Below are 57,671 nucleotides of genomic sequence, written 5' to 3'. Positions count from 1 at the left end.
CCCGGGAAAAATGGAAGGTGCTTAACTCCGCGAGCTGGGCCAGAGCCTGGAGTGTGATGGTCTCGCCCAGGTTTTCTTCAATATAGCAGGCCAGCTGTTCGCGTTGTGTTTTGGAGAGTGCTTCGTGTGTGTGAGTGGTGGACAACGTTTGCAGGTGCTGCGAAGTTTCTGTTAGCAATGCCAGCATCAGGGCCGAGGCATGCAATTCATCGGTGCTGGCTTTAAGGCTGGCACACAGCTGTTTGATTATTGGGCTGCGTATGTTAGCGCTCGGTTCAATGTTCAGCCCCGTTTCACCGGCAGGGAATAACGAAATCAGCGCGGGGGAAGCTGAAATGGCGGTATATTTGAGAGTGCCTTCTATATAGGTCATAGCCTCAAAGCCGCAACCGCAGGGGATCAGGTCTGCAACCTGGGCAATCGCTCGTTTGCAGGGTATCCGTTTTTGGTCAAACCAGATGTCGCCATGGACGGTGGTACTGCCGTCAGGTGCCTGAAAACTTTCATAAACGATCAAGGTGTGGCTGGGGCGTACAAGCTGAGCCAAATGAGCGCCGCTGACCTGAACGTTATCAATCTGACCGTATTCCCAATGTGTAGAGCAAATAGTCAATTCTGTTTCATGACGGTAAGTCAGTCCATTATTATTATTTTTCATAAATTGGAAACCTCGATAATTTAAGAAATGACAGGTTAGATATCTATCTTGCCTAATTAATAGTTAACCCTGCGTCTAATTATCTTTAATTACTATTCCTAATGATATTTTTGGGGGGTGGTTATCCACGGTTAACTTATGGGTTTTTATCTGCAGTGAGATGGGAATACTCTTGGTTCAGGCCAGTGAGTCAGAATTCAATCGCCTGAAAGCGCATGGCATTGCTGGCGGTATAGAGTACCGTATGGTGAATGTTTCGGTGCCCCAGATAGTCCTGAATCAAACGGGTATCAATACCCTGATTTGCCAGGCAATAACCACAGGCATGGCGTAGCATGTGGGGATGTGTTGGAATTTTGATATTGGCATTCTTACCATAGTGGCGTATCAGTCGATAAATTTGCTGGCGGGAGATACGTCCGCCTTTTCGTGATAGAAAAAGCCAGGGAAGATCGGCGTAACGCCAACTTTTTCTTATTTCCAACCAACCGCTCAACATGGCAATTTCATCGTCGTGCAATGGGTGCTGTACGGAAAGGCCATTTTTCAGGCGGGGTATGTAGATTCTTTTTGCATCCAACTCAATATTATCCAATGTCATACCGCTCAGTTCGCTGGCGCGCAGTCCATGGATAAAACACATGCTGATCATGCATCGGTCACGCCAGGCGTTCAGGCTTTTGGGAATGCTTTCTATCATGCTTTTTATTTCTGATTCATCCAGATATTTTCTTATATTTTGCTTCACATCTACCTCCGTTGTATATATGTGCGTGGTGATTATCAAATGGTAAGTCATTTAATGATATATTTTGTAACAGCCGTTAGATGTTAGGATAAATCTTACGTGTTTATAGTTGCATAATTAGACGCCCGTCTTCTACTTGATTGTTGCTTAAGCTTTGTGAATTTTGCCATATTTTTGTTAAGTCAAAATATATCGTTAAAAAACAATGTGATAGATTTTTTTTATTTTGTGGTTAATTGCTGTATGTTTATGATTTATATATTTCTTTAGGATTTTGTTTTTATAAATTATGAGAATTAAATAAGTGTTTTAATGGTTTTTGTTTCATTTTATTCTGTATTTTTTATTACAACCGAGCAGGTGTTAACAATAATGAAACACTGCAAGGGGCCTTTGCCGATCATCAGTGGTTTCAAATCTCATCAATCTACAGCCGCCAACCCCGAGATGTGACCGATCTGTGAAATAACCATGCTCTTTTTGCCACTAGTGCGTATAATCGCCGCCCGGCGATTAATTAACCTGTGAAAGAGCACCAGAATGAGCACTACCAGCCTGATCCAACCCGACCGTGAATTGTTTTCCTATAAGCCTTATTGGGCCGAATGTTATGGCACCGCGCCGTTTTTACCGATGTCGCGCGAAGAGATGGATCAACTGGGCTGGGACAGCTGCGATGTGATCATTATCAGTGGTGACGCCTATGTCGATCACCCAAGTTTTGGCATGGCGATTATCGGCCGCATGCTGGAAGCGCAGGGCTTTCGCGTGGGCATCATTGCGCAGCCGGACTGGAGCAATAAAGAAGATTTCATGCGTTTGGGCAAACCGAACCTGTTTTTCGGCATCACCGCCGGCAACATGGACTCGATGATCAACCGCTATACCGCTGACCGCAAACTGCGCCACGATGATGCCTATACCGCCGGCAATGTGGGTGGCAAGCGTCCGGATCGCGCCACGCTGGTTTACAGCCAACGCTGTAAAGAAGCTTATAAAGATGTGCCGATTGTACTGGGCGGCATTGAAGCCAGCCTGCGTCGCATCGCTCACTACGATTACTGGTCGGATACCGTGCGCCGCTCGGTGCTGGTGGATTCCAAAGCCGATATGCTGATCTACGGCAACGGTGAACGTCCGTTGGTGGAAGTGGCGCACCGTCTGGCTGCCGGCGAAAAAATCAGTGAGATCCACGATATCCGTAATACCGCAGTGATGCGCAAGGGCGCATTGCCAGGCTGGACCGGCGTGGATTCTACTCGTATGGACAAACCGGGCCGCATTGAGCCTATTCCCAACCCTTACGGTGATGACCTGCCGTGTGCCGACGGCGGCAAGCCGGAGCCGGAAGCCAAGCCAGTCACCGTACGTGCTGCCAAGCCGAAGCCGTGGGAAAAAACCTACGTGCTGCTGCCGTCCTTCGAAAAGGTGAAGGCCGACAAGGTGCTGTACGCGCATACCTCGCGTATTTTGCATCATGAAACCAACCCGGGCTGTGCCCGTGCGCTGATGCAGTCACATGGCGACCGCTACGTGTGGATTAACCCACCGGCTATCCCGCTGACCACGCCGGAAATGGACAGCGTGTTTGCCCTGCCGTACCAGCGTATTCCGCATCCGTCCTATGGCAAGGAAACCATTCCTGCCTATGACATGATCCGTTTCTCGGTCAACATCATGCGTGGCTGCTACGGCGGCTGTTCATTCTGTTCGATTACCGAGCATGAAGGGCGCATCATCCAGAGCCGTTCGGAAGACTCCATTATTCGTGAAATCGAAGAGATCCGTGACAAGGTGCCGGGCTTTACCGGCGTGATCTCCGACCTAGGCGGCCCAACCGCCAACATGTACATGCTGCGCTGCACCAACCCGCGCGCAGAGCAGACCTGCCGCCGCGCCTCGTGCGTGTATCCGGAAATCTGTACCTACATGGACACCAACCACGAGCCGACCATCAAGCTGTATCGCCGTGCGCGTTCGCTTGAGGGCATCAAGAAGATCCTGATCGCCTCAGGAGTACGTTACGATCTGGCGGTAGAAGATCCGCGCTATATCAAAGAATTGGCTACCCATCACGTGGGCGGTTATTTGAAGATTGCTCCGGAACACACCGAGGAAGGCCCGCTGTCGAAAATGATGAAGCCGGGCATGGGCAGCTACGATCGGTTTAAACAACTGTTTGACCATTACTCCAAGCTGGCGGGCAAAGAGCAGTACCTGATCCCGTATTTCATCTCTTCGCATCCGGGCACCCGCGATGAGGATATGGTGAACCTGGCGCTGTGGTTGAAGAAAAACCGTTTCCGCCTCGACCAGGTGCAGAACTTCTACCCGTCACCGATGGCTAACTCCACCACCATGTATTACAGCGGTAAAAACCCGCTGAGCCGGGTCGGTTACAAGAGCGAAGATGTGGTGATCCCGAAGGGCGATCGTCAGCGTCGCTTGCACAAGGCGCTGTTGCGTTATCACGATCCGGCCAACTGGGCGATGATCCGTACTGCGCTGGAAGAGATGGGTATGAAGCACCTGATCGGCAGCCGTCGCGAGTGTCTGGTACCGGCGCCAAGCATCGACGAGCAGCGTGAAGCCAAGCGCTTGCAGCGCCATACTCGTCCGGCGTTGACCAAGCACACTGATATCACCCGTCAGCGTACGCCGTCCAATAAGCCGCCACGCAAGCCGATCCGCAACAGCAAACCCTAACGGCCAGGTCAGGCGCTTAAACGAAAAGGAGAACCCCCGGGTTCTCCTTTTTTGCTTTTGAACATCACAATTGTTCGTAGGCGGCTTCCACTTTCATCAAATGGCGTGGCGCCTGCGAGGAAGGATGGTATTTACGGACATGCCAGTTAAAGGCTTCCGGCGACAGATTGTTAATCATTGAGATGGCCTGTTGACGGTTACTGGAGAAAGTCCGCAACAGTGCACCGGTGCCATTTACGTAGGCGATGATGGTGGCGTAACGCATGGTGACAGGATCCTCGATCCCTTTAAGCTGCTGTTTTTGCAAGGTGGCAATATAGGCGGCACCGAGATCGATATTGGTATCGGGATCCAGCAGATCGTCTTCGTCCGGGCAACCGCGTTTTCCTTTATAGCGATAGGCATCGCAACCGGCGGTATCGGCTTTCAACTGCATTAAACCGATAGCATTTGACCGGCTGATGGCTGCCGGGTTAAAGCCGGACTCCACCTTGATCATCGCGGCGATCAGTTTTTGGTCGACATCGTATTTATCCGCAGCATCTTCAATCGCATCATCAAAAGCGTGAGCATCGTAGCTGGTGCGTGGTTTTTTGCTGGAACAACCGGCCAGGATCAGCATCAGGCAGACAATGCCTGCGCGTGACCAGCCTCGTAGAGTGGGGTTCATGGTGCTCCGTCTTGTTTTTGCTGGGATAAAGTCGGGCATCATAACATCTCCGTCAGTGCCTGTTCGACATACAGATAACCAATCCCCATCACCTGCTGTGCGCGCGTCAGTTGGCCAAAACCGATATGCGTGGCCTGAGCCTGGATTTGGTCGTGTCGGTCGAAAGGGTTGAAACCGGTCTGGCTGATGATGGTGTCCAGCCAGGCCTGACCGAATCCACAGCTGCGACCATACAGATAAATACGGTTGATATTGAGGATGTTAAGGAAGTTATACAGGCTCAGCCCAATCGCCTGGGCGGCGCGTTGCACCAATACCTGCAACGCAGCATCTCCCTGATGATAACGAGCAATCAGTTCAGCGGTGGTGGGGGTTTTAATCCTTTCGCCCTCCTGCTGTGCCCAGGGGGTGACTTTGAGCTGAATGCGGGCCTTTTTCTTCAGCGCCGACAGCGAAGCGATGGTTTCCAGACAGCCGTAGCGGCCACAGGCGCAGAGGCTGCCATCGGGGTCGATAATGGTATGGCCAATCTGACCGCTGCCAAACAGGCTGCCCCGGTAAATCTGCTGGTTAATCACGAACGAGGATCCTATACCGTAATCGACGTTAATCACGCAAAAGTCCTGCAGATTAGCGTTATTTTGCCACTTTTCCGCCAACCCCAGCATCACGCAGTCGTTATCCAGCAAAACCTCGGTCTTCAGACGTTCTTCCAGCAGGTATTTTATCTCTACCGGACCTTCCCACGGGGCCTGTGGCATGCGCTGCGATACCCCGGTCAGCGGGTTGACCTGGCCGTGGATCGACAAAGCGATTTTTAGCGGCATGCCCTGCTGGCGGCTGTGCAGATGGTAGATCTGCACCATTTCCTGCAGCATCGCCTGCGGCGTGGTAGCGACAATCGGCAGTGGGGTGAAAGCGCTGCAAGGTGTCATCAGGCCGTCGACCACGATGCTTTCAATCAGATAGGGGGAGACGTTCAGACACAGAATACGTTGTCCTGCGGCGGCGATGCGATAGCTGCCACCTCCCAATCCGCGGCTGTGCAGGTTATGCGGATCGTGCTCTACCCGCTGCTCTTCCTGCAGTTCGTCGAGGATTTTGCCGACCGCAGGAATAGACAACTGCGAAAGCCGCGCCAACGTCGACTTGCTGGCAACCTTTTCCCGATACAGCAGCGCGCACAGCACCCGTTTATTAAAATTGCGCACCCGCTGGTTGTTCAAACCTTGCAAGGCCATTCATTAAACCCCGTTTAGTGTATTGCGTGATGGTAGCGCATAAAGTCATCAATTCTGTCATCTAGACTGCCTGAAACGCAATGTTCAGTATTTTTAGAGAGGAAAGCATGCACGGGACAGTCAAGGTTTGGCAAGAACAGGTTGAATTACCCACTTACGGTACCGGTGAGCAGGACTCGCACCCGATGTTCCTGGAAAACCGCGTCTATCAGGGATCTTCCGGCGCGGTTTACCCCTACGGCGTGATTGATACCCTGAGCGGTGAAAGATCCCTGCGCCGCTATCAGGCGGTCTATCTGGAAAATGACTACCTGCGAGTGATGCTGCTGCCGGAGCTGGGTGGGCGTATTCACCGGGCTTACGACAAGGTGCAACAGCGTGATTTTGTCTACCACAACGACGTGATCAAGCCGGCGCTGGTGGGGCTGCTGGGGCCGTGGATCTCCGGCGGGATCGAATTCAACTGGCCGCAGCACCATCGCCCGACCACCTACATGCCGGTGGATTGTCAGACTCAGCAACAGGATAACGGTGCGCAGACCGTCTGGCTGGGGGAAGTGGAGCCGATGCGCGGACTGCAGGTGATGGTCGGTTTCACTCTGTATCCCGACCGGGCGTTGATCGAAATCAGCGCCAGGATCTTTAACGCCAACCCGACACCGCGCCATTTCCTTTGGTGGGCCAACCCGGCGGTGAAGGGCGGGGACGATCACCAGAGCGTGTTCCCACCGGATGTGACCGCCGTTTTTGACCACGGCAAGCGCGATGTGTCTTCGTTCCCTATCGCCACCGGCACCTACTACAAAGTGGATTACTCGGCTGGCGTGGATATTTCGCGTTACAAGAATATCCCGGTGCCGACGTCTTATATGGCGCACAAGTCGGACTATGACTTTGTCGGTGCCTACAGCCACGATGAGCAGGGCGGTTTGCTGCATATCGCCGATCACCATGTGTCCCCCGGCAAGAAGCAATGGAGTTGGGGCCACGGTGAGTTTGGCCAGGCCTGGGATCGCAACCTGACCGACAGCAACGGCCCGTACATTGAGCTGATGACCGGGGTTTACACCGATAACCAACCGGACTTCACCTGGCTCGATGCTTACGAAGAAAAATGCTTCGTACAGAATTTCCTGCCCTACAACACCCTCGGCATGGTGCAGAACGCCAACACCCGTGCGGCATTGAAACTGGAAAGCGACGGCCGGCAGTTGGTATGGGGGCTGTATGCGGTTGCGCCATTGCTGCAACATCGGCTGGTGATCCGCAGCGATAGCGACCAACAGTTGCTGCTCGACCGCCGTGTCGATCTCAACCCCGGAGCGGCGCTGTTGGAGACCCTGAGCGGTGATTTCCCGGGTCGCCTGACCATGGAATTGTCGGACTCGCAAGGGCGCAGCGTACTCAGCTATCGCCAGCATCAGGCCGATCCGGCAGCAGAACTGCCGCAGCCTGCCAAAGCGCCACGGGAAGCCGGACAAATCGACAGTGCGGATGAGGCCTGGTTTATCGGCCAGCATCTGGAGCAATACAATCACGCCAGTCGTTCGGCATTCGACTATTACCAGCGCGGTCTGGAGCTGGATCCGCTTGATTATCGCTGCAATCTGGCTCTGGCGACGCTGGAATATAACCGCGCCAATTTCAAACGCGCCATCGCCTATGCTGACGACGCGCTGGCACGCGCACATCACCTAAACCGTAACCCACAGTGCGGATTGGCCAGCCTGATCCGCGGCTGCGCTCATGAACAATTGGGTGACGACAGCGCGGCCTATGAAGATTTTTACCGCGCCATCTGGAGCGGCAATGGTAAACCGGGTGGCTTCTACGGCTTGGCACGAGTCGCGGCACGGCGCGGGGATGATGCGCAGGCGCTGGAATTCTGTGAAAGCAGCCTGAGCGTTAATGCCAGCCATTACCCACTGATCGCCCTGAAGGCACTGCTGTTGCAACGCCTGGGTCAGGGGGAGCAGAGCCTGGCCTATATTGCGCAACAGCTGGCCGCTCGCCCATTGCATTACAGCCTGCATTACCTGCGCTATGCGCAAACCCGCGAAGCGGTCGATTTACAGCGTTTGCGGGCGGTGACGGGCTGCCGCGGTATCAATGCGCTGACGATTGCCGGTCAACTGTGTGAGTGGGGGGCCAAACGGCAGGCGGTTGAACTGTTGACGCTGCTGGACAGCCAGGAAACCCTGCCACTTTATCTGCTGGCCAGCTTGCGCAAAGGCGAGGTGAGCGACAGTGAATACCAACAGTTGCTGGCGCAGGCGCGCGACAGCTTTAGCCGACAGGTGCGCTTTCCCAATACGCTGAACGAAGTACAGATGCTGAGCCAACTGCCGGAGTGCGATTTTGCCCAGTACCTGTTGGGTTGCTTCCATTACAGCAAGCGCAACTACTTGCAGGCGGTGGCGTTATGGCAGCGCTGTGTCGAGCGACAGCCGGGGTTTGCCGATGCCTGGCGCAACCTGGGGATCTACAGCTTCAACAAGCTCCAGCAGCATGATGTCGCGCTGGAATATCTGCAACGGGCGTTTGCCCTGCAGCCCGATGATGCCCGGCTGCTGTTCGAACTGGATCAATTGAATAAGCATCTGCGGGCGGCCCCGGAACAGCGGCTGGCCTTGCTGGAACAACATTTACCGGTGGTGGCCAGGCGTGACGATCTTACTGCCGAACTGCTGAGCCTGTACAACCAGTGCGGGCGGCTGAGTGACGCGCAACAGATCCTGCAACAACGGCAGTTCCACCCGTGGGAAGGCGGTGAAGGCAAGGTCACCGGCCAGTACCTGATCAACCTGCAGCGGTTAGCGTTTCAGGCGCTGCAACAGGGTGAGTTACTGCAGGCACATGACTTGCTGCAGTCGGCGTTGCACTACCCGCACAATCTGGGGGAGGGCCGCCTGGCCGGACAAAGCGACAATGATATTTACTATTGGCTCGGGATCGGTGCTGCCCGCCAGGGCAACCTCGATGCTGCCGCAGGCTATTGGCAACAGGCCTGCGCGGGGCACAGCGAACTGACGCAAAGCCGCTATTACAACGACCAACCGGTGGATTATCTGTTCTATCGCGGCATGGCGCTCAGGCAACTTGGGCAGTCAACGCAGGCCGAACAGGTGTTCACGCAAATGCAGCAATGGGTGCACCAACAGCCTGAGGTGTCGCCTGGCGCCGATTTCTTTGCCGTTTCACTGCCGGATCTGATGGCATTGGACAACGACCTGCAACAGGCCCATCAACAGCATTGCCTGCTGGTGACGGCGCTGGCGCAGTTGGGATTAGGGCAGCTCACGGCGGCGCAGCAAACGTTGAAAGCGTTGCTGGCGTGCAATCCGGCGCATGACAAAGCGCATTTATTCAGTGTACTGGCCGCAGCCTTAGCAAACTGATGCCCGAAGGAGGTTGATGTGACGAATAAACTGAACATGTCCTATGTCTGGACCATCTGCCTGGTCGCCGCCTGCGGCGGCCTGTTATTCGGCTATGACTGGGTAGTGATCGGCGGTGCCAAACCCTTTTACGAGGCGTACTTCGGCATTACCGATCCTGCGCAGTCCGGCTGGGCGATGAGCTCGGCGCTGGTGGGCTGTATTTTTGGTGCCCTGATCTCGGGGCTGCTGTCGGATCGTTTTGGCCGAAAGTTGCCGCTGGCGATCGCCGCGTTAACCTTCGTGATCTCCGCCTGGGGCACGGCCATGGCCACCAGCTTCGATGCCTTTATCTTTTATCGCATTGTCGGTGGGGTCGGTATTGGCCTGGCTTCGGCTCTGTCGCCGGTGTATATCGCCGAGGTCAGTCCGGCGGCGCAGCGGGGTCGTTTCGTGGCGGTGAACCAACTGACGATCGTGATTGGCGTGCTGGCGGCGCAGTTGATCAACCTGTTGATCGCCGATCCGGTGGTGGCCAATGCCAGCCAGGCGGATCTGCTGGCCAGTTGGAATGGGCAGATTGGCTGGCGCTATATGTTTGGCGCTGAACTGGTACCGGCGCTGGCTTTCCTGCTGTTAATGCTGGCCGTCCCTGAATCACCGCGCTGGTTGGCGAAGGCTGGGCGTCATGAGCAGGCGCAGCGGGTATTGCGGCGTATCGGTAACGAACAATACGCACGGCAAACGCTGACGGAGATCCGCCAGACGCTGGACAAGGACAGCGGCAAGGTGCCATTCCGTGCTTTGCTGCGCGGGGATGTGCGACCGGTGCTGGTGATTGGCATTGTGCTGGCGGTCTTCCAGCAGTGGTGCGGTATCAACGTGATCTTCAACTATGCGCAGGAGATCTTCGCTTCGGCAGGGTTTGATATCAACGATACCCTGAAGTCGATCGTCGCCACCGGGTTGATCAACCTGATCTTCACTCTGCTGGCCTTGCCGCTGGTGGATCGCATTGGTCGACGCCGGTTGATGTTGATCGGCGCCTGCGGACTGACGGCTGTCTACCTGCTGATGGCGGCGGCCTACGCCTATGGTCTGTTGGGTCTGCCAGTACTGCTGCTGGTTCTGGTTGCCATCGCCATTTATGCCGTCACGCTTGCGCCGGTCACCTGGGTGCTGCTGGCGGAAATTTTCCCCAATCGCATCCGTGGCGCGGCGATGGCGACGGGCACCTTTGCCCTGTGGGTCGCCTGCTTCGTGCTGACCTACAGCTTCCCACTGTTAAATGCCGCGTTGGGTGCCGCAGGCAGTTTCCTGCTGTACGGCGCTATCTGCCTGGCCGGGGCATTGTTCATCTATGCCCGAGTGCCGGAAACCAAAGGCATCACGCTGGAGGCGCTGGAGCAGCAGCTCGTCCCGACAGGAGCTGCCGCCGGCAAGGAAAAAGAGTTTACTTAACTCTGTTTAGTTTAATGCGTGATCCTGTGGTGAAAAGTAATCAACTTGATCATTTAGTGTAATGAGTTGGTGCTCTGGGACTGGGCCGCACAGGCGGCAAGTCCCGGCCATCAGTCGCAATAATGAAAATATGCAGCAAGGGGTTAATAAACATTAACTGGAGAACAACAATGTTGCTGAAAAAAATAAGACACATGATGTTAGCCATTACCGGGGTCATCGTTATTTTTAGTACAGGGGTGCAGGCCAAAGACGAGAAGATGACTATTGGCGCCATTTATCTTGATACCCAGGGATATTACGCCGGGGTGCGCTGGGGGGTACAAGACAGCGCAGACAAGGCCGGTGGCAAAATTGGCATTATAGAAACCAACGCACAAGGTGATGTTTCTAAAGAAAGTTCGTTTATCGATACCATGATCGCGCGCGATGTGAGTGCCGTGGTGCTCTCTGCCGTTTCAACCAATGGCAGCGTGCGGGCGATTAAACGTGCCCACGAAGCGAATATCCCGGTGATTTGTTACAACACCTGCATTAACGAGAAGGGTGTAGATAAATATGTTTATGCCTATCTGGTAGGGGACCCATATGAATTTGGTAAGAAACTGGGGAATAGCGCGGCCGATTACTTTATTGAGAAGAAAATAACGGAGCCGACAATTGCGGTGATTAACTGCGAGGCATTTGAAGTCTGCGTACAGCGCCGTAAAGGTTTTGAAGATGCGCTGAAGGCGAAAGTGCCGGGCATGAAGATAGTCGCCAATCAGGAAGGTACGGTGCTGGATAAAGCGATATCGGTGGGTGAGAAACTGCTGATTTCATCCGGCAAGGTCGATGCTATTTTCGGTGAATCCGGCGGCGCTACGCTTGGTGCAGTTAAAGCCGTTCGCAATCAGAACAAGGTCGGGCAAACCGTGGTGTTCGGCTCGGATATGACCACTGAAATTGCCCAGGAGCTGGCAAACCGGCAAGTGCTGCAAGCGGTGGTGGATATCTCCGGCAAGAAGATGGGGGCATTGGCATTTGCTCAGGTGATGAGTGCCATTAACCGGCAGCCGGTCGCTCAAAAAGTGGTGCAGGTACTGATAGATCTCTATGCCACCACGCAGAGCGCGACTGACTGGCTGGCGACTCACAAAGATGGCTTACCTTGATGCAGGAGACTCCCATGAGCGACAGGGTCTTGAGCAGTCTGGCACAGCAACCGGTGGTGGCCTGTATCCAGTCCGGGCATAAACGCTACCCGGGAGTGGTAGCGTTGCAAGATGTTAATTTTACTCTGCGCCGTGGTGAGGTGCGCGCGTTACTCGGGAAAAACGGCGCGGGTAAATCCACATTAATCCGCATGCTCACCGGTAGCGAACGGCTGGATGCCGGGCAGGTCTTTATCGGTGAACAACAGTTGGATGGGCCGGAGGAACAGTTGACGCGCCGTGCCGCCAGGCTCGGTGTACGGGCTGTCTACCAGGAGTTAAGCCTGGTGCAGGATATGAGCGTAGCGGAAAACCTGTGCCTGGGCGTCTGGCCGCAGCGTGCCGGGGTGATTGATGCCCGGCGCATGGCAGAGCAGGCGAAACGGGCGCTGGACCGGCTGGGAGTCGATATCGATCCTCAACAATGGGTGCGTGATCTGAGCCCGGCGCAGCAGCAATTGGTGGAGATAGCCCGCGTTATTCAGGGGGATCCCAAAGTGGTGATCCTCGATGAGCCGACCAGTTCGCTGGCCAATGCCGAGGCGGATCTGGTGGCTGCGGCGGTGATGCGCCTGTCTGCTGCCGGCATTGCGGTGGTGTATGTCAGCCACCGGATGAATGAAATCCGCCGGCTGGCGTCCTCCTGTACCATCATGCGTGACGGTTGCGTGGCTGGGGATGTGGCGTTGGATAACACCTCAACTCAGCAGATTGTCGACCTGATGTTAGGCCATCAGGATCACCACACTCAGTGGGTCACGGCACCTGTCGGCGGCGAAACGGTGTTGGCGGTCAGGCAGCTATCGTTACCACCAAAATTGCATCAGGTCAGTTTTGAACTGCGGCGTGGTGAAGTCCTGGGCATCGCCGGGTTACTGGGGGCGGGCCGCAGCGAATTGCTGAAAGCGATTGTCGGCCTGACGCCCTTTACCGAAGGTGAACTGGTGTTGGACGGGGAAACGCTGATTGCCCCGAATTATGCCGGTATGCTAAAACGCGGTATGGCCTACACCCCGGAAAACCGTAAGGCTGAAGGCATCATGCCGCTGTTGGGGGTGGATGAAAACACCGTGATGACCGACAGCCGTGCGGTAAGCCGTTATGGCGTGCTGAACTGGCTGAAGATCAAACAAGCGACGTCGGCGATCGTCAGCCGTATGCGAGTGAAAACGGCAGCGACCGGTACGCCGATCGTGACGCTCTCTGGGGGTAACCAGCAAAAGGTGGTGATTGGTCGTTGGGTTTATGCCAGGAGCCGGATCTTATTGCTTGATGAGCCGACCCGTGCTGTCGATGTAGAAGCCAAAAATCAAATCTATCGCATCGCCCGTGAATTAGCGGCGGAAGGGAAAAGTATTATTTTCGTGTCCAGTGAAGTCGAGGAGTTACCTCAGGTTTGCGACCGGATCTTATTGTTACAGCAGGGAAGGATAGCGAAGGAATTTATCTCACCCGTGGACGTTGAACAATTGATGTCTGAAGTGCTGATGATCCAATAATTTTGCCGTTATTGCATACGCCGGAGGTAATGACAATGTCCACATTGGTACCTGAAATGAAAATAGCCAAGACCCATAAATTATCCAAGCATGCCAATGAGCTGGGCTTGCTGGCTATTATTATCGTGTTATATCTCGTGTTCTCTATTTATGCTCCCGGGTTTATTTCGCTGAACAATCAAATGAACATATTACGCGATGCAGCCACTATCGGCATTGCTGCCTGGGCGATGACGTTAATTATTATTTCCGGGGAAATTGACGTCAGTGTGGGGCCGATGGTGGCGTTTATATCCGTGATCCTGGCGTATTTGATGCAATACGCGATACCTCTGCCGATCGCGCTGCTCTTGTCTCTGCTGTTGGGGGCGGCCCTGGGGTCGGTTGCCGGGGTGCTGCGTGGCAGGTTCAACGTGCCGAGTTTTGTTGCTACGTTGGGGTTGTGGAGCGCATTGCGCGGTATGGGGCTGTTTATGACCAACGCGCTGCCGGTACCGATCGAAGAAAATACCGTGCTGGATTGGTTGGGCGGCCAGGTGCTGGGGCTGCCGGTGTCAGCGGTGATTATGCTGATCCTGTTCGTGGTGTTTCAGTTTATCAGCAAGAAAACCGCTTTTGGCCGTTCGGTATACGCGATTGGCGGTAACGCCGGCGCGGCACAACTGTGTGGGATCAACGTCAGGCGCATTCGCGTGCTGCTGTTCACCATCGCCGGTCTGCTGGCCGCAGTGACGGGTATTTTGCTGGCTGCACGCCTGGGTTCGGGTAACGCCGGGGCGGCCAGCGGTCTGGAGTTCGACGTGATTGCCGCCGTGGTGGTGGGCGGCACCGCCTTGTCCGGCGGACGTGGTTCAATGCTCGGTACCCTGCTTGGCGTACTGGTGATCACCCTGATTGGCAGTGGCCTGGTATTGCTGGGCATCAACTCCTTTTTCCAACAGGTGGTCAGGGGCGTCATTATTGTATTGGCGGTGCTGGTGAATATTATTGTGATGCAAAAGAACAGTAAGCAATAACATTTCATTGCGCTCAAAAAAATCTTTATTAAATTTTAAAGGAAAATAACATGGGAAAAATGTTGGCAGCTTATTTGCCCGGAAATTCCAGTGTAACGCTGCGTGAGGTTGATATTCCACAACCGGGTATTGGCCAGGTGTTGATTAAAATGAAATCGTCCGGTATTTGCGGTAGCGATATTCATTATATTTATCACCAGCATCGGGGGACGGCGGCCGCGCCGGATCAACCTTTATATCGGGGATTTATTAATGGCCACGAACCCTGTGGCCAGATCGTGGCTTTGGGGGGGGGTTGTCGGCATTTTCGCGAGAGCGATCGCGTGCTGGTGTACCATATTTCCGGCTGTGGTTTTTGCAGTAACTGTCGCCGGGGTTACCCGATTTCTTGCACCGGTGAGGGCAAGGCCGCTTATGGCTGGCAGCGCGATGGCGGGCATGCCGACTACCTGTTGGCGGAAGAGAAAGATTTGATCCATTTGCCAGACTCGCTCAGCTATGAAGACGGCGCTTTTATCTCCTGCGGCGTCGGTACGGCCTATGAGGGCATTGTGCGGGGCGAAGTCTCCGGCAGCGATCACGTGCTGGTGGTGGGACTTGGCCCGGTCGGCATGATGGCGATGATGCTGGCGAAGGGCCGTGGGGCGAAAACGGTGATTGGCGTTGATGTTATCCCTGAACGTCTGGCCACCGCGAAAAAGCTGGGGCTGATGGATCACGGATTCCTGACCGGCGACGGCGTGACAGAGCGTATTCGTGAACTGACGGCGGGCGGTGCCAATGTGACGCTGGACTGTTCCGGCAACGCCAAAGGCCGCCTGCTGGCGCTGCAAGCCTCTTCAGACTGGGGCAGGGTGATCTACATTGGTGAAACCGGCAAGGTTGAGTTCGAAGTCAGCGCCGACCTGATGCACCACCAGCGGCGGATCATTGGTTCCTGGGTCACCAGCCTGCACCATATGGAAAAATGCTGCACCGATCTGCACGACTGGAAAATGCATCCTCATGCTGCCATTACCCACCGTTTCAACCTTGAGCAGGCCGCAGAGGCTTATGCGCTGATGGCTTCTGGCCAGTGTGGCAAAGTGGTCATTAACTTCGCCGATTAACTCCGGAGGCAATATGGCCTTGTTCAGGTTGGATAATGGCAGTCTTACGCTGGTGGTTTCATCCTTGGGTGGCAGCGTGCTGAAACTGGCTGCACATAGCCCAGAGGGGGAAATCCCTTTGTTACGGCCGGCAACGCTGAGTGAAGACACTCCGGCGTTGCAATCGGGCTGCTTTCCACTGGTGCCCTTTGGCAACCGGGTCAACCAAAATCGGTTTAGTTTCGAAGGACGGGACTATGCGCTTTGCCCCAATACAAGTTGGGATCGGCATTACCTGCACGGCGATGGTTGGCTGCAGCAATGGCAGTGCATTGAGCAGCGCAGCGATTTCCTTCGTTTAAGTTATCAGCATGCCGAAGGGCCTTATCAGTACCGGGTTGATCAATGTTTTACGCTGGAGCGGCAGCAACTGAGGATCGAACTGGTCGTGGAACATGATGGTCAAAGCCCAATGCCCTACGGATTGGGTTGGCACCCGTATTTTCCGTTAACGCCGGATACCCGGGTGCAGGCACCGGCTCAGGCCTACTGGCTGGAGGCTGAAGAGTGGCTGGCGGGCGAACAGGTGCCACTTAGCGAGGAAATGGACTTTAACCGGTTGGCCGCGATCCCCCGTCGCTGGGTGAATAACGGATTTGGCGGCTGGAATGGCGAGGCAAAGATCCAGTGGCCGGAGCAGGGTAGCAAACTGCAAATGAGCACCGAGCCTGCCTGCCCGGTGTACTTTATGTTTGTCTCCGATCCGGCGTTCGATCCGGGTTATCAGTTCGAATTCTTCTGCCTGGAACCGATGTCGCACGCCGCCAATGCGCATCACATGGCGGAGCTGGGTGGGTTGCGCCGCCTGGCCAAAGGTGAGAGCTTCAGCCAGGCCATGCTGCTCAGTTATTCAGCGCTTTAAGTCCGAAAATTAAAATTCGGATCTCCTTCACAGAACCCGTTTAAACCCTGCAACCGGTTACTGAAACCGGTTGCTGTTTTTCCGTTTTTGAAACCATACTCATTCCTCAACTGACCCATTTGCGTTTATTGGCTACAGGAGAACGGATGAAAAAAATATTCTTATGCTGCGCCGCTGGAATGTCGACCAGCATGGTCGTCAATAAAATGAAGAAGGCTGCCGAACAGCAGGGTATTGAGGTGGATATTATCGCCGTGGGTATTGAGGAGTTTGAAACCACGCTGGCGAATTATCAATGTTGTCTGCTTGGACCGCAGATTAAATATAAGCTGGCCGATTTTAAAAAGATCGCCGACAGGGAAAATAAACCGATCGCTGTGATTAACAGTATGGATTACGGCATGATGCGCGGCGATAAAATCCTCGCCGAAGCCTTAACGATGATCGCACAACACTGATCCCAGCAGGGCCGCCTGCTGCAGCCTGTTGCCGCCGGCTTTCTCGCCCTGTGACCATTGACTCAGAACGTCCCGAGGGTTGAACCATGAGTATCAGCCAGGCCGCATTCAATTTTATTGAAAACCGTATCAGCCCGATTGCCGGTAGGCTCTCGACCCAGAGACATATTATGGCGATCCGCGATGGCTTTATTTCCGCGATGCCATTTATGATTGTCGGTTCCTTTTTATTGGTCTTTGCCTACCCGCCTTTTTCCGCCGACAGCAGTTGGGGAATAGCCCAATGGTGGCTGGGGGCGGCAGAGAAACATCAGGTGGCGATTCTTACCCCGTTTAATATGACCATGGGGATCATGTCGATTTATATTACTGCTGCCATCGCTTATAACCTGGCGCAGAGCTATAAGCTCGATCCCTTTATGGCGGCGATGCTGGCGCTGATGTCGTTTTTACTGGTCGCCGCACCACAGACCGAAAAGATGCTGCCGACCGCCGCGCTGGGGGGCGTGGGGATCTTTACCGCCATTCTGGTGGCGGTCTACACCACCGAACTGATCCGTTTTCTCAAACTGCACAATATCGGTATCTCGTTACCGGAACAGGTACCGGCCAAGATCAAACAGTCGTTCGATCTGCTGATCCCGATCCTGGCAGTAGTGATCACTCTGTATCCGCTCAGCCTGCTGGTGCAGCACCAGTTTAATTTACTGTTGCCGCAGGCGATCATGGCATTGTTCCAGCCGCTGATTTCCGCCGCCGACTCGCTGCCGGCAATACTGCTGGCGGTGTTGATCGGCCACCTGTTGTGGTTCGCCGGTATTCACGGCGCGGTGATCGTCTCTGGCATGCTGCAGGCTTTCTGGCTGACCAATCTGGGCATCAATCAGGATGCGTTGGCTGCTGGCCACCCGATGCCGCACATCTTTATGGAGGCTTTCTGGACCTTCTTTATCGTCATCGGCGGATCCGGCGCCACCTTTGGGCTGGTGCTGCTTTATCTGCGCAGCCGTTCGGCGCACCTGCGGTCGATCGGCAAGCTGAGCCTGGTGCCGAGCTGTTTCAACATCAATGAACCGGTGATCTTCGGCACGCCGATCGTCATGAACCCCACCTTCTTTATCCCGTTTATCACTGCGCCGATCGTCAATTCGATCATTGCCTATTCGGCAGTGAAGCTGGATCTGATCGGTCGGGTGATCTCGGTGGTGCCCTGGACCGCACCGGCGCCGATTGGCGCCGCCTGGGCCACCGGTTGGGATTTCCGAGCCGCGCTACTGGTGCTGCTGTTGGCGGCGGTATCGGCATTGATCTATTACCCGTTCTTTAAGGTCTATGAGCAACAGTTACTGGATCAGGAAGTGAGCGAAGCGGATCAGATTGAACAGACACAAGGAGTCACCGAATGATCGACATGGAAACGGCGGTAATGGAATTGATCATCAACGCCGGTGAGGCGCGCAGTTGTGCCATGCAGGCGCTGTACGCGGCGCGAAAGTATCAGTGGGATCAGGTAGATATTCTGCTGGCGGAATCGCAGTTGGCGGCGAAGCGCGCTCACGCCACCCAGACCGAGCTGATCGGTTTTGACGAGGGGGAAGGCAAGCTGCCGGTCAACCTGATTATGGTGCATGCGCAGGACCACATCATGAACGCCATGCTGGCGCGCGATCTGGTGGAGGAGCTGGTGAGAATTTACCGATTACTGGAGCAGAACGGGGTGCAAAATCAATGAGCGTTTTTCCGAAGGATTTCCTGTGGGGCGCGGCGACCGCCTCTTATCAGGTTGAGGGCGGCTTTGATGCCGATGGCAAGGGCCTGTCCAACTGGGATCTGTTCTCCCATCTGCCGGGCACCACTTATCAGGGCACCAACGGCGACGTGGCGGTCGATCACTACCATCGCTTCCGCGAGGACGTGGCGCTGATGGCCGAGTTGGGGATGCAGACCTACCGGTTTTCGATCTCCTGGCCACGGCTGTTGCCGCAGGGGCGGGGCGAGGTGAATGAAGCCGGGATCCAATTCTATAGCGATCTGATCGACGAACTGTTGAAGCACAATATCAAGCCGATGATCACCCTGTACCACTGGGATCTGCCGCAGGCGTTGCAGGACGCGTTTGGCGGTTGGGAATCACGTGAGATCGTCGATGCGTTCGATGAATATGCCCGTCTGTGTTATCAGCGTTTTGGCGATCGCGTCGAGCTGTGGTCCACCTTCAACGAAACCATTGTGTTTATCGGCATGGGCTATTTCACCGGGGCGCACCCGCCCAAGCTGACCGATCCGAAAAAGGGCATTCAGGCTTGTCATCACGTGTTCCTGGCCAATGCCCGCGCGGTGAAAAGCTTCCGTGAAATGAAGATCAACGGTCAGATCGGCTTCGTCAATGTGCTGCAACCGAACGATCCGATCAGCGATTCGCCAGAGGATCGCCGTGCCTGCGAGATCGCCGAGGGGATCTTCACCCACTGGCTGTACGATCCGGTGCTGAAGGGCGAATACCCGGCGGAGCTACTGGCGATGGCGCAGCAGGCCTTTGGCGTGCCGCATTTCGCGCCGGGAGATGAGGCGTTGCTGAAGGACAATATCGTCGATTTTATCGGCCTGAATTACTACAAGCGCGAAATGGTGGCACACAACGACGACGTCGAGGGCTATGCCATCAACACCAGCGGCCAGAAGGGCAGCGGGCGTGAATTGGGTTTCAAGGGGCTGTTTAAACTGGTGCGCAACCCGAACGGTGTCTACACCGACTGGGACTGGGAGGTTTATCCGCAGGGGCTGACCGACGCCATTGGCCGCATCGTCAAACGCTACGGCAACATTCCGATCTACATTACCGAGAACGGCCTGGGTGCCAAGGATCCGATCGTCGAGGGGGAAGTGCGCGATCAACCCCGCATTGACTATCTGCGCGATCATATTCAGGCGATCGGCGCGGCGATCGAGCAGGGCGCTGATGTGCGCGGTTACTACCCCTGGTCGTTTATTGATCTGCTCTCCTGGCTCAACGGCTACCAAAAGCAGTACGGCTTTGTGTACGTCGATCACGACAACAATTTGGCACGCAAGAAGAAGCAAAGTTTTGGCTGGTATCAGCGGGTGATCGCCACCAATGGCGAGCAGTTGTAGCGGGGAATAAAACAGCCCTCTCCAGAGGAGAGGGCTGGTAAGAGCTAAACCTGTAGGGGTCGAACATGTTCGACCCGATTTAACCCCTTGATTATGCTATCGGGCGCGACATGCAGCGCCCCTACCATTAAACAACAGGGCTGGGTAGCATTACAGTGAGTCGGGATCCGGCCCCAGACGGTTGCCGATATCCAGTTTGGCGATATCGTTCAGTTCGTCCTTATCCAGTTTGAAATCAAACACCTCAAAGTTTTCACGAATGCGCGAAGGCGTGATCGATTTCGGGATCACGATCAGGCCGCTGTCCAGATGCCAGCGCACCACGATTTGCGCCGGGGTTTTCTCGTATTTTTCCGCCAGGTGTTTGATCAGCGGCTGATCGAATACCCCTTCACCGCCCTGTGCCAGTGGGCTCCAGGATTCGGTGGCGATATGGTGCGTCGCGTTCCAGGCGCGCAACTGGCGCTGTTGCAGTAACGGATGCAGCTCAATCTGGTTAATCACCGGTGCGACATTGGTTTCATCCAGCAGGCGCTGCAAATGCGGGGTGTGGAAATTACAGACCCCGATACTCTTGACCAGCCCCTGTTCGCGTAGCTTAATCAGCCCACGCCAGGCGTCCACGTATTGATCCTGCTGCGGTTTCGGCCAGTGGATAAGATACAGATCGACGTAGTCCAGCTTGAGTTTTTCCAGACTGGTTTCCAGGGCCGCCTGTGGGTCGCCCTGATCGTCGTTCCACAGCTTGGTGGTGATAAACAGCTCATCGCGCGGCACCGAGGCAGATTGCAGCGCGGCACCGACGCCTTCCTCGTTCTTGTAGATCGCGGCGGTATCGATCGAACGATAACCCACTTCCAGCGCTTTAATCACCGCCTGAGTGGTATCTGGAATACTCGCCTGCCAAACGCCGAGACCCAACTGCGGCATCAGATTACCATCGTGGAGTTTGATGATGGGTTGTTGCGTTGTCATGCGTATCTCCTTGTCAACGGATTGCCCGGTGCTGCATGCACCAGGAACGGCTATCAATAAATTCTAGCTGGCAAACCAGGGTGGTGCTGAGTTTGCTAAGCAAATATCAGCAGTGTCGGAATAGTGCTTGAGACTGCGCCCGGTGATCGGTTGGGCGCAGGAATAGAAAAGACAAACAGAAACTAAAGCCTAGCAGGAAATGGCAGATTTGCGATTAACGTGCCGCTTCATAAATGCGTTGGCTGACTTCCAGGGTGATGTCCTGATGCTCGCCCAGTGCGGTCATACCGTGCTGATGCAGCTTATCAAGCAGTGCCGGGATCGAGCTGCCGTCGAGCTGGTAATCGGCCATACGGGTTGGAACGCCCATTTGCTCGAAGAAGGCGCGGGTGGCGGCAATAGCACCGTCAATGCGGCTGTCTTCGCTGCCATCACGCAGACCCCAGACGCGCTCGGCGTACTGCAGCAGTTTTTCGCGTTTCTGTGCTTTTTTCTCGTTCAGCAGTGCCGGCAGGACGATCGCCAGCGTTTGGGCATGATCCAGACCGTGCATGGCGGTCAACTCGTGGCCCAGCATATGGGTTGCCCAGTCCTGCGGCACACCGGCACCGATCAGGCCGTTCAACGCCATGGTGGCGCTCCACATCACGTTGGCGCGTACCGCATAGTTTTCCGGTTCGGCCAGCGCACGCGGGCCATCTTCCAGCAACGTCAGCAGCAGGCCTTCGGCAAAGCGGTCCTGCACCTTGGCATCGACCGGATAGGTCAGGTACTGCTCAATGGTGTGAACAAAGGCATCGACCACGCCGTTGGCGATCTGACGTTCCGGCAGCGAGTAAGTCACTACCGGATCCAGCACGGCGAACAGTGGCTGAACGTATGGCGAGAAGAAATGCTGTTTGTCGCCGCTGCTTTTACGGGTGATCACCGCGCCGCTGTTGGATTCAGAACCGGTGGCCGGCAGGGTCAGTACACAACCCATCGGCACGGCGCCTTTGATTTCGCTGCCGACGGTTTTCAGGATGTGCCATGGATCGCTATCCGCCTGATAGTGGGCCGCTGCGGCGATGAACTTGGTGCCATCAACCACTGAACCGCCACCGACGGCCAGCAGGAAATCAATGTTCTCTGCACGGACAACCTCGACCGCTTTCATCAGCGTTTCGTAGGTTGGGTTAGGCTCGATACCGGAGAACTCCTGCACGTTGCGACCGGCCAGTGCGGAATAAACCTGATCCAGCACGCCATTTTTCTTCACGCTGCCGCCACCGTAGGTGATCAGAATGCGTGCGTCGGCAGGGATCTGCTGCGCCAGACCGGCGATTTGGTCTTGGCCGAACAGGATTTTGGTTGGGGTATGAAGAATAAAGTTTTGCATGGGTGATTTCTCTTCTGCATAAGGCAAGCGCCGGCGGCGCAAAATATCTGAGGTGTATTGTCAGTAACTTGGTCCATCAGCACAATGCACATTCCTGCCCGAGTCTTGCCTATTTCTACAAAGCGTTGTAGAAAAGAAGAGTTTTAAACTATTATTTATGCCGAATTGTTCTTAGTGTAAGAGGGTGTTTCCATGAGTGAAATCGATGAACTGCGCAGCCGCATGGCGCGCCAGGCGGCCTGTTTTGCCGAGAGTAACGGTTATACCCCCTCGCCAGTCCCCCTGGTGAAAATCCTCTATGTTGACCGCCACTGTCCGCGTCAGCCGGTGATGTACGAGCCGGGGGTGGTGATCATTTTCCAGGGACACAAGGTAGGCTACTGCGGTAACCGGGTGTTTCAGTATGATCCGCGCAACTACCTGCTGATGACGGTACCGCTGCCGTTTGAATGCGAAACCTTTGCCAGCCCCGAGCTGCCGCTGGTGGGGCTGTCGGTGAATATCGATAGCCAGATGCTGCAGGATCTGTTGATCGACATCGGCGATGACGACTACCTGATGAAACCACGCCAAGAGAGTAGCGGGGTCAATCTGGCCGAGCTGTCGGAAGAGCTGCTGTGCGCCACCGAACGCCTGCTGGACGTGATGGCCAAGCCGCTTGATGCGCGGGTGCTGGGGCCGCAGATTGTGCGCGAAATTTTGTACCACGTGTTGCGGGGCAGCTGCGGGACGTCATTGCAGGAACTGGTTAATCGCCATACCCACTTCAGCCAAATCGCCAAGGCGCTGCGACGCATCGAAAACCAGTATGCCGACAGCCTCAACGTTGAGCAGTTGGCGGGTGAAGTGAATATGAGCATTTCGGCGTTTCACCATAACTTTAAGGCGGTGACCAACACCTCGCCATTGCAGTATGTGAAATCCTATCGGTTGCATAAGGCACGTTTGCTGATGGTCCACGACGGTCTGAAAGCCAGCACCGCGGCAATCCGCGTCGGTTATGAGAGCGCTTCGCAGTTCAGTCGTGAATTCAAACGCTTCTTCGGCGTGACGCCAAGCGATGAAGTGGCCCGACTGCGTGACAATCCTCCACTAATGATGGAGGGCTAATCCCGCAGCCGGGGCGGCAATTCAGTGCGTCAGTACAATTTTGCCAAATGCCCCGCGATCGAGATGATCGAGAGCCTGCTGCAGTTGGTCAAAGCGATAACGCTGATCAATCACCGGTTGCAAACCATTGGTATCTACCGCCCGCACCAGATCTTCCAGTGCGCGGCGGTGGCCGACGCCAATCCCCTGGATCACCGGCGATTTCAGCAGCAACGGTCCGGCAGGGGCCGAGACTTCGAAGCCCTCCAGCGCACCGATCACCGAGATCCGTCCCTGAACCGCGACGGCGCGAACTGAGTTGCCGAGGTTAGGGCCGCCAACGGTGTCGACCACGTGGTCAATACCGCGATCCCCTGTCAACCGATACACCTCCTCCACCCAGTCACCCTTCAGGCGGTTGATGCCATGGTCTGCGCCCAACGCCTTGGTACGCGCCAATTTTTCGTCGCTGCTGGAGGTGACGTAAACTTCTGCGCCCTGTAGCTTGGCGATCTGCAGTGCAAACAGCGCCACGCCGCCGGTGCCCTGTACTAACACCGATTGACTGGCGTGCAGTTTTCCCTGTTCCACCAGTGCGAACCAGGCGGTCAGCCCGGCGCAGGGCAGGGTACTGGCCTGCGCGTCGTCCAGCGAGGTGGGCGCCGCGACCAACCAGTCTTCATGCAACACCACGTATTCCGCCAGCATGCCCTGATAAAAACCGCCCAGCGTGCGGTAAGGTGGGGTGCGTGCATTGCCGTGTGGTTTTTCCCGACCGTCAATCCAGCCGGGGCTGAAGGTGGAGATCACTCTCTCGCCGGGGTGAAAGCGGCTGACACCGGTACCGATAGCGTCGACTTCCCCAGCCATGTCGGAGGCGGGGATAAAGGGTTGTGGCAATTCCAACCCCATACCGGTCTCGATCACCAACTTATCGCGGTAATTAAGCGATATCGCATTCACTTTTACCCTGATCTCATGTGGCCCCGGTTGTGGAATGGCGCTTTGGTTCAGTTGCAGGTGCTGACGCCCCAGGGCGTCCATGGTCCAGCGTTGCATGGTTTTGGTCATGATTGACTCCAAAGTCAGCGGTAAACAGATTCTGGATAATATCGTTGATTCATCTTCGCCAGTGGCGATAAGATTTCCTTTGATTGTTTCTCTCAGGGCTACAAAACATGACCGATCGCTTGAAGGGGATTTCGGTGTTTGTCACCGCCGTAGAGGCGGGTAGTTTCGCGCTGGCCGCCAGCCGGCTGCACCTTTCGCGTTCGGCGGTGGGCAAAACCATCGCCCGGCTGGAGCAGCGGTTGGCCGTACGCCTGTTCCATCGCACCACCCGCAGTCAGAGCCTGACCGACGATGGCGCGCTGTTCTACGAACGCTGCCTGCGGGCGCTGGAGGAGATCCGCAGCGCAGAAACCTTGCTGGAGTCGGGCAAGCAGCAGGTCAGCGGCAGGTTGAGGGTATCGATGCCGGTGCTGTTCGGCCGCATGTGCATTGCACCCTTGTTAACCGGTCTGGCGCGTGAGCACCCCGGGTTGGAGCTGGAGTTGTCATTTAACGATCGCATCGTGGATTTGATTGAGGACGGTTTTGATTTGGCGATCCGCAACGGGACGTTGGCCAGCAGCAGCGGGCTGGTGGCGCGCAGCATTGGCGACCACCGCATGACATTGTGCGCCGCGCCGGAATACCTGCAGCAGCATGGTGAGCCGAAAAGCCTCGAACAGCTGACTCAACATGATGCGGTGACCTACATGCGCGCCGGTGTGGTGCGCAATTGGCTGATCCCGGATAGCGGCGGCAAAGTACAGGAAGTGATGCCGAACAAGCGGCTGCAGATGGATGACCTGCAGGCGATGGCGGATGCCACGGTGGCCGGGTTTGGCATCTCCTGGCTGCCTTGCTGGCTGGTGCGGGAATCGCTGTTGAAAGGGGAGTTGGTCAGGCTGATGCGCGATCGGCCCGGCATGTCATTTGAGGCCCACGCGGTGTGGCCGCAAACGCCACATTTGCCGTTGAAGGTACGGCTGGCGGTGGATACGCTGGTGAGCAAGTTGCCCCCCAGCCTGGCACAGGTTGAAAAAGCGCTGTAGGGCGACGACTGCCGCCCTTTAATGCATCAGGAAGAGGTGGCGCGTTTTTTGCGCCAGATAACCAACATGGCGCCCAGCAGACCAACCAGCAGCAGCAGCAACGGCAGGATCATCAGCCCGGTCATCACCTGGCTTTCGTAGCGTTTTACCAGTGGGATCTGGCTGAAAGCGTAGCCAAGCCCGACCACCGAGCCGACCCAAACCACGGCACTCAGCCAGTTGAATAGCTGGAAACGAGTACTGTTCAAACCGGAGATGCCGGCCATGGTCGGCAGCAGGGTACGGACAAAGCCCAGAAAACGGCCGATCACCAGTGCCATCAGGCCATGGCGGTTAAACAGATTGTGTGCGCGTTGATGATACTGGGCGGGCAATTGCAGCAACCAGCCTTTGACCAGATTGGTGTGGCCCAGCCAGCGCCCCTGCAGGTAACTCAGCCAGCAACCAAGACTGGCGGCGACGGTCAAAATGATCAGCGTTGGCACAAAGGCCATCACGCCTTTGGCGATCAGTGCGCCGGATAACAGCAGCAGGCTGTCGCCGGGTAAGAAGGAGGCTGGCAGTAACCCATTTTCTAAAAATAGAGTGGTGAAAAGTACTGCATAAACCACCCAAATTACGCTTGGATCGGCAAGGGCAATGAAGTCCTGCTGCCAAAGCGCATGAACAATCTCTCGTAATACATCCATTATATATCCTGTTGCATGCCGGTTGCGCCTGGAGCCAAATTCTCCAGGATGCGGTGTTGACCGTATCTGACAGTTACCCGCCTAGTGTACCGCTATTAGCTTAAGCACACATTAAACGAGGCGAATAAAGTTGCGCTGCAACAGGTAATCTGTCAGTGCGCGTTGGCGAGACGGTCGAATCCGGCGGCGAGGTCGGCGATCAAATCCTGCACGTTCTCCAGACCGATATGCAGGCGCACCAGGGTACCCGAGAAGTCGACACCCCCCGCCGGGCGGATCGCTTCCAGCTCCTCCGGCTGGTTAGCCAGGATCAGCGACTCATAGCCACCCCAGGAATAGGCCATGCTGAAGTGGCTGAAGTTGTCCAGATACTCGGCCAATTGCACATCACTCAGACGCTGTTTCAACACGAAAGAGAACAGGCCGTTGCAGCCGCTGAAATCACGGCGGTAAAACTCGTGGCCCTTGCAACTTGGTAGCTCAGGGTGATTGACTACCGCCACCTCCGGCCGTGCGGCCAGCCAGTTAGCGACTTCGATACTGCTTTGCTGGTGTTGCTTCAGGCGGACGCCCAGCGTACGCAGGCCGCGGCTGGCCATATAGGCGGTATCGGCGTCTACCATCTGGCCCATCAAATAAGAGTATTCGCGCAGTTGATCCCAACAGCGTGAGTTGGCTACGGCGGTGCCGAGCATGTAATCGGAATGGCCGATAATGTATTTGGTACCGGCCTGAATCGAAATATCGATGTCGAAATCCAGCGCCTTGAACAGCACTCCGGCCGCCCAGGTATTATCGATCATGATCACCACTTCCGGTGCCACGGCACGAATGGCCTGCACCATGGCCGGGATATCCTGAACTTCCATGGTGATCGAGCCGGGTGACTCAAGGAACACCACGCGGGTATTGGGTTGAATAAGCCTGGCGATATCGGCGCCGATCAGCGGGTCGTAATAGGTGGTCGCCACGTTCATACGGTTCAGGATATGGGTGCAAAAATCCTGCGTGGGCTCATAGACCGAACCGGTCATCAGCAGATGATCGCCGGCGCTGACAAACGACAGGATGGCGTTGGAGACCGCAGCCGCGCCGCAAGGATAAAGCACACAGCCGGCACCGCCTTCCAACTCCACCATCGCATCCTGCAACGCGAAGTGGGTCAGGGTGCCGCGCCGCCCATAAAACAGTTCGCCATGGGCCCGCTTGGCGGTGGCGTGCTTTTTGGCCGCCACGGAATCAAAGACCAGTGAAGAAGCGCGTTGGGTGACGGGATTGACGGAACCCTGGGTATAGCGCTTGCTGCGTCCTGCGCCGATCAGGGTGGTTTCGATGTTTTTTGACGTCATAGGAGCGGGCTCACCTTTGGCTTGGTCTTCACGGGGTATTTGCGATAGCCCTTACGTTAGCATGACATCTGATAGCCATCCAGACGTTTTAACTGCCAAATATAAAAGCGGGGGGAATCCTCTGTCCGACGTCGCTTCAGCACGCCATCCTTCTGCCTGTCGGCGATAACCAAGTGGGTTTATCGGCAAACCCGCGATGTGACGACAAAATGCGATAAAAACCCTGATTTTGTTACATCTCTGTGCGGTAAAAGTGACGAAAAACCTTATAAAAGGGGCTTATAGGCCCGAACAGGCCGCGATTGGGTTGCCCTGGTCATTTTGCGGGGGCAGAAGCGTAATTTTCCCGATTATTTGGTAAATAATAATGAGAACTACTATCAATCCCTGATTGGTTTGATATGATCGCACGCTGAATTATTCCTCAAATTTGATCGGTAACGGGTGGAGGCACAGCGTGAAAACGGCTGGCAAGAATTTAAATCAAGGATCGTTCGGTCAGGGCCGGGCGCAATGGGGCCAGGCATTCGGCCGCGGTCTGATCGCTTCAATGGTATTGGTGGTGGGCCTGGCCGGTAGCGCACAGGCAGCTCCGGCGACTAATCCGGCCGTGACTCAAAGCGTTGCTGCGGCCTCTGCGCCGGCCGCAACTGCCCCGGAAAGTATCACCCCGGTGAACCCACAGCCGACCATCCAGCCGCCGGAAACCCGCGGAATGGATCTGTCCGTCTGGGGCATGTACCAGCATGCGGACATCGTGGTGAAAATCGTGATGATCGGCCTGGTGCTGGCGTCTATCGTCACCTGGACCATCCTGTTCTCCAAGGGCAGCGAACTGTTCCGCGCCAAGCGCCGTCTGCGCCGCGAACAGCTGGCGTTGGCCAATGTCCGCTCGCTGGATGAAGCCTCCGAGCTGGCACAGAACTTCTCGGATGAAAGCATAAGTTCCGTCTTGCTGAACGATGCGCAGAACGAACTGGAGCTGTCGGCGGAGTCTAACGACAACAACGGCATCAAGGAACGTACCGGTTTCCGTCTGGAGCGTCGCGTCGCGGGCTACAGCCGTAACATGGGCCGTGGCAATGGTTTCCTGGCCACCATCGGGGCCATCTCGCCGTTTGTCGGCCTGTTCGGTACCGTTTGGGGCATCATGAACAGCTTTATCGGCATCGCCCACTCGCAGACCACCAACCTGGCAGTGGTTGCGCCCGGCATCGCAGAAGCGCTGCTGGCAACCGCACTGGGGCTGGTTGCTGCGATCCCGGCGGTGGTGATTTATAACATCTTCGCCCGTGTGATCAGCGGTCATCGTGCTCAGGTTGGCGACGTAGCGGCGCAGGTTCTGCTGCTGCTGGGCCGCGATTTGGATCTGGCCGCCACCGCGGAAGCCAAACGTTCACAACATTCACACCAACTGCGGGTGGGGTGAGTTATGGCGATGCGCTTAAATGAAGATCTGGACGACAGCGGCGAACTGCATGAAATCAACGTGACGCCGTTTATCGACGTCATGCTGGTGCTGTTGATTATCTTTATGGTGGCCGCGCCGCTGGCAACGGTAGATATCCGTGTCGATCTCCCAGCTTCTTCTGCCAAACCGCAACCGCGCCCGGAAAAACCGGTGTTCCTGTCGGTGAAAGCGGACAAGCAGCTGTACGTTGGCGAACAGGCGGTCAGCGCCGATCAACTGACGTCGGTGCTGGATCAGCGGACTCAGGCCAACAAAGAGACCACCATCTTCTTCCAGGCGGACAAGACCGTGGACTACGAGACGCTGATGAGCGTGATGGATACGCTGCGTAAAGCCGGTTACCTGAAAGTAGGGCTGGTGGGGATGGAAGGCACCGCCAAATAGTGGGCTGACATCACCCAAGGTAAGAAGGGCGCTCAGGCGCTCTTTTTTATTGCCTGAATTTCGTACAAACGCTTGACGTGCCCTCGGCAAATGAAAATACTAATAGATAGTAATTAACACTACTTTCCGGAGTCGGCTATGCCAACCAGCATTGCTTTAAGCCCTCATTTTGAGAAGTTCGTTCATGAGCAAATTGACAGCGGGCGTTACGGCAACGTCAGCGAAGTAATACGGGCAGGTCTGCGCCTGCTCGAAGAACATGAACGGGCGATGAAAATCGAACAACTGCGAGTGGCTATTGCACAGGGAATAGAAAGTGGTGAGGGAGTCCCGGCGGAGGAGGCATTTACGCGTTTGCGGACTAAATACCAACGGATGGTAGATAACGGAAGTGACTAATGGGGCTAACAATATCGCCGGCAGCGGTATGTGATATTGAAAATATTGGCGATTATATTGCGCAAGATAATCCGAGCCGTGCTCTGAGTTTTATTTCTGAGCTATACAACCAATGCCAGCGTATCGGTGAGTCACCGGAAGCCTATCAAAAGCGTCCTGAACTTGGTCCAGGTGTCAGGATTAGCACCTATGGTAAATACCTTATTGTTTTCACTGCGATACAACGCAATGTCAGGATCGAACGTGTATTCCACGGGGCGAGAAATATTTTACGGTTGCTGGCTTATCGTTAGAACGTTAAGGGCAGGCTCATCTGCTTAGCCCCCAACGTTCAGCATCATTCAGCCGCGGGCATGTGCCGCAGCGCGGGCGATCTGCTCATCGGTAGGGCGCACGCCTGTATAGAGCACAAACTGTTCCAGCGCCTGCAGCGCAATCACTTCCGCGCCGGTAATCGCCCGTTTGCCATGCTCACGCCCGTAGCGAATCAGCGGGGTTTCCGCCGGTAACGCCACCACGTCAAAGACGATTTTCGCCGCATCAATCGTCGCGGCGGCAAAGGCCAACTGCTCCGCTTCTGCCCCTCCGGCCATGCCGATTGGCGTGACGTTAATTACCATATCCACGCGTAAATCACCGACCTCTGCCTGCCACTGATAGCCGTAGGCCTTTGCCAGCGCCTGACCGGCCTGCGGGTTACGGGCGATGATATGGCCATTTTTGAAACCGGCATCACGCAGCGCGGCGGTGACCGCTTTCGCCATACCGCCGCTGCCGCGCAGGGCGAAGGAGGTTTCCACCGGGATCTGATGCTGCGCCAGCAGTTTGGCGATGGCGATATAATCGGTGTTATAAGCCCGCAGGAAACCTTCATCATTGACGATAGTATTGACCGACTCAATCGCCGTGGCGGAGGCATCCAACTCGTCGAGGAAAGGAATGCAGCTCTCTTTGAACGGCATCGATACCGCACAGCCGCGAATGCCCAGCGCACGCACGCCGCCCACCGCCGCCTGAATATCCTGGGTGGTGAAGGCCTTGTAGATAAAGTTCAGATCCAGTTCCTGGTACAGATAGTTGTGGAAACGGGTGCCAAAGTTACCTGGGCGACCGGCCAGCGACATACAGAGTTGGGTATCTTTATTAATCTCACGGCTCATGAGGAGCTCCTTAACCGGTAAAAAGAAAAGCCTAAGGCTGACCGAGCAACGCCTTCGAACCGGCGTGACGCCAGTGGATGCTGCCCGGCAGATATAGCGCGTTCTGCTCTAATGGCCGCTCGTCAATCAGCGCGCTGACCATGTCGAAACTGTGTTGGGCCAGGGCGCGGCAGTCCTGCGCCACGGTGTCGATTTTTAACGTCAGGCCGTCGAACAGGTAGTGATCGTCAAAGCTGCACAGATGCAGGTCGCTTTCCATCAACTGGTGCTGATTCAGGTAGCGCAGTACCCCTTCCAGCAGGCCGCAGGCGGCGGTAAACAGCGCCTTGGGCGGTCGGCCCAGTTGTGCACAGAGTTGGGCGAACATCTCGTAGCCGGAACTGGGATGGTAATTACCGTTGATGATCCATTCCGGTTTACAGACCACCCCGGCGCGTTCAAGGCCAAGCTGAAAACCGGCCAGACGATCGCGCGTCGGTGAGATGCGGGGTTGGCCACCAAGGAAATAGAATTCGTCCGGATGCTGGCGTGCGACGTTTTCCACCAGTGTGGCGGTTGAGGTCAGTGAATCGGTGATCACCAGCGGCAGATCGGAGCCGATGATCAGCCGGTCCATCTGCACCACCGGCAGGCTGGCATTAATCTTTTGGTATTCCGCATCGTTGAGCTGGCTGGAGGCGACAATCAGGCCATCGACCTGGCGCTGCACCAGGCTGTTTACCGCCATCATTTCCTGCGCCGGGTTCTCATCGGTACAGGCGATTAATAACTGCAAACCGGCCTCGCGGCACAGGGTTTCCAGCTCGCGTGAAATCACCGCAAAACCGTAGTTGGTCATTTCCGGCACCACCAGCCCCAGGGTATGGCTGCGGGAAGAACGCAGCGAACGGGCGTGGAAGCTGGGCTGGTAGTGGTGCTCGCCGGCCAGCGCCAGGATACGATCGCGAGTTTCGTCGGATACCCGGTATTCCTTGCTGCGGCCGTTAAGCACCAGGCTGGCGGTCGATTTCGACACGCCAGCCAGTGCGGCAATATCACTGATGGTTATGCGTTTATTTTTTTTCACTGACGGCATCTGAATTCATCGAAGGATGCGTCATTCTAGCATGCATGGCGTCAGCGACCAGTGCTCGAGCGCCAGCGGAGCTTCACCACTCAGGTGCAGCAGCGGTTGCGGGCCAGGGAAGTAGCGCGAGCTCATCACCGCTTCGCCATGGTTGATAAAAATCTCCACGCTGGAACGGTCAAACAGCAGTTGCAGTTGGTTGAGGTTGCCCCGCCAGTAGCGGTGCTCCGGCTGCCCGCTACGCAGGTTATTACGCGTCAACTGCAGCAAGTTACCGTCCCAGACCAGTGTCATTGCCCCGCCAAAGTCAGCGCTAAATGCCCCCGTGGGGGTGAGCAACAGTTCCGCGCTGTCAACCGGCCAGACAGGGGCAGCATCGGCGATGCCCTGCCATTGGCGGCCTTCATCCCGCAGCCGTTGCAGTTCGCGCGCCGGTTGTTGGTAAAGCTTGCCGTTATGCAGCGACAATTCGCGTGGGCAGGTCAGGATGTGGATCCAGCCGTATTGCAACGTCGGGTGACAGTCCTCGTCTTGCTCCGGCACGCCCATCCAGCCAACCAACAGCCGGCGATCGTCTTCGGCCAAGGTGGTTTGCGGCGCATAGAATTCGAATCCGAGATCCAGCTCGTGAAAGGCCCCATGTTCGAACCTGGCCTGCTGATAATCCAGCTTGCCGGTCAGATAGCCCGCCTGATAAACGTTGAGATAACGCTCGGCCTGCGCCGCCAGCCCTTGTGGACAGCAGATCAGCACTTCGACGTCGTCCAGCGTGAACAGGTCCGGGCACTCCCACATATAGCCGAAATCACCGATGCCGTTCAGCTGTGAACCAGCAATCTCACCCAGCAGTTGCCAGTTGCGCAGATCGGCGGAGCGCAGCAGCAGCACTTTGCCGCAGTCTTGCAGGTCACGAGCGCCGAGCACCATGTACCACTGGTCCTGATGACGCCAAACCTTTGGATCGCGCACGTGGCCGCTATAGCCCGGTGGCAGCGGCAATACCGGGCCGAGCTTGTCATAGTCGCCTTGCGCATTTTCTTGCGCCAGACACTGGTAGGCGGTGCGGGAGCCGTCGGGGTATTTGACGTTGCCGGTATACGCCAGCATGATTTTGCCGTCCGCCACCACCGCCGAGCCGGAGTAACAGCCGTGGCTGTCGTAACAGGCACCCGGTACCAGGGCCACCGGCTGATGCTGCCAGTTGACCAGATCCGTCGACTGCCAATGGCCCCAACATTTGTTGCGGTGATCGCAACCCAGCGGGTTCCACTGATAGAACAGGTGGTAGACGCCGTTATGCTGAATAAAGCCATTGGGATCGTTGAGCAACCCGACGCTGGGCGCCAGGTGCCACGCCGGCCGGTGCGGATCGCGCAGCGCCTGTGGCATGCCGCTCATCAACGCCTGAACGGCCTGTTTCATTAATTGCAGTTCTTCCATTATTCACTGTCCGTTTTGTATTTCAGCAGCAACGAGAGAATAAAGGCGCTGCCAAAGGCGATCACCAGACCAATGATATAGCTGACCAGCGAGCTGGCCTGCACAATCGCCATCCCTGGGATTGCCGTCAGCCCGACCGCATTCATGCCAACATGATTGGCCACCACCCAGGCTCCCCCGAGTGCGCCGCCCACCAATGCCGCCAGGAAGGGTTTCACAAAGCGCAGGTTGATGCCGAACAATGCCGCTTCGGTAATGCCGAGCATGGCGGAAAAGGCCGAAGGTACCGCAATGGCTTTGATCTTGGCGTCGCGGGTTTTGAAATACACCGCCAGACAGGCACCGCCCTGAGCGATATTGGCCATCGACCAGATCGGCAGCAGGAAGTTAACGCCGATATTCGGGTTGCCGAGCAGCCCGGCCTCGACGGCGTGGAAGCTGTGGTGGATACCGGTGATGACGATGGCGGAATACAGCCCGCCGAACAGCAAGCCGGCAAACCAACCAGCGTGGGCGATCAGCGTGCTGAGCACCAGTGAGATACCGTCACCCAGCGCGCGGCCGGCCGGGCCGATAAACAGCATGGCGACGAAGCCGGAGATCACGACCGTCAGGAAGGGGGTCAGGATCAGATCCAGCGAGTTGGGGATCACTTTGCGCAGCTGTTTTTCCAACACGCTCATAAACCACACGGTCAGCAGCACCGGGAACACCGTGCCCTGATAGCCGATCATGGCGATCTCCAACCCAAAGAAATCCATGGTGTGGAAACCGCTGGCGACACCCCAGGCATTGGTCAGCGCTGGATGGGTCAGGATGCCGCCGAGCGTGGCGCCCAGATAGGGGTTACCGCCGAACTCACGTGCGGCGGTGAAGCCAATCAGGATCGGTAAAATAATGAATGCCGCCGAGCTGAACATATCCAGCATCACAAACACGGCGCTGTTGGCATCGGCCCAGCCGTAGGTTTTTACCATGCCGAGCAGGCCCATCAACAGGCCGGAGGCGACGATAGCCGGGATGATCGGCACAAAGATGTTCGACAGCAGGCGGGCAATACGTTGCAGCGGATTGAGTTTCTTTGCCGCGATGTCGGCGGCCTCGGACTTGCTGGATTCGTTGACTCCGGCCGCCTTGATAAATTCTGCGTGCACCTTGTTGACCAGCCCGGTGCCGAAAATTACCTGGATTTGCCCGGCATTGCTGAAGCAGCCTTTCACGCCCTCCAGCTTGCCGATTGCCACCTTGTCCACCTTGCTGTCATCCAGCAGCACCAGGCGCAGACGCGTGGCACAGTGGGCGGCGCTGGCAATGTTTTCTTTGCCGCCGAGCAGCGGCAACAGCGCGTTAGCGGTTGCGGTAATGTCCATGTTCACTCCCTTTATAAATAAAAATGCCGCCGCAGTGTTTCGCGGCGGAAATCAGCTAATTAGCGTCAGAAGAAGTACTTGAATCTGGCACGCACGCCGTAGCGCTGATCGTCGCTGGCGTTGGCTATCTTGTTCTCGGTGTTGGCCTCCAGCATTGAGACGTAGGCGCCAAGATACAGATTGAAGTTCTTCATATTCATGATGTTTGGTATTTGGTACGAAGTATGGATGGTGTGAATATCATATTTGCCCGGCTCGCTGAGCGGGTTGCTGATATCGGCACTCATCCCGGCGGTGTTGAACTCTTGGATATTGTTGTGGGCGTAGATATAACCCACTTCAAAGCGACGCCACAGGACGTTGATACCGGCGGTAAAGTCCTGCTCACCCGAGGCGTCCAGGTAGGCGGTGCTCAGGTTGGCGACCACGCCGTTGTCCGGATTGGCGGCGATGTTGTTCCAACTGAGGGTCATGCCGTAGCCGTTACGTTTGGACTGGTCGACAAATTGCCCCTGGCTGTCGTGATAGCCATAAGCATTGTTGACCACGTTGCTTTCCATCGCGACCGCCGCGCTGAGCTGGTCTTTTTTCCAGGCGATCACCGGCCGCAGGTAGGCGACATTTTTCTTATTATCCAGGCTGTTGCCGTGGTAGGCCTCCTCCTGGAACAGTGAGGTGCCGTCTTCCACCAGCGTATTCAGCTCGAAGTAGAAGTCACCGGCGTACTTGCTCAGCATCAGGTTGCCGCCGCTGCTGCTACGGCCACGGCCTTCTTTCATCATGTAGATATAGCCGAAGCCATCGGCATACAGATCGTTGGCGGTATTGCCGGAATACTGGATGAAGGTGTCCTGATTGAGCGGGAACATGTCGTAGGCTTCAAACCGGCCAATCTTGGTCTGCCAGTTCTTTTCGTTACCGAAGAAGAAGGCGGCATCGTCGAGGTTCATTTTTCCGGTCATGTCGGCCAGCGGTTGCACGCTGAAGCCGGAGAAATTGCCGTCCGGATTGCGGCGGTAGCCGTCCACACCGACCAGAATACGGCCGTTGATATCCCAACGCTCTTTGTTACCGGGCTTCCAGTCCTTGTTGTCGCTGCTTTTCAGTGAGGTGAGTTGGCCGCTGCGGCTGGCGCCGTCCAGGTTGAACTCGACGTCGCCATACAGTTTCAGGTCGGTTAATCCGGTGAGTTGCAGTTTGCCGGCCGGTGCGGCGTGGGTTTCCAGCGTCGCGGTGCGCTGGGCCACCTGTACGGTTTGTCGCTCGGTGTTGGCAGTGCGCTGTTCTAGCTGTTGTGCCCGGCGTTCCGCCACCGTGGCACGCGTCTCAGCCTGAGTCGCACGTTGTTCGGCCTGTTGCAGTCGTTGTTCCAGTGCATTCAGACGCGCTTCGATACTGGTATTGGCGCCTGACGCCGCCGCAGAGGTGGAGATAAGGAGCCCTGTAGTGATGGCCAGATAGCTAAGTTTTTTCATGATTTTCTATCATCCGGGAAGGTTGTTATTATTTTTTGCTAAATTGCTAAACCGGTTTTTCAGGATGAAAGATAGTGAGTTGAACGGTGACTAGCAATCAAGTTTGCTAACCCGATTCAGCTATTGTGATCGAGCCCGCAAAATACCGACTGGAGATGCCAGAGATGAGACTGGCACCCAATGCCAATCTCTTAAGCGATGGCATTGGGTCAGAATTCACACTTATCCGGTTAGCGCTGCAGGAAGTCCTGCAACTCGTCGGCATGCGGCAGGGCGGTCATCGCACCTTTGGCGGTGGTGGCCAGTGCACCGCAGGCCTGGGCTTGGGCGATCACCGCAGGCCACTGAGCTTCCTGCGGCAAAGCGCCGAGATGAGCCAGCGCGGCCAATAGACCAGCGACAAAGGCGTCGCCCGCCCCGGTGGTATCGACCGGGGTGATTGAAGGGGCGCGGAAATGGCGGATCTGCTTGCCGTCATGTACGCAGACGCCGTCGCCACCCAATGTCACCAGCAACAAACGCAGCGGGTAGCGCTGCATCATCCACTCGATGCCGCTCTCTAACTCACCGATATTGCTGATAAAACTCAGTTCTTCCAGCGAAATTTTCACCACGTCCGCCAGCAGCAGCGCTTTTTGCAGGCAGGGGCGCAGCGCTTCCGGCTGGCGCCAGACGTCTTCACGGATATTAGGGTCAAAACTGACCCAGCCACCGGCCGCCTTGATGTTCTCCATTGCGGTGAAGGTGGTGCTGCGGCTCGGCTCCTGTGACAGGGCGATAGAGCAGACGTGCAGCCACTCATCCGCTTTGAAATCAGGCAGATCCTCAGGTTGCAGGAACAGATCGGCACTCGGGTTCACCATGAAGGTAAAAGAGCGTTCCCCCATCAGATCGAGGTCTACCACCACGGTGGAGGTGTGGTAGTCGGGGTCCTGTGACAGGTGGTCGATGTCTACTCGTTCTTCTCTCAATACCCGCTGCAGGAAGGCCCCGAAGCTGTCCTTGCCTACCCGGCCGATAAAAGCGCTGTCGCCACCCAGACGGGCGATGCCGACCGCCACATTGGCGGGCGCACCACCGGGACACTTAAGGTAACTGTTTGAATTTTCAGGAACCAGATCGACAACTGCGTCACCCAATACCCATACTCGATTAGCCATGTTCAATCCTGTTTTCAGCGGTCTCAGATGACGAGCTAAAATAGAAGAACCGGTTTAGCAAAGCAATATAATAATCTGTTGAGCGGTGAATAGAGGGGAGAAAGGAGAGCAAAATACAGAAAGGAATACCCGCTCCGGCGTTACTCAGAGCGGGTTCAGCAGACTTACCCCATCTTCGGATAGACGCCCGGGCCAATCGGCAGGCCGAGTGCGTACCACGCCAGCAACAGCAAAATCCACACGGCAAAGAACACCAACGGATACGGCAGGATCAGCACGTAATAGGTGCCGAGCTGGGCATCTTTGCGGTAGCGCTGCAGGAAGCCGAGGAACAACGGCAGGAAGGGCGACATCGGTGCCAGCGGCAGCACTGAAGAGTCGGCGATGCGGAAAATCATCTGGGCGAACGCCGGATGGAAGCCCAGCAGCATAAACATCGGCACAAAGATCGGCGCCAGAATCGACCAGATGGCAGAGCCGCTGGCGATAAACATGCACAGGAAGGCAGAGAGGAACATCAGACCCAGAAATGCCGGTGCGCCGCTCATGCCGGCGGCCTCCAGCATATTGGTCAGGCCGATGGCCATAAACTTGCCCATGTTGCTCCAGTTAAAGAACGCCACGAACTGCGATAGCGGGAACACCATAACGATAAAGCCGGCCATGCTTTTCATCGGTTCTATCAGGTGGTGGGGGATATCATCCGGCCGTCGGATCTGTTTGGTGACCACGCCGTAGGTAATGCCGACGGTGAAGAAGAACAGGATGATGATCGGCACAATGCCTTTAATAAATGGCGATGGGATCACCGAGCCGGTTTTTGGATCGCGCAGCGGAGCGGCCTCCGGCACCACCAGCGCGGCGATAATCGCGATAAACACCAGTGCGGCAATGCCGCTCATCATCAGTCCACGATTTTGCAGCGGGGTCAGCGCCTCAATTTTGTCCTCGGCGCTGCCCTGCCATTTTGGCAGGCGAGGTTCGATAAACTTATCGGTCAGCAGTGCACCGGTGATGGTCAGTACCACCACCGAGGTGGCCATAAAGTACCAGTTGTCGATCACGCTGACGTGAACGGCGGCGTCCACTGCCTTGGTGGCCTCGGTACTGATGCCGGAAAGCAGTACGTCGGTGGTGACGATCAGCAGGTTGGCGGTAAAACCGGAGGCAACCCCGGCGATAGCGGCCAGCAGCCCGGCTATCGGGTTGCGGCCCACCGCCAGAAACATCAGCGCACCGAGCGGCGGCATCACTACCAGTGCGGCGTCGGAAGAAATATGACTGAAAAAGGCGATAAACAGCACCAGGTAGCTGGCATAGCGGGCGCTAACGCGTGAGGCCATCTTGTACATCAACGCCTGCAGCAGCCCAACCTTCTCAGCCAGTCCAGCGCCGATCACCAGCGCCAAAATCGCACCCAGCGGGGCAAAGCTGCTGAAGTTATGAATGATATTCGGGAAGATCCACTGCATGCCCGCCACGCTCATCAGGTTATTCACCTTGATCAACTCGCCGGTGGCCGGGCTTTTCACCGCCACGCCAAGCCAGGAGAACAGTGCGGTGGCCAGCATTAAAACAACGATTAAATAGACGAACAGCAAAAATGGATTGGGGATTTTATTCCCGATGCGTTCTACCCAGTAAAAAACGCGACCAGGGCTTTTATCGGCTGACGTTGTGACCTCACTCATTGTCTTACCCTCTGTGTTTGTCCTGTTGTGTTTATTTTTTATTATTTGATTTAATTATAATTATTATGACTGGCCCGGTTTCCCAGGCCTTTGCAGCCTGGTGATTACTTTAACGGTGAAGGCTTGATGTCTTTGGGGATCGGGCAGCTATAAGGCTGTTCGGCGCGCTGGCGTTCGAACTCGTGGCGGCAGTCCGCCAACAGGGCGCTGTCGCTCAGCAACTCGGCGGCGGTGGCCGCCATCACCTTGCCTGCCAGGCACATGCCTTTATGGGCGATCGAAGTACGCCCCTGTGCCACCAGTTGCCAAGTGTGCAACGGCGTACCGAAGGCGAAGCACGGACTGAAGCACTGGGCGGTCGGTGCGACCCAACTGACATCGCCGACGTCGGTAGAGCCGTACAGCAGATCTTCCGATGCCACATAAGGGGCGACCTCGTCCATCAACACCTTGTCGCCCAACTGCTGTACCCATTCGCGCCCGGCTGCGCCGCCGGTGCGGGCGACATTCAACCTGGCATTACGCAGTTCGTCTTTATTCAGCGTTTGGCGGATCGCGCCGGCGAATTTACGTTCTGCCTCGCTGTACTCCGGCAGGCCGAAGTCACAGACATAGCGATACATCACCTGTTCCATGCGGCGGTTTGGCACGTAGTTGGAGCAAGCCTTGTCGAAACGCACCGTCATCTGGGTATCGGTCATCAGCGCCGCACCCTTGGCGATGTTGATCACCCGTTGGTAAATATCCTGCGCCTGATCGAGCTGCGGCGCGCGGATCAGGTACAGCACTTCGGCGTCGGCCTGTACCACGTTGGGTGAACTGCCGCCGGTATTGGTGACGGCATAATGCAGCCGCGCTTCCTGCACGATGTGCTCGCGCAGGAAATTGGCACCGGTATTCATTAGCGTCACCGCATCCAACGCACTGCGGCCCAGGTGCGGTGAGTTGGCGGCATGAGCGGCAATCCCCTTGAACTGAAACGCCGCCTGTATGTTGGCCAGGGTGCTGGTATTGAACATGCCGCTGAAGCCTTCCGGGTGCCAGGTGAGGGCCGCGTCGACGTCATCGAACAGCCCTTCACGCACCATAAAGGTTTTGCCGGAACCGCCTTCTTCACCGGGGCAACCGTAGAAACGGACGGTGCCGGTCAGGTGTTGTTGCTGCATCCAGGCCTTCACCGCGAATGCCCCAGCCAGCGCGGCGGTGCCCAGCAGATTGTGGCCGCAGCCATGGCCGTTGCCGTTTTCCACCAGCGGCTGCGGCGTGGCACAACCCGCCTGTTGGCTCAGCCCGGCGAGGGCGTCGTATTCACCCAGCAGGGCGATCACCGGCTGGCCGCTGCCGTAGCTGGCGATAAACGCGGTTTCGATGCCGCCAACGCCGCGTTCAAGGGTAAAGCCTTCCTGCTCCAGCGCGTCGGCCAGCAGATTGGCCGAATAGGTTTCGGTAAAGCGCGTCTCCGGGTGATCCCAGATGCTGTCACTCAATGCGCTAAAGCGTGGCTGGTGTTGGTCAATGTACTGATTGATAAACGTCAGCAGCTGCGGGTGGCTCATGCTTTGCTCCCAAAGGTCGGCAGGTTGAGTGCCAGCGACGCCAGCGTTTTTACCGCCACCGCCAGCACCTGTTCGTTAAAATCAAACTTCTCGTTGTGGTGTCCGGCGCTCAGTTCGGTACCGAAAATCACGTAAGAGGCCTGCCCGCCGTGGGATTTCACCCGTTCCATCATGTAAGTGGCATCTTCTGAACCGGCGGCCTGCTCGCGGCGATCGACCACCGAAGTCAGTTCGGCAATCTCCTGTGCCTGGCGGTGAATGTAGTCCACCCAAGGCTGGGTCGGTTTACTGCTCTGCGCCGCGCCCATCAGGGCGATGTCGTATTCCACTCCGTGCATTTTGGCCGCGCCTTCGATCACGTTCAGCGCCTGCTGGTAAACAAATTCGTTGATGGCGTTGGTGGCCCCACGGGTTTCCACCTTCATAAATGCCCGATCGGCAATCACGTTGCGGCCGGTTCCGGCCTGCAATACGCCGACGTTGATGCGTGAGCTGCCTTCGCTGTGGCGTGGGATGGCGTACAGTCCCACTGTGGCCTGCGCTGCCGCCAGCAGGGCATTACGGCCATCCTCCGGTTTGGCCCCGGCGTGAGAGGCTACGCCGCGGTAGGTGACGTCCAGTTTGCTGGTGGCCATAAAGCTGTCGCTGCCGCACACCAACTCACCGGCCGCTACGCCGGTGCCAATGTGCACGGCGGTGAAGAAATCAACGTCGTCCACCACGCCGGCTTCCACCATGGATTTCGCGCCACGGGTGCCTTCTTCTGCCGGTTGGAAAATCAGCTTGATGGTGCCGGTGAGCTGTGGTTCCAGGCTCTTGAATACCCGCGCCAGCCCCAGCCCAATGGTGGTGTGGCCGTCATGACCGCATGCATGCATCATGCCGCTGTTGCAGGAGGCGAAGCCTTCGCGGAACGGCAGGTGATCCGGCTGTAGCTTTTCGTTGAGATCGAGCGCGTCCATGTCGACGCGATAGGCGATCACCGGGCCGGGGCGGCCGGTGTCCAGCGTGGCGACAATACCGGCGAAGCCACCGGAAAAGTGCGGCAACCACTTCTCCAGTGCGCCCTGTTCGCGGGCGCGCTGCTCTTGTGCCTGCAGGGCCTCGGCCGAGGGCAGCCCCATGCGGGCATCGGCGTTAATCACTTCGCGCCCCAGTTGCAGGCGGTACCCGAGCCGATCCAGTTCTTCTGCCACCAGGGTAGCGGTGCGGAACTCAAACCAGCCGGACTCGGCATAGCGGTGAAAATCGCGGCGCCAGGCCTGCAACTGCGGAGACAAATCGGACACCAACATCGAAAGCGGATTATTCATTGGGATATCTCATAAGTTATCGCGCCCGGGTAAACGCCGGGCAGCAGTGGTGCGCTGAACTGAAATCAGACGATGAAGCTATGGAATGAAAATGACGTATTTAGTGACTAACTGCCGTGAAATGCGCTTATCGGCGCAGAAAATGCGTTTAATTAAGCGAAATAAGAATTTGGTTATTTATTATGTTTTTTTCGAATGTACACAATGGAATCGGGCTAAATAAGATGCCAATATCTTGCTATTGATAAACAACGGTTATCGCCATCCGCCTATGCCCGCCTCAATAAAATTGCACCAATTACGTGCGTTTGTAGAAGTCAGCCGTCAGGGCAGCATCCGCGCCGCCAGCCGGACTTCGCAACTTTCCCAGCCGGCGCTGACCAAATCGATTCAAGAGCTGGAAGCGGTGCTGGGGGCCAAGCTGTTTGTCCGCCGTAGCCAGGGGGTGGTACTGACCGACTGCGGCGATAACTTTTTCCAGCATGCCAGCCTGATCCTCGAAGAGCTGCGGGTGGCGCAGGAGGATATCCAGCAGCGGCTGGGGTTGGCGGGCGGCTCGGTGAATATTGGCGTCGGCGGCAGCATTGCGCGCACCGTGATGCCGCAAGTCATCAATCAGTTCCACCGCGAATACCCGAAGGTCAAAGTGCGGATTGTTGAAGGGCAACTGGTGTCGATGATCCCGGAGCTGCGCCAGGGCGAGCTGGATTTCACCGTCAATACCTATTACCCCAGCAGCCTGGACAATGAGTTGCAGTACGAACGACTGATGGAAAAAGAGTACAGGGTGGTGGTGCGCAAGGGGCATCCGATGGAGGGGGCGACGTCACTCAAGCAACTGCAGCACTGTGACTGGACCATGCCGACGCCAAAGGGCAGCTATTACCGCTTGTTGCACGATTTGTTCGGGGATTTGGGGATGGCACCGTCGATCAGCGTCACCTGTGAAACCTTTATGGCCTGTACCAGCCTGGTGGCACAGAGCGATTTTGTCAGCATTTTGTCGGTGGATGTGATTTCCGATCCGATACTGGGGAAGCATCTGGTGCCGCTGGCACTGGAGGAGAGCCTGCCCAAGGCGACGTTCTATCTGATCCAGCGCAAGGACACCACGCTGACGCCGATGGGCGCGCACCTGGCGCGCCTGTTCCGGTTGCACTGCCGGTGAAATTAGCGCCCCCTGAGAGGGCGCTAACCTCAGAATGCCACGGAACCCTGCACAAAGAAGGTGCGCGGTTCACCGACATACTTGCCGAAGTTGTTGTCGTTGGAACGGGTGAAGTAGCGCTGATCGAACAGGTTTTTCACCCCGGCACCCAGCGTCAGGTTCGACAGCTGCGGCCCGAAGTTATATTCCCCACGCATATTCCACACCATATAACCGGCGATGTCGCCAAACTGGCCATCGGCGCTTTCCTGCGTCACATAATCCGGCCCGGTACCCGGCGAATGCTGTTTGGACTGGGCATAGCTGTCCAGATTCCACACCCAGTTGCCGGTGGCGTAACGGGTGCCGACGGTATACACCTGACGTGAATAGAACGGCAGGTCTTTGCCGGCGAAGTCGCCCTTGTCGGTGCTGGCCTTGGTGTAGGTGTAGCTGGTGTAAACGCTCACGCCGTCCAGTGCGCGGTTCAGCTCGCTAAGATCGTAACTGAGCGCCAGTTCGATACCCTTGTGCTTGGTGGCCCCCATATTGGTCCAGCCAATATCATTGCTGATGTATTGCAACTGGTTGTCGAAGTCGATGTAGAACAGCGTGGCTTCGGCTTTGACGATGGTGTCGTCATAGCGGGTACCGAACTCGTAGGTATGGGCTTTTTCCGCCGTCAGGCCCGGTGCCGGCTGGTTGCCATTACCGCCTTTGGTCAACTGGAAGTACTGCATGCTGCCAAACGAGGTATTGGCGTTGGCGAACAGCTTCCAGGCGTCCGACATGTGGTACATCACATTCAGCGACGGCAGCGGTTCGCTGTAACTCTTCTCGCGGCTGATGTTGTTGAACGCGTCGTCCACATGGGTGCGGATACTCTCGTAGCGCAGGCCTGGTGTGACCGTCCAGTTGCCGACGTTAATGGTGTCATCGATGTACAGCGCGTGGGCGGCGGTGCCCCCGGAGGTGTGCTGGTAGTAATCCGGCGTTTCCGGCGTGGAGCTGATGTCCGCCGGGTTATACCAGGCAGAGCGCGAGGCCTTCTCATCCATGGTTTCGTTCAGGTAGCGGTAGCCGAGGGTGATCTCGTGCGCCATGTCCCAGAAACGGAAGACCTGCGAATAGCTGGGTTCAATTGCCCAGGTGGAGTAGTGGCGTGGGTAGGACACCATGCGTTTCATGCCCGCATTCTTGCCGGTGCCTTCCGATTCGATGCTGCTGCCGCGATAACTGTCGGTGAAGTAGGTCAGCACTTCGAACTGTTTGTCGTCTTCCTGATGCTTATATTTGAACGACATGTCCTTGCGACGGCCTTCGAACTGGTCCCACGGGCGGGTCGACTGGAACGGGTTCTGCGCGTATTGCGCGCTGCTCAGCCCGCCCGGCATACCGGCTTTGGCGTCGTAATAGTGAAAATTGGCCAGCAGCTCATCGCGATCGGTAAACGCATAGCGCGTTTTCAGCATGAAGTCATCGATGTCGGTGTTGTCGTTATTGTCGCGATAGCCCTGGCCGTGCAGGCCGGAGTACAGCAATTCGGCACCGAGGCCGTTGTCGGCGGTGCCGCCGAGTGAAGTGCTGGTCAGGGTTTTCAACCCGCCGTGGCTGGCACCCTGGGTTTGCACACTGGCTGAGCCACCGAAGGTTTTCGGAATGTCTTTGGTGACGAAGTTAATCACGCCGCCGACGTTTTGCGGCCCGTAGCGTACCGCGCCGCCGCCACGCACCACGTCAACCGACTGCAGACTGCCAATGGAAAGTGGTGCCATCGACAGCTGTGGCTGGCCGTAAGGGGCTACCGCCAAAGGCACACCGTCCATCAGGATGGTAGATCGTGGGGAAAGACGAGAAGTCAGGCCGCGCACGCCGACGTTGAGCGAAATATCGCTGCCGCCGGTACCGTTGCTGTCACGTACCTGAACGCCCGGCACACCGCGCAGGGTATCGGCGATGGTCTGGTCGCCTTGTTCATGCATCTGTTGTTCGGTGACGATAGAGCGTGCGCCAGGGTGATTGAGCAACACCGAACTGGTGTCCGGGTTATCCAACCAGTTGCCGACCACGGTAATGTTGTCAGCGGGGGCGTCATTATGAGATTTGTTATCAGCAGCAAGGACGGGCAGTGCCATGGCAACGGAAGCCGCCAGCAGCGAAAGACGAAAAAGGATTGACATAATAATGCCTTAAAAGTTTCAAACCCAGATGTGTTTTTTAGAAATGACAATCTTAATGATAATTATTGGCAAGTAAATAACTTTATTGCGGAATAATTCAGTGGGTAACTAAAGGGTGAGCGAGGATGTCAGGACCCGGCTGGCGGGCCCTGACACGGGGTTATTTTGCGGTGACCCAGAACACGCCGCTGTAATCCAGCGCGGTGAATTTCTGATGTACCATTTCAATATCTGCTTGCGGATCAATGTCTTTAAATAAGTCCGGGTGCAGGAATTTGGCGATTGCCTCGACCGCAATAAAATTCAGCGGTGAGTCATAGAATTGGTGATAAATCGCCATTACGCGTTTTTCTTTTACCGCCTTCAGCACGTTCAGGCCGGTGCGGTTCATCAGCACCGCCAGCTTCTGCTGGGTGGTGGCGGCATCGGTGGCGTAACCCAGTGGCACCGCTTGTGTGCCTTTATGGCCGCGGCTCCAGTCTGCACCGGTCATCAGATAGAAATCCGGGTTGCTGGCAATCATCTGTTCCACGTTCACCTCGCCGCCCATTTCCGCGAACAGCTTGCTGCCGATGTTATTGCCGCCGGCGGTTTCAATAAACTGGCCAAAGCTGCCCTTGCCAAAGGTATTGCAACATTGCTCGCCTTTCATGCCGGCGCTGCGTTCGATAAATACGCTCGGGCGCTGTTCCGGTTTCAACGTCGCTACCCGCTGGCGTACCAGATCCAGACGCTGTTGGTAGAGCTGGATAAAGGCGTCGGCGTTTTGCTGCTCATCAAACACTTTGCCCAGCAACTGCATGCTGGCAACGGTATTGGTCAGCGGCTGCTGGCGAAAATCGATAATCAGTACCGGGATGCCGATTTTTTCCAGTTGGGCCAGTACGCCGCTGTCTTTCAGCTTACTCAGCAGGCCGATGTCGAAAATGATCAGGTCCGGCTTGCGCACCACCGCACTTTCCACGCTGAAATCGCTGACGTAAGGGTTGTCGAAGGTGGGGATCTGCATCACCTGTGGGAATTTCTTCGCGTAGGCCTCCACCAGGTCCGGTGCCTTAACCTTCAGTGAATTATCCCAGGCGATGATATTTTTCAACGGCTCCTGCGGATGCAAAATATTCAGTGCCAGCAGCGCACGGGCATCGGCCAGGATCACGCGTTTGGCCGGTTGCGGCAGGGTGACCTGGCGTCCGGCGACATCGGTAACGACGATTGGGGCGGCCTGAACGGTGCAGGCCATCAACAGGGCACAGGCGGCCAGCCAACGGCTGGCTTTGGCAATAAAAACGGCAGGCATGGAGATCCTTGAGCATCGGGCATGGAATAAAGAGGCTAATGATAATCCATATCCTTTCGCTTTTTGAACACCCCAGTGCGGATATCTTAAGCTTTGCCCATCAGCGGATCGCTGACGCTGTGGTCGCCGTTCTCCAGACGGCCCGCCAGCCGACGTTGCCAGCCTTGCGGATCCTGCAGTGAAAGATCGTACCAACCCCCGCTGACTTTGGCGTCAAAGGCCTGCTGGTGGCGGCCACCCGCCGGCAGTTCAATCTGCCAGGGGCCGTTTTGCGTATAGGGGCAGCGGGCGATGGTCACCGTTGTCGCCTGACTGCCGGGGTTAGTCAGGGTTAGCGACAGGCGGTCACCCTGCGGGGCTAGCCGCACTTCTGGCTGTGGCAACTGAACGCTGCCACGCAGTTCACGATGAAAACCGTTGGGGCCCAGTAACCACAGGTGGTACTTGTCTTCCGTCGGCCAGTTATCACTGACGGCCTTACCGGCCTCGACGGTATAGCGCCGTGGGACCTGATCCAGATTCAGTCGGTCATAAACATGAAATACCGCGCCCTGTTCGCCAGTATTAAACAGGTTGAGCGCCAGCCTCTTTTGTTCGGGGGAAGCGGTGGCCTCAACGTGAAGTTGGTAAGGCAATGCACGCGACGGGCGTGCCAGCCGGGACTGGTGCGGCAACTGCTGCCGATCCACCGCTGGCAAGGGCACCTGCGGCAACTGTTCCTGCCGCTGGCGCAGACCGTCGGCGGCGTGGCGGCTGGTGACCGGCAGGCTGGGCAGGGTTTCGTTATTGGGATCGATAAAGTTGAATGCCGAAGTGAGATCGCCACACACCGCCCGTCGCCAGGCGCTGATATTCGGTTCATGCACCTGGAAACGTTGCTCCAAAAATTGCAGTACCGAAGTGTGGTCGAAGATCTGTGAATTGACCCAGCCGCCACGGCTCCAGGGGGACAGCACCAGCATCGGTACCCGTGGGCCGGGGCCATAGATACGGCCGTCCGGCGGCGGTTGCTCCTGGGAACCGGGTGGGGCGACGTGCTGGAAGATTTCACTGTCGAACGGCACCGTCGATTTACCGGCGAAGCTGCCGTCTTCACGTAATGACGGCGCAGAAGGAGAAGGCATATGGTCGAAGAAGCCGTCGTTCTCGTCGTAATTAACCAGCAGTACGGTTTTGCTCCACACCTCGGGGTTATCCGTCAGCGCGTTGAGGATCTCCTGGGTAAACCAGCCGCCCTGCACCGGGCTGGAAGGGCCGGGATGTTCCGAGTAGGCTGCCGGGGCGATGATCCAGCTCACCTGCGGCAGTTTGCCCTGCTGTACGTCGTGGCGGAAACCGGCCAGCATCGCGTCCAAATCGTTGCCGTCGGCGGCCGGTAGCGTGTTGCCATTGCCCTTATACAGCGGCGCATCGGCATTGAGCTCATCGCGGTAAGGCACAAAGGCGGTGAAATCTTTCGGTGGCTCCGCCGGGTTGCCGACCTTAACGCTGGCGGCGCGGTACTGGCGGAAACCCGCCAGCGGGTTATCGGTGAAGTTATCCGGCAAAAATTGATAGACCTTCCAGCTGACGCCGCTGGCTTCCAGCCGTTCCGGATAGGTCTGCCACTGGTAGCCGATCTCAACCGGGCCGGGGCTGTCCCACTCGTTGACCACGACCGCGACCCCGGCTGCCGTCGGGCCGTTGGTGCCAGTCCAGTGGAACAGGCGGTTGGTATTGGTACCGGCGTGGATCGAGCAATGATAGGCGTCGCACAGGGTGAAGGTTTCGGCCAGCGCAAACTGGAACGGCAGTTCGTGCCGACGGTAATACCCCATCGAGGTGGGCGTTTTGTAGGTCGGCCAGGCGCTCATGCGGCCGCTGTCCCAGGCGGATTGCTCATCGACCCACGAATGCGGCGTGCCGCTAACCCGCTGGGCGTTGCCGCGCTTGCTGTCCAGATGGTAGGGCAACACCAGCCGCTGTTCACCTTGCTGCTGCCAGACGTGACGGTCGCCGGGCAAGGGAATGGTGAAGCGATCGCTAAAGCCACGCACGCCGGGCAGGGTGCCGAAGTAGTGGTCGAAGGAGCGGTTTTCCTGCATCAGGATCACCACGTGTTCGACATCGTTAATCGTGCCGGTGCGGTTATTGGCGGGGATTGCCAGCGCTTTGCGGATCGAGGCGGGTAACAGTGTAAAGGCCGATCCGATGGCGGCAGCCCGCAGTATTTCTCTGCGCGAAAAGTCAGGCATGCGTCGTTAATCTCCCTGAGGGTTGTTTTGAAGATAGTGGTTAACGACGGTAATGGCGAAAAATAACAAGGAGATGAACAGGGGAAAATAATGCCCCCGGGCGGGGGCATGACAAGATGAACGGTTACTGCCGGATCAAACGACCCAGGGTCGGCGCCGTTTCGAAATCGCTGCGGAACGGGTTGATGTCCAGACCGCCGCGGCGCGTATAGCGGGCGAACACGCTGAGTTTCTCCGGATGGCAGCTTTGTTTGATATCGTTAAAAATACGCTCGACACACTGCTCGTGGAACTCGTTATGCTGGCGGAAAGAGATCAGGTAGCGCAGCAGGCGCTCGCGATCGATTTTCCGGCCCTGATAGTGGATCACTACGCTGCCCCAGTCCGGCTGGTTGGTGACCAGACAGTTGGATTTCAGCAGGTTGGAGGACAGCGTCTCCGTTACCGTTTCCGCCTGTTCGCTGGCGGCACCGTGCAGATATTCCGGTTTGAAGTCAAAGTCATCCACGGCGATATCCAGATCGTCAATATTGATGCCCGGCAGGCTGTCGATCTGCGATGAATAACCGTCTAACCCCGGATACAGCTTCACCCCGACCTGACCGTTGGCGGCCTGCGACAGATCTTTTTGCATCGCGGCGCTGACCTGTTCCACGCTGTCGAAGCGCGTCTGGTTAAAGCTGTTGAGATACAGCTTGAATGACTTGGACTCGATCAGGTTGGTGGAGGAATGGGGCAGGGTGAACTCACCGATACCGACCACCGGTTTGCCTTTGGCGTTGAGCCAGGACAGCTCGAAGGCGGTCCATAGGTCATAGCCGTGGAATGGCAGCTGCTGTTCATCTACGCCGATCAGATCACGGCCGCGAGCGCGCGGCAGGGCTTCGAGCAACTCGGGAGCATACTGGTCCGGGTAATCGGAGTTGGCGCCAAGATGGGTGATTTTATCTTGTTTTTTGATATGCATATTCATTGCTCCTTGCAAGATCGGTATTGATATAACGGTTAAACAGGCTGCGGGCGGCGTAGATCGGCCCAACGCCGACCAGGGCGTAGACCACCTTGATCAGGAACTGCGACAGGATCATGGTTTTGATGATGTCCCAGCTCAATACGTTGTAGAACGCCAGGGTACAGAACACCACGCTGTCGATGGCCGAGGCCACCACGGTGCTGGTGATCACCCGCACAAACAGATAGCGAGAGTTGGTCAGTTCCTTGATTTTGCACAGCAGGTAGGAGTTGACGTTCTCGGAGATTAAATAGGCCGCGGATGAAGCCACCAACACCGCCATGATGCTGTGAACGATGCCGTCATAAGTCTTGCTGAACTCCCACTGCGGAATGCTCGGTACCAGCGTGGTCGCCCAAACGCCCAGCACGAAAATCAGGTTGGCTATAAACGAGATGATAATGGTGCGCCTGGCCAGCCGCAGTCCATAGAATTCGTTCAGAATATCCACCAGGATAAAGGTGAGGGGGTAAATAAATATTGCCGGGGGCGTGATCAGGTTCAGTGCGGGGATTTGAATCGGTTTGACGCCGCACAAGGTTGAGAAGATATAAATCACGCTGAGCGCCACGGTGATGATCAGGTAGGCGTACCAGGATCGTTCATGACGATCGCTGAGCTCATAGGCGGTTTGCTGCTGATTGTTGCCGTAGATTTTTCGATACAGCGCCTGCAGTTCATGCCGACTCAGATCTTCCGATATATCGCTGTCGGCCAGTTCATTCAGCCCCATGGTAATGGTTTTGCCGGTGGCTAATACCATGACATTGGCAGCCAGAGTGCCATGCCGGGTAAAGCCCAATAGCTTGAACTTTTGATTCGGTTCCATTTATAGCCTTTCTCCAAAGATATAACCCAGGAATTGCACGGTATCCTGATGATTTTTCTCCATGCTACTTTCTTCTTTGTCGTTAACCACAAAGAAGCCGTATTTTCCCGAGTGATACAATAAAGGCGAATCGCAAACTAATACCGGCGGGCGTTTTATAATAATCACCTCGCCTGGAATAAATGAACCTTTTATTTCGGTCTCTATTCTCATTGCTACCATATTTGACTCATCGCCGAAGAAATAAGTCAAAGGGAATTCGGTGACCAGTTGGCCGATCTTCTTGCCAGTAGCCGCTAAAAAACAGGACTGCGGAATAACAGGGATCGCGGAAGGGTTTTTATTGCCTTCGGTGGACAGCGTCTCATTGAGCAGTTCCAGCTTTTCCAAATCATAGTCTTCGATCTCTTCGCAGGAAACCCCAAAGAAATCTGAAATCCGATTAACGGTGGCCTGCTGCACGTTGTTGACCCGTCCGTCGAGGATCTTGTAGATAGTGGTTCGTGTCAGGCCAGTACGACTAGAGAAGGATGCCTTGGTTTCGCCACGGGTGCGCATCAGATATTCAATATTCTTAATGATGTTACTTTTGCGCTGGGCGTTAGTGGTCTTCATAAGCATTCCTTACAATATTCTGGCGGCTTCACTATATCGCACGCATCGGTATTGTCCAGAACTGACACCACAAGAGGGGCGGTAAGCGGCTGATTACTCTTTGAAAATGGATGTTCACTACCCGGCATCACGGCCAATGATAATTTTATTATGATGGGTGAAATGTAAATCAAAGGTAATTAAATATAAATCAACTGTTTAGGTTACAGGTTCGAATAAGTAGACATAAAAGTGAGTTTTGTGTCTACTTTTGTGTTGACCACAGTGGTTTTTGTGAGCTACTGTTCACGCACACTGAAGTGTTTCTTGACGGTCAAAACGGTTAATAAACGATTGTCTGACAACTTCTATAATAAAAAGCTCAGGGAGGGAGGCGTTTCCATTCTCTGGGTATTAAAGGATGTTTTAGCTACCGACACCAGGGAATTCCAAATACGTCTTCAGCTTTAAAACCACCGCTTTCCGTTCGTCAGATCCCAGTTTATTGTTTTGCCACTCCCCAGTTGCTGGAGAGTGGCGATGACATTTTGCCGCTAGCGATCGGCTCAGCCTTGTACTGGGGCCGGTTTCTGAGCGCGATTTAGCGCCAACTTGAATAGCCAATACAACAGGCTGGCGGCCAGCAATGAGTTGATGGTCGGCACGCCCCACTCGGTCACTAACCCGACGATGCTACCGGCAATGCTGGCGATGATAGCCGCCCAGCCAATGGTCGGCGTCTGATCGGGTAGTTTGCCTTCCCGGCGGCTCTCATCCAGAATTTTACGGTGGGTGCGCAGCAAGTAATAATCCACCAGCATCACACCGATAATTGGTGGGAACACCACGCCCAGCACCGTCAGGAAATCGACAAACCGGTCGAGGATCCCCAGCACCGAAAGCGTGGTGCCCAAAACGCCAATCACCAGCGTGGTAGCGGTGTATTTCAGCCTTTTACCGGTCATGCCTTCAACCGCATTGACGATGCCCAGTGACGATGAGTACAGGTTGAGGTCATTCACCCTTAAGGTGGAGAACACCACCACCAGCAGACCCGCACCGCCGGCGACTTGCGACATAATGGTGACGACATCCGCCGTGCCAAGCGTTTTGGCGATCAGCAGCGCCAGACCGTTAACCACGAACTCCCCGGCGACAATAGTGAGAAGGGTTACGCCAAGCACGTGCTTGCCGTTTTTGGAATAACGCGTCAGATCGGGGGTCATCAGGCTGGCGACAATGGCACCGCCGACCACAATGGTGATACCGGCGCTGATCGACAGTGGATCGCCAGGCGGCATCATTTGGATAATCTCCGGCAGATTATGGCCGGTGAGGGTGATGTAAGAGATATAGGCAACCAGCATAATAAACATCGGCACCGCGATTCGGGCGGCGATGCGCAATGCTTTAAAGCCAAAGGCCACCAGAATGGTCAGCAGGGTACCGGACAGGCCGGCCGCCAGGCCAAAGCCCAACTTGTTCCCCAGGGCGAAATCCAGCGACTTGGCGAAGATGGCGTTTTGTATGCCAAACCAACCCAGCAGGCTGACGGCCACCACCACGCCAATCAGTACCGAACCCAGGCGGCCAAAGCCACACCAGCGGGCCAGCAGGCTGCCGGAGATCCCTTCGCGCATCCCTGCCAGTCCGAGGCCATAGGTCACTACGCCAAAGATCAGGCTGCCGACGAAAATGGCGGTGAAGGCATCGAACAGCGTCATCGAGTGACCCAATACGGCACCCAGCATAAACTGATCCAGAGCGGTCAGCATGCCCATATGCACAATGGCGACGCTTAAAAACGAGACTCTTTTATCCTGAGGTACCCGGGTTAGCGGATAGTCTTCAATTTTGATCACGGTGAGGTATTCCTTGCTATTAAATAAACTGAATGCCTTTTGCTATCAGGCGATCGGGAATGTAATTGTCCAGATGCGCATATTTGCAAAATTCTTCAAACTGCTGCTGTGTATGGACATCAGATTTCTGATAGATGTTATATATTCTATTTTCTATGGTTTTATTGCTGATATTGTATATTTTGGCGATCTCTTTTACCGACAGCCGTTGCAGCATTAAAAATATCACATCAAGTTCGGCTCGGGTGAAAATAGCGCTGTTGGTTTCTGTGGTCAGGACGCTGGGTTTTTTATGATTGATATAGTTAAGTGGAGATAAGGTATTTAGTGGCTTGGCGTTCCACATCACCCCAAACACTTCTTTTTTATCGTTATAAATCGGCAGCTTTTCACTGATAAACGGCGTCAGGCTGTCTTTGCCGTACCAATAATGTGTTTCTATTACGGCAACCCGATCGCGCGAGACTTCCGTCATTTTGTCGTGCTCTACAAAATCGGCCGCGCATTCGGCCCAGTCGGCGGGGAACTCGTCGTCCAGCTTACCGGCTATATCAAAATTCAACGGTGTGTTGGTATAGAGGTAAGCGGCTCGGTTCATGTAAATATGTCGGGATGCCAGATCCTTTATGCCCCATGGCTCACTTAAGTGCTCCATCATGGCAATCAGACCTTTCAAATAAAATTCATTATTGTCGGGCGAATCCATTCTGACCTCACCGATTAAAACTGGGTTAAATCTCTTTTGCCAGGTAGTGACGGGTGTGTTTCTTGGCATAGCCGCCTAAATTACCGTACACCTGATAGCCCAATTTTTCGTAAAAGCCGCGTGCCTGGAAGTCGAAGGTATCCACATAGGCCATATGGCAACCCCGCTTCAGGGCCTCTTCTTCGGCCTGGAGCATCAGTTGACGGCCATAGCCGCTTTTACGATGTTGGTCGCTGACCCAAAGATACTGCACCTCAAGCCCACCCCACCAGGTTCTGGCCACCAGGCCGGCAACAATTTTACCTTCATCGTCGGTCACGGTCAGGAACAGAGGGTGGATATCAACGTGTTCGGTTTTTTCGTTGTGACCCCAAAGGCTGTCAATAACGAACCCTTCGTCTTGCGGATTTGGCTGGTCGGTAATATTTATTTTCATGGATGTAATATAATTCCCTGTGATAATAATTAGTTCGCACAATCAAATTGATGCATGCCAACGGGTTTAACTATCACTTTTCGTAATGTATTACAAGGGTGGTTTTCACCCGTTCCCGTCAGGGGGCCAAGCGTTTATATTAACTGTGACGAGGCTGGAAAATAGCGTAATACGCGGTAATAAATAGCGGTCAGCCTTGCTCAGTCAATATCTTCCTATTGTGCCTCACCAGGGCCTCATCCAGGAAATACTTTAGTCCTTCAGGCTCCACCGGTAGAGCAAGCTAACTTGCCAAAGGGGAGCCGCCACGTTCAGCCTTCTGATGGATCCGTGCACAAACCTGCCCATGGGCATCGTCGGCCGTCGGCCGAAAAAGTGCTGGGTTTTACCGGCAGCTTGTCAGAGAGGGAACAGAGAAGGTTGATGCCGTTGTGCGGGGAGAACACTGACGGCTCAATGCAGTTGGTCGTATTTAAATTAACCAGTATGGCTTTATCGATTAGGGCCTAAAGGATGTATGATCCCATTCTTTGATTTTCAGCCACGCCTTCCAGTTTAAAACTCATCCCAATAGCCATGTCGCACTATACTATTATTTGTAATATAACGGATTGACGCTTATTAGTAATAGAAGCTACTTTTGATTAATGCAAAAAAATAGCAGGGAAACATCACTAATTAAGAATAATCTTAATTTCAAATGTTATTGTGTCATCACTAGCGCCCTTGGCCGAAAGCCAGGATGCGCCAGCCCTGCTGGCGCTTGGCCTGAGGAGGGAGAGGTTCACCAACCCTGAATGACTTACTGTAATAAATATCTTTTATTATCTGGTCCAGGGGAATAATCATTCCTGGCTCCATCTTGCACTCATTCGGTTAATGAGATAGAAAACTAGGCAGATGTATTATCCCCCTTTTTTAATCGCGTTCATTAACTGGCTGCCTAAAGGCGCATTATATGAAGATTATTAAGCCTCTGCGTCTGAGCGTATTAAATCGACCTTTCCGCTTACAGGGTAAAAATTATCTTGGCGTTTCCGTGATGGCATTGCTGGATATGGGCGCAACGCCCCAGTTGCGCCCGGAAGTCGAGCTATGGCAACTGGCGGCGGCTGAATTGCAAACCAGCGGCGGCGTCATCGATGTGGCGATACCGAAAGTCCGGGCCGAATTTCTGGCGACGGGTAATGCTTATACTCATCACCAGAAGGAAAAGAACAGCTGCGCAGTACGTATCAACGTGGGAAACCTCAGTAAGACCCTGCTGGCTTTTGGCGATCGCATCTGGTCTGGTTCACATCCTACCCCGCCGCGCAATTTTGAATCGATGCGCCTCGACTGGAGCCGTGCTTTTGGTGGCACAGGATACGAAGAGAACCCTCATGGTATCGGTGCAGCGGAGGAGCAGCATAAGGAGGGGGGTTACCGTCGCCTGCCGAATATCGAATCGCAGCATCTGCGCATGACTTCACCGCGTCAGCAGCCCGAACCGGCAAGTTTTGGGCCGCTGGATATGACCTGGCCACGTCGTTTTAAGCGCATGGGCAAAGCCTATGATGCCAACTGGTTGAAGAATGACTTTCCTGGTCTTGCCCGCGATGCCGACTGGCGTGTATTTAACGCGGCCAGCCCGGATCAGTGGTGGCCGGAACAGGATGAGTTACCGCCCGAAGCCGAGTGGCATATCTGGAATATGCATCCGGAGAAACCATTACAGTCGGGCAGGCTACCGCCGTGGCGGGCGCGCTGCTTTATCAATCGTCAGCGTGGTGATGAAACGTTGTTTGAAGAAATTGCGCTGCGTGCCACCACGGTCTGGTTCTTCCCGCATCTGGAACAGATGATGTTGATCTGGCAGGGAAGTTGCCGCATCAACGAGGATGATGCGGCGGACGTGCTGCAGCTTATGCCGGCGCTGGAAAAAAACGCTGCCACTCGTTCGGTCAATCACTATCGCAAGGTGCTGGCCCAGCGTCTGGATAAAGGCAAGGGTGCCCTGTTTTCCTTCCGGGAAAAAGATTTGTTGCCGGAAGAGATTATCGGTCCCTGGATTGACAGCGAAATGCAGCAAACAGCTAGCCCGATGCAAAACAATATGCAAAACCGGGTAAGTCAAATGCGGGAGCAGCACCGCGCCAGGCTGGAAGCCGAGGGGACGGATGTTGACGAGTTACTGGCGAATACTGCGCCGCCAGAGATGCCCCGGCTTGATGAACTGCCGGAGTTTGTCGAGCGGTTGGAGCGTCAGGCTGAAGAGATGAAAGCGCAGGCTGAGGCTCGCCAGGCCGAGGTAGAAGCCCGGCAGGGGGCCAAACAAGACCATCGCCCACGTGGTCCGGAATCGATGCACCGTATGCAGGAGATGCTGCACCAGCACGCGGACAGCATGACGGAGAAGAAACTGGCGCAGAGCCGCGAATCGCTGCACCAGATGTATCTGATGGCAGTTCAGCATCAACCGCCGGCGAAACGCATGACGGGGGATATCGCCAGGATTATTCGTCAGCGCGCCTCGAACACTATGGCGTGCGGAGGGGATTTCAGCGAGTTGGATTTCACCGGCGCGGACCTTTCCGGCATGGATTTACGCGGTGCTAATTTCCGTAAGGCGTTGCTGGAAAGCGTCGATCTCAGCGGTTGTCAGTTGGACGGCGCTGATTTCACTGAGGCGATGCTGGCGCGGGCTGATTTGAGCAACAGCTCGCTGCGTGAATGCAATCTGACCCAGGCCAGCCTGGCGCTGGCACAGTGCCGGCAGACCGATTTCAGCGGTGCCAATCTGACGGAAACCCAGCTGGAAGATGCCCTGTTTGAAGGGTGCGATTTCAGCCATGCCACATTAAAAACGCTGTTGCTACGACAGGTGGGGATCAGCCGCTGCCGTTTCCACCGTGCCGCGCTGGAGGAGTGCATCGTGATGAACTTAATGCTGCCGCAGCTCGATTTCAGCCACGCCAGGCTGCATAAAACCGTGTTCCAACAGTGTGAGTTGCAGGCCGTTATCTTCAACGGCGCGTGGCTTGAAAGCTGTAACTGGGTGGAGAGCAAACTGCCGCAAGCCCAGTTTAAAGCGGCTACGCTGTTGACCTGCGCCGCCGTAATGGCAAGCGATTTAAGCGGCGCGGACTTTAGCGAGGCGAC

General features: G+C 55.8%; 47 protein-coding genes (2 of these 47 only partly in view). 20 read left to right on the top strand and 27 right to left on the bottom strand.

Annotated features, from left to right (window positions below):
• Positions 1–658 carry the 5' portion of a helix-turn-helix domain-containing protein gene (locus tag NHG65_RS22420; protein WP_499182702.1) on the bottom strand. The gene continues 200 nt to the left of window position 1, outside the view, so only the first 658 of its 858 coding nucleotides appear in the window; its start codon is at positions 656–658; its stop codon lies beyond the left edge, outside the window.
• A gap of 190 nt (positions 659–848) precedes the next feature.
• On the bottom strand, positions 849–1,358 hold the full coding sequence (locus tag NHG65_RS22415) for a tyrosine-type DNA invertase (protein ID WP_237520875.1): 510 nt from the start codon (positions 1,356–1,358) through the stop codon (positions 849–851).
• 588 nt (positions 1,359–1,946) lie between these two features.
• Between NHG65_RS22415 and NHG65_RS22410 the strand changes: the two genes are divergently transcribed.
• Positions 1,947–4,112, top strand: coding sequence for a YgiQ family radical SAM protein (locus NHG65_RS22410; protein ID WP_099063301.1), 2,166 nt, complete (start codon positions 1,947–1,949; stop codon positions 4,110–4,112).
• Between the two features lie 64 nt (positions 4,113–4,176).
• Here NHG65_RS22410 and NHG65_RS22405 read toward each other — a convergent pair whose 3' ends face one another.
• Both NHG65_RS22405 and NHG65_RS22400 read right to left on the bottom strand, forming a co-directional pair.
• Positions 4,177–4,782: a transglycosylase SLT domain-containing protein gene (locus NHG65_RS22405; RefSeq protein WP_099063302.1), complete on the bottom strand. Its 606-nt coding sequence runs from the start codon at positions 4,780–4,782 to the stop codon at positions 4,177–4,179.
• A gap of 38 nt (positions 4,783–4,820) precedes the next feature.
• Positions 4,821–6,023, bottom strand: coding sequence for an ROK family protein (locus NHG65_RS22400; protein ID WP_099063303.1), 1,203 nt, complete (start codon positions 6,021–6,023; stop codon positions 4,821–4,823).
• A 107-nt stretch (positions 6,024–6,130) separates the two neighbouring features.
• Here NHG65_RS22400 and NHG65_RS22395 point away from each other — a divergent pair, with 107 nt between their 5' ends.
• The 11 genes from NHG65_RS22395 to NHG65_RS22345 all read left to right on the top strand — a co-directional run bounded on the left by NHG65_RS22395 (position 6,131) and on the right by NHG65_RS22345 (position 20,169).
• Positions 6,131–9,421 carry a DUF5107 domain-containing protein gene (locus NHG65_RS22395; RefSeq protein WP_207977456.1) on the top strand — a complete coding sequence of 1,097 codons (3,291 nt, stop codon included), beginning with the start codon at positions 6,131–6,133 and terminating at the stop codon, positions 9,419–9,421.
• A gap of 36 nt (positions 9,422–9,457) precedes the next feature.
• Positions 9,458–10,861: a sugar porter family MFS transporter gene (locus NHG65_RS22390; protein ID WP_207977591.1), complete on the top strand. Its 1,404-nt coding sequence runs from the start codon at positions 9,458–9,460 to the stop codon at positions 10,859–10,861.
• Between the two features lie 173 nt (positions 10,862–11,034).
• On the top strand, positions 11,035–12,015 hold the full coding sequence (locus tag NHG65_RS22385) for a substrate-binding domain-containing protein (RefSeq protein WP_499183505.1): 981 nt from the start codon (positions 11,035–11,037) through the stop codon (positions 12,013–12,015).
• 14 nt (positions 12,016–12,029) lie between these two features.
• Positions 12,030–13,553, top strand: coding sequence for a sugar ABC transporter ATP-binding protein (locus tag NHG65_RS22380; protein ID WP_499182701.1), 1,524 nt, complete (start codon positions 12,030–12,032; stop codon positions 13,551–13,553).
• 29 nt (positions 13,554–13,582) lie between these two features.
• Complete coding sequence (locus tag NHG65_RS22375; RefSeq protein WP_219016968.1) at positions 13,583–14,569, top strand: ABC transporter permease; 987 nt, start codon at positions 13,583–13,585, stop codon at positions 14,567–14,569.
• A 50-nt stretch (positions 14,570–14,619) separates the two neighbouring features.
• The gene (locus NHG65_RS22370) at positions 14,620–15,678 is read left to right on the top strand and encodes a zinc-dependent alcohol dehydrogenase family protein (RefSeq protein ID WP_499182700.1); all 1,059 of its coding nucleotides are present in this window, start codon (positions 14,620–14,622) and stop codon (positions 15,676–15,678) included.
• A 13-nt stretch (positions 15,679–15,691) separates the two neighbouring features.
• A complete protein-coding gene (locus NHG65_RS22365; RefSeq protein WP_499182699.1) occupies positions 15,692–16,579 on the top strand; it encodes an aldose 1-epimerase in 888 nt (295 codons plus the stop codon).
• 146 nt (positions 16,580–16,725) lie between these two features.
• Positions 16,726–17,037, top strand: a complete 312-nt coding sequence (locus tag NHG65_RS22360) for a PTS sugar transporter subunit IIB (RefSeq protein ID WP_085119233.1) — start codon at positions 16,726–16,728, stop codon at positions 17,035–17,037.
• Between the two features lie 86 nt (positions 17,038–17,123).
• Positions 17,124–18,443, top strand: a complete 1,320-nt coding sequence (locus NHG65_RS22355; protein WP_099063310.1) for a PTS sugar transporter subunit IIC — start codon at positions 17,124–17,126, stop codon at positions 18,441–18,443.
• Entirely contained in the window at positions 18,440–18,769 is a 330-nt protein-coding gene (locus NHG65_RS22350; protein ID WP_099063311.1) for a PTS lactose/cellobiose transporter subunit IIA, read from the top strand. Before NHG65_RS22355 ends, NHG65_RS22350 begins: the two co-directional genes overlap by 4 nt.
• The gene (locus NHG65_RS22345) at positions 18,766–20,169 is read left to right on the top strand and encodes a GH1 family beta-glucosidase (RefSeq protein ID WP_207977461.1); all 1,404 of its coding nucleotides are present in this window, start codon (positions 18,766–18,768) and stop codon (positions 20,167–20,169) included. The genes NHG65_RS22350 and NHG65_RS22345 overlap by 4 nt, the downstream gene beginning before the upstream one ends.
• Positions 20,170–20,319: 150 nt before the next feature.
• Here NHG65_RS22345 and dkgA read toward each other — a convergent pair whose 3' ends face one another.
• Both dkgA and yqhD read right to left on the bottom strand, forming a co-directional pair.
• Entirely contained in the window at positions 20,320–21,144 is an 825-nt protein-coding gene (gene dkgA, locus NHG65_RS22340) for a 2,5-didehydrogluconate reductase DkgA (RefSeq protein ID WP_085119226.1), read from the bottom strand.
• Positions 21,145–21,358: 214 nt separating this feature from the next.
• Positions 21,359–22,522 (bottom strand): alcohol dehydrogenase, encoded by a 1,164-nt coding sequence (gene yqhD, locus NHG65_RS22335; RefSeq protein ID WP_499182698.1) that lies wholly within the window; start codon positions 22,520–22,522, stop codon positions 21,359–21,361.
• A 192-nt stretch (positions 22,523–22,714) separates the two neighbouring features.
• Between yqhD and NHG65_RS22330 the strand changes: the two genes are divergently transcribed.
• Positions 22,715–23,632 (top strand): AraC family transcriptional regulator, encoded by a 918-nt coding sequence (locus NHG65_RS22330; protein WP_099063314.1) that lies wholly within the window; start codon positions 22,715–22,717, stop codon positions 23,630–23,632.
• Between the two features lie 21 nt (positions 23,633–23,653).
• Here NHG65_RS22330 and NHG65_RS22325 read toward each other — a convergent pair whose 3' ends face one another.
• Positions 23,654–24,682, bottom strand: a complete 1,029-nt coding sequence (locus NHG65_RS22325) for a zinc-dependent alcohol dehydrogenase family protein (RefSeq protein WP_499182697.1) — start codon at positions 24,680–24,682, stop codon at positions 23,654–23,656.
• 107 nt (positions 24,683–24,789) lie between these two features.
• Between NHG65_RS22325 and NHG65_RS22320 the strand changes: the two genes are divergently transcribed.
• Positions 24,790–25,710, top strand: coding sequence for a LysR family transcriptional regulator (locus tag NHG65_RS22320; protein WP_261416347.1), 921 nt, complete (start codon positions 24,790–24,792; stop codon positions 25,708–25,710).
• Between the two features lie 26 nt (positions 25,711–25,736).
• Here the strand turns inward: NHG65_RS22320 and NHG65_RS22315 are convergent, their stop codons facing one another.
• Complete coding sequence (locus NHG65_RS22315) at positions 25,737–26,399, bottom strand: DedA family protein (protein WP_207977468.1); 663 nt, start codon at positions 26,397–26,399, stop codon at positions 25,737–25,739.
• 152 nt (positions 26,400–26,551) lie between these two features.
• Positions 26,552–27,748, bottom strand: a complete 1,197-nt coding sequence (gene metC / locus NHG65_RS22310) for a cystathionine beta-lyase (RefSeq protein WP_499182696.1) — start codon at positions 27,746–27,748, stop codon at positions 26,552–26,554.
• A 457-nt stretch (positions 27,749–28,205) separates the two neighbouring features.
• On the opposite strand from metC, the gene exbB reads away from it, so the two are divergent.
• From exbB to NHG65_RS22290, 4 genes are all read left to right on the top strand, one after another.
• A complete protein-coding gene (exbB, locus tag NHG65_RS22305) occupies positions 28,206–29,177 on the top strand; it encodes a tol-pal system-associated acyl-CoA thioesterase (RefSeq protein ID WP_099063319.1) in 972 nt (323 codons plus the stop codon).
• A 3-nt stretch (positions 29,178–29,180) separates the two neighbouring features.
• Positions 29,181–29,603 carry a TonB system transport protein ExbD gene (gene exbD, locus NHG65_RS22300; RefSeq protein ID WP_085119216.1) on the top strand — a complete coding sequence of 141 codons (423 nt, stop codon included), beginning with the start codon at positions 29,181–29,183 and terminating at the stop codon, positions 29,601–29,603.
• Between the two features lie 138 nt (positions 29,604–29,741).
• Positions 29,742–30,002 carry a type II toxin-antitoxin system ParD family antitoxin gene (locus tag NHG65_RS22295; protein ID WP_099063320.1) on the top strand — a complete coding sequence of 87 codons (261 nt, stop codon included), beginning with the start codon at positions 29,742–29,744 and terminating at the stop codon, positions 30,000–30,002.
• The gene (locus NHG65_RS22290; RefSeq protein ID WP_099063321.1) at positions 30,002–30,295 is read left to right on the top strand and encodes a type II toxin-antitoxin system RelE/ParE family toxin; all 294 of its coding nucleotides are present in this window, start codon (positions 30,002–30,004) and stop codon (positions 30,293–30,295) included. The genes NHG65_RS22295 and NHG65_RS22290 overlap by 1 nt, the downstream gene beginning before the upstream one ends.
• Before the next feature lie 48 nt (positions 30,296–30,343).
• Here the strand turns inward: NHG65_RS22290 and NHG65_RS22285 are convergent, their stop codons facing one another.
• The 9 genes from NHG65_RS22285 to NHG65_RS22245 all read right to left on the bottom strand — a co-directional run bounded on the left by NHG65_RS22285 (position 30,344) and on the right by NHG65_RS22245 (position 42,233).
• Positions 30,344–31,162 carry a shikimate 5-dehydrogenase gene (locus NHG65_RS22285; protein ID WP_489844472.1) on the bottom strand — a complete coding sequence of 273 codons (819 nt, stop codon included), beginning with the start codon at positions 31,160–31,162 and terminating at the stop codon, positions 30,344–30,346.
• 31 nt (positions 31,163–31,193) lie between these two features.
• Entirely contained in the window at positions 31,194–32,237 is a 1,044-nt protein-coding gene (locus tag NHG65_RS22280) for a LacI family DNA-binding transcriptional regulator (RefSeq protein WP_207977472.1), read from the bottom strand.
• A 21-nt stretch (positions 32,238–32,258) separates the two neighbouring features.
• On the bottom strand, positions 32,259–33,668 hold the full coding sequence (locus tag NHG65_RS22275) for a glycoside hydrolase family 32 protein (RefSeq protein WP_499182695.1): 1,410 nt from the start codon (positions 33,666–33,668) through the stop codon (positions 32,259–32,261).
• Positions 33,668–35,038, bottom strand: coding sequence for a sucrose-specific PTS transporter subunit IIBC (locus NHG65_RS22270; RefSeq protein WP_099063325.1), 1,371 nt, complete (start codon positions 35,036–35,038; stop codon positions 33,668–33,670). The genes NHG65_RS22275 and NHG65_RS22270 overlap by 1 nt, the downstream gene beginning before the upstream one ends.
• Before the next feature lie 65 nt (positions 35,039–35,103).
• A complete protein-coding gene (locus NHG65_RS22265; RefSeq protein WP_499182694.1) occupies positions 35,104–36,513 on the bottom strand; it encodes a carbohydrate porin in 1,410 nt (469 codons plus the stop codon).
• A gap of 230 nt (positions 36,514–36,743) precedes the next feature.
• Positions 36,744–37,673: a fructokinase gene (gene cscK, locus NHG65_RS22260; RefSeq protein ID WP_413477299.1), complete on the bottom strand. Its 930-nt coding sequence runs from the start codon at positions 37,671–37,673 to the stop codon at positions 36,744–36,746.
• Between the two features lie 164 nt (positions 37,674–37,837).
• A complete protein-coding gene (gene abgT, locus NHG65_RS22255) occupies positions 37,838–39,364 on the bottom strand; it encodes a p-aminobenzoyl-glutamate transporter (RefSeq protein ID WP_499182693.1) in 1,527 nt (508 codons plus the stop codon).
• 104 nt (positions 39,365–39,468) lie between these two features.
• Entirely contained in the window at positions 39,469–40,920 is a 1,452-nt protein-coding gene (locus NHG65_RS22250; RefSeq protein ID WP_499182692.1) for a M20 family metallopeptidase, read from the bottom strand.
• Positions 40,917–42,233, bottom strand: a complete 1,317-nt coding sequence (locus NHG65_RS22245) for a M20 family metallo-hydrolase (protein WP_413477302.1) — start codon at positions 42,231–42,233, stop codon at positions 40,917–40,919. Before NHG65_RS22245 ends, NHG65_RS22250 begins: the two co-directional genes overlap by 4 nt.
• Before the next feature lie 271 nt (positions 42,234–42,504).
• On the opposite strand from NHG65_RS22245, the gene NHG65_RS22240 reads away from it, so the two are divergent.
• Positions 42,505–43,401: a LysR family transcriptional regulator gene (locus NHG65_RS22240; protein WP_207977482.1), complete on the top strand. Its 897-nt coding sequence runs from the start codon at positions 42,505–42,507 to the stop codon at positions 43,399–43,401.
• Positions 43,402–43,430: 29 nt separating this feature from the next.
• On the opposite strand, the gene NHG65_RS22235 is transcribed toward NHG65_RS22240, so the two are convergent.
• The 9 genes from NHG65_RS22235 to NHG65_RS22195 all read right to left on the bottom strand — a co-directional run bounded on the left by NHG65_RS22235 (position 43,431) and on the right by NHG65_RS22195 (position 54,530).
• Positions 43,431–45,560 (bottom strand): TonB-dependent receptor family protein, encoded by a 2,130-nt coding sequence (locus tag NHG65_RS22235; RefSeq protein WP_219016958.1) that lies wholly within the window; start codon positions 45,558–45,560, stop codon positions 43,431–43,433.
• Positions 45,561–45,720: 160 nt separating this feature from the next.
• Positions 45,721–46,800, bottom strand: coding sequence for an ABC transporter substrate-binding protein (locus NHG65_RS22230; protein ID WP_413477338.1), 1,080 nt, complete (start codon positions 46,798–46,800; stop codon positions 45,721–45,723).
• Between the two features lie 143 nt (positions 46,801–46,943).
• Positions 46,944–49,091 carry a phosphocholine-specific phospholipase C gene (locus NHG65_RS22225; RefSeq protein ID WP_219016956.1) on the bottom strand — a complete coding sequence of 716 codons (2,148 nt, stop codon included), beginning with the start codon at positions 49,089–49,091 and terminating at the stop codon, positions 46,944–46,946.
• Between the two features lie 124 nt (positions 49,092–49,215).
• Positions 49,216–50,058, bottom strand: a complete 843-nt coding sequence (gene queF / locus NHG65_RS22220) for an NADPH-dependent 7-cyano-7-deazaguanine reductase QueF (RefSeq protein ID WP_499182691.1) — start codon at positions 50,056–50,058, stop codon at positions 49,216–49,218.
• Entirely contained in the window at positions 50,036–50,932 is an 897-nt protein-coding gene (locus NHG65_RS22215) for a queuosine precursor transporter (RefSeq protein ID WP_085119196.1), read from the bottom strand. The genes queF and NHG65_RS22215 overlap by 23 nt, the downstream gene beginning before the upstream one ends.
• A complete protein-coding gene (locus tag NHG65_RS22210; protein WP_099063336.1) occupies positions 50,933–51,547 on the bottom strand; it encodes a helix-turn-helix domain-containing protein in 615 nt (204 codons plus the stop codon).
• 545 nt (positions 51,548–52,092) lie between these two features.
• Positions 52,093–53,388 (bottom strand): cytosine permease, encoded by a 1,296-nt coding sequence (locus NHG65_RS22205; RefSeq protein ID WP_099063337.1) that lies wholly within the window; start codon positions 53,386–53,388, stop codon positions 52,093–52,095.
• Positions 53,389–53,407: 19 nt separating this feature from the next.
• Positions 53,408–54,094 carry a helix-turn-helix transcriptional regulator gene (locus NHG65_RS22200; protein WP_207977494.1) on the bottom strand — a complete coding sequence of 229 codons (687 nt, stop codon included), beginning with the start codon at positions 54,092–54,094 and terminating at the stop codon, positions 53,408–53,410.
• Positions 54,095–54,119: 25 nt separating this feature from the next.
• The gene (locus tag NHG65_RS22195) at positions 54,120–54,530 is read right to left on the bottom strand and encodes a GNAT family N-acetyltransferase (protein WP_499182690.1); all 411 of its coding nucleotides are present in this window, start codon (positions 54,528–54,530) and stop codon (positions 54,120–54,122) included.
• A gap of 958 nt (positions 54,531–55,488) precedes the next feature.
• Here NHG65_RS22195 and NHG65_RS22190 point away from each other — a divergent pair.
• Positions 55,489–57,671: the 5' portion of a DUF2169 family type VI secretion system accessory protein gene (locus NHG65_RS22190; RefSeq protein WP_499182689.1), read on the top strand. The gene runs 352 nt beyond the window's last position; only the first 2,183 of its 2,535 coding nucleotides appear in the window; its start codon is at positions 55,489–55,491; the stop codon falls past the right edge of the window.

Source organism: Serratia myotis (assembly GCF_027474885.1).
GTDB classification, from domain to species: domain Bacteria; phylum Pseudomonadota; class Gammaproteobacteria; order Enterobacterales; family Enterobacteriaceae; genus Serratia; species Serratia proteamaculans.
This window is presented reverse-complemented; position numbering and strand designations above follow the sequence as displayed.

What these genes read in the sequence shown, in the direction of transcription:
- NHG65_RS22415 (WP_237520875.1), bottom strand. Translation starts at nt 1,358, where the DNA reads ATGATAGAAAGCATTCCCAAAAGCCTGAACGCCTGGCGTGACCGATGC.
- NHG65_RS22410 (WP_099063301.1), top strand. Translation starts at nt 1,947, where the DNA reads ATGAGCACTACCAGCCTGATCCAACCCGACCGTGAATTGTTTTCCTAT.
- NHG65_RS22405 (WP_099063302.1), bottom strand. Translation starts at nt 4,782, where the DNA reads ATGAACCCCACTCTACGAGGCTGGTCACGCGCAGGCATTGTCTGCCTG.
- NHG65_RS22400 (WP_099063303.1), bottom strand. Translation starts at nt 6,023, where the DNA reads ATGGCCTTGCAAGGTTTGAACAACCAGCGGGTGCGCAATTTTAATAAA.
- NHG65_RS22395 (WP_207977456.1), top strand. Translation starts at nt 6,131, where the DNA reads ATGCACGGGACAGTCAAGGTTTGGCAAGAACAGGTTGAATTACCCACT.
- NHG65_RS22390 (WP_207977591.1), top strand. Translation starts at nt 9,458, where the DNA reads ATGTCCTATGTCTGGACCATCTGCCTGGTCGCCGCCTGCGGCGGCCTG.
- NHG65_RS22380 (WP_499182701.1), top strand. Translation starts at nt 12,030, where the DNA reads ATGAGCGACAGGGTCTTGAGCAGTCTGGCACAGCAACCGGTGGTGGCC.
- NHG65_RS22375 (WP_219016968.1), top strand. Translation starts at nt 13,583, where the DNA reads ATGACAATGTCCACATTGGTACCTGAAATGAAAATAGCCAAGACCCAT.
- NHG65_RS22370 (WP_499182700.1), top strand. Translation starts at nt 14,620, where the DNA reads ATGGGAAAAATGTTGGCAGCTTATTTGCCCGGAAATTCCAGTGTAACG.
- NHG65_RS22365 (WP_499182699.1), top strand. Translation starts at nt 15,692, where the DNA reads ATGGCCTTGTTCAGGTTGGATAATGGCAGTCTTACGCTGGTGGTTTCA.
- NHG65_RS22360 (WP_085119233.1), top strand. Translation starts at nt 16,726, where the DNA reads ATGAAAAAAATATTCTTATGCTGCGCCGCTGGAATGTCGACCAGCATG.
- NHG65_RS22355 (WP_099063310.1), top strand. Translation starts at nt 17,124, where the DNA reads ATGAGTATCAGCCAGGCCGCATTCAATTTTATTGAAAACCGTATCAGC.
- NHG65_RS22350 (WP_099063311.1), top strand. Translation starts at nt 18,440, where the DNA reads ATGATCGACATGGAAACGGCGGTAATGGAATTGATCATCAACGCCGGT.
- NHG65_RS22345 (WP_207977461.1), top strand. Translation starts at nt 18,766, where the DNA reads ATGAGCGTTTTTCCGAAGGATTTCCTGTGGGGCGCGGCGACCGCCTCT.
- dkgA (WP_085119226.1), bottom strand. Translation starts at nt 21,144, where the DNA reads ATGACAACGCAACAACCCATCATCAAACTCCACGATGGTAATCTGATG.
- yqhD (WP_499182698.1), bottom strand. Translation starts at nt 22,522, where the DNA reads ATGCAAAACTTTATTCTTCATACCCCAACCAAAATCCTGTTCGGCCAA.
- NHG65_RS22330 (WP_099063314.1), top strand. Translation starts at nt 22,715, where the DNA reads ATGAGTGAAATCGATGAACTGCGCAGCCGCATGGCGCGCCAGGCGGCC.
- NHG65_RS22325 (WP_499182697.1), bottom strand. Translation starts at nt 24,682, where the DNA reads ATGACCAAAACCATGCAACGCTGGACCATGGACGCCCTGGGGCGTCAG.
- NHG65_RS22320 (WP_261416347.1), top strand. Translation starts at nt 24,790, where the DNA reads ATGACCGATCGCTTGAAGGGGATTTCGGTGTTTGTCACCGCCGTAGAG.
- NHG65_RS22315 (WP_207977468.1), bottom strand. Translation starts at nt 26,399, where the DNA reads ATGGATGTATTACGAGAGATTGTTCATGCGCTTTGGCAGCAGGACTTC.
- metC (WP_499182696.1), bottom strand. Translation starts at nt 27,748, where the DNA reads ATGACGTCAAAAAACATCGAAACCACCCTGATCGGCGCAGGACGCAGC.
- exbD (WP_085119216.1), top strand. Translation starts at nt 29,181, where the DNA reads ATGGCGATGCGCTTAAATGAAGATCTGGACGACAGCGGCGAACTGCAT.
- NHG65_RS22295 (WP_099063320.1), top strand. Translation starts at nt 29,742, where the DNA reads ATGCCAACCAGCATTGCTTTAAGCCCTCATTTTGAGAAGTTCGTTCAT.
- NHG65_RS22290 (WP_099063321.1), top strand. Translation starts at nt 30,002, where the DNA reads ATGGGGCTAACAATATCGCCGGCAGCGGTATGTGATATTGAAAATATT.
- NHG65_RS22285 (WP_489844472.1), bottom strand. Translation starts at nt 31,162, where the DNA reads ATGAGCCGTGAGATTAATAAAGATACCCAACTCTGTATGTCGCTGGCC.
- NHG65_RS22280 (WP_207977472.1), bottom strand. Translation starts at nt 32,237, where the DNA reads ATGCCGTCAGTGAAAAAAAATAAACGCATAACCATCAGTGATATTGCC.
- NHG65_RS22275 (WP_499182695.1), bottom strand. Translation starts at nt 33,668, where the DNA reads ATGGAAGAACTGCAATTAATGAAACAGGCCGTTCAGGCGTTGATGAGC.
- NHG65_RS22270 (WP_099063325.1), bottom strand. Translation starts at nt 35,038, where the DNA reads ATGGACATTACCGCAACCGCTAACGCGCTGTTGCCGCTGCTCGGCGGC.
- NHG65_RS22265 (WP_499182694.1), bottom strand. Translation starts at nt 36,513, where the DNA reads ATGAAAAAACTTAGCTATCTGGCCATCACTACAGGGCTCCTTATCTCC.
- cscK (WP_413477299.1), bottom strand. Translation starts at nt 37,673, where the DNA reads ATGGCTAATCGAGTATGGGTATTGGGTGACGCAGTTGTCGATCTGGTT.
- abgT (WP_499182693.1), bottom strand. Translation starts at nt 39,364, where the DNA reads ATGAGTGAGGTCACAACGTCAGCCGATAAAAGCCCTGGTCGCGTTTTT.
- NHG65_RS22250 (WP_499182692.1), bottom strand. Translation starts at nt 40,920, where the DNA reads ATGAGCCACCCGCAGCTGCTGACGTTTATCAATCAGTACATTGACCAA.
- NHG65_RS22245 (WP_413477302.1), bottom strand. Translation starts at nt 42,233, where the DNA reads ATGAATAATCCGCTTTCGATGTTGGTGTCCGATTTGTCTCCGCAGTTG.
- NHG65_RS22240 (WP_207977482.1), top strand. Translation starts at nt 42,505, where the DNA reads ATGCCCGCCTCAATAAAATTGCACCAATTACGTGCGTTTGTAGAAGTC.
- NHG65_RS22235 (WP_219016958.1), bottom strand. Translation starts at nt 45,560, where the DNA reads ATGTCAATCCTTTTTCGTCTTTCGCTGCTGGCGGCTTCCGTTGCCATG.
- NHG65_RS22230 (WP_413477338.1), bottom strand. Translation starts at nt 46,800, where the DNA reads ATGGCCTGCACCGTTCAGGCCGCCCCAATCGTCGTTACCGATGTCGCC.
- NHG65_RS22225 (WP_219016956.1), bottom strand. Translation starts at nt 49,091, where the DNA reads ATGCCTGACTTTTCGCGCAGAGAAATACTGCGGGCTGCCGCCATCGGA.
- queF (WP_499182691.1), bottom strand. Translation starts at nt 50,058, where the DNA reads ATGCATATCAAAAAACAAGATAAAATCACCCATCTTGGCGCCAACTCC.
- NHG65_RS22215 (WP_085119196.1), bottom strand. Translation starts at nt 50,932, where the DNA reads ATGGAACCGAATCAAAAGTTCAAGCTATTGGGCTTTACCCGGCATGGC.
- NHG65_RS22210 (WP_099063336.1), bottom strand. Translation starts at nt 51,547, where the DNA reads ATGAAGACCACTAACGCCCAGCGCAAAAGTAACATCATTAAGAATATT.
- NHG65_RS22200 (WP_207977494.1), bottom strand. Translation starts at nt 54,094, where the DNA reads ATGGATTCGCCCGACAATAATGAATTTTATTTGAAAGGTCTGATTGCC.
- NHG65_RS22195 (WP_499182690.1), bottom strand. Translation starts at nt 54,530, where the DNA reads ATGAAAATAAATATTACCGACCAGCCAAATCCGCAAGACGAAGGGTTC.